The organism is Parasphingorhabdus pacifica, from assembly GCF_054779195.1.
This window is the reverse complement of the sequence record NZ_BAAGYS010000003.1, coordinates 1-57671: the sequence shown is the minus strand read 5'-3', so window position 1 is coordinate 57671 and position 57671 is coordinate 1. Positions and strand designations below refer to the sequence as shown.

Genomic DNA, 57671 nt, shown 5'->3' with positions numbered 1-57671 from the left:
AGGTGGCCGGGATGTGTTGCGAGATCGATCGGACCCACGGCTGTTCCTCGTTCCTCGGTGATGCGGATCGGGCGTTGTCATTGTGCGCGGCCGGTCTGGTCCGATTCTCGCGGGTGAGCGGCTGGATCGGTTGAGCAGGGTGGAGTCGATTGACATTCCGCGGAGCGGCGTGAACGCTGAGCAAAACTCGTCCGTGTACGGACTAATTTGGTTCCAAGAGGGCGGCGATGCCGTGTCCGAGCCGGAACCGCGAACACAAGGGAGTGCTCGATGCGTACGCGCGTTGCCATCATCGGTGCGGGCCCCGCAGGTCTGTTGTTGGGCCGACTGCTGCACAACCAGGGCATCGACTCGGTCGTGCTGGAATCCCGCTCGCGGGAACACGTCGAGCAGCGCCAGCGCGCGGGCATCCTCGAGCAGGGCACGATCGACGTCCTTCGCGAGTGTGGTGCCGCTGGACGGATGGATCGGGAGGGCATGCCCCACGAAGGCGTCGAACTGCGGTTCGGCGGGCAAGCGCACCGCATCGACATGGCCGCCCTGACCGGTGGTCGCGAAGTCATGGTCTACGCGCAGACCGAGGTCGTGCGGGATCTGATCGACTTGCGGTTGCAAGCGGAAGAGCCGCTGTTGTTCGAGGCTCAGGCGCTGGCGGTCGAGGGAGCCGACACGGAGGCGCCAGTGGTTCGCTTCCGGCAGGACGGCCATGAGCAGGTGCTCGAGGCCGATTTCGTGGTCGCTGCCGACGGGTTCCACGGTGTCGGGCGCCAGGCGATCCCTCCGGAGCGGGTTCGCACCTACGAGCGCACCTATCCGTACTCGTGGCTGGGTATCCTCGCCTCGGTTCCGCCGTCGAACGACGAGTTGATCTACGCGAACCACGAACGCGGATTCGCGTTGCACAGCATGCGGTCCCAATCGGTCACCCGGCTCTACCTGCAGGTCCCCAACGAGACGTCGGTCGACGACTGGTCGGACGACCGGATCTGGGACGAACTCGACCGGCGCTTCGAGGTGGAGGGGGACTGGACGTTGCGGCGCGGCCCGATCACCTCGAAGAGCATCACCCCCATGCGGAGCTTCGTCTCCGAGCCCATGCAGTACGGCCGGTTGTTCCTGGCCGGCGACGCCGCCCACATCGTGCCGCCCACGGGAGCGAAGGGGCTGAACCTCGCGGTAGCCGATGTGGCTCTGCTGGCCCGGGCGATGCGGGGGTTCGTCGCGGACTCCGACTCGAGCTTGCTCGACGCCTATTCGGACAGTGCGCTCCGCAGGATCTGGCGAGCCGAGCACTTCTCGTACTCGATGACCACGATGTTGCACACCGATCCGGACGCGGACGCGTTTACGCGGAGGTTGCAACGCTCGCAGCTGGACTACGTCGTCAGCTCGACGGCGGCTTCCACATCGTTGGCCGAGAACTACGTCGGATTGTCCCAGGTCTGACCGCAGTTCGGCGGTGACGGCTCGATCGAAAGCCGTTGACAGGCCCAGTGGCGCTCGCTAAAACAGAACAGCATTCCAAAATTGGAGAAGCGGCGATCCGTTCCGGCGTTTCCGACCCCGGGGGCCGTGTCGCCTCGCCGTCTCAGGGAGAACAATGCTGTCTCGCGCTGCCGTGCTGGAAAGCGCCCCCGGCCCACTCGTGATCAGCGAGGTGGAGGTCGACCACCCGCAGGCCAACGAGGTGTTGGTGCGTCCCGTCGCGGCGGGCGTGTGCCATTCCGACCTGCACTTCATGGAAGCGAAGTATCCGCACCCGTTGCCCGCCGTGCTCGGTCACGAGTCGGCGGGTGTGATCGAGGCCGTCGGGTCGGCGGTGCACGGACTCGCGCCCGGTGACCACGTCATCACGTGCCTTTCCGTGTTCTGCGGGCACTGCGAGTTCTGCCTGAGCGGACGTCCATACCTGTGCTCCAAGAAGAGCGTGGTGCGCCCGACCGACGGCCCGCAACGCCTCAGTCGCGATGGCGAACCGGTTTGGCAATGCCTGGACTCCGGCAGCTTCGCCGAGCGGATGCTCGTGCACGAGCACGCGGTGGTCAAGATCGATCGCGAGATGCCGCTGACCACCGCGGCACTGATCGGTTGCGGAGTCACCACCGGTCTCGGGGCGGTGTTCAACACCGCGGGCGTGCGTCCCGGTGAAACCGTCGCGGTCATCGGTTGTGGCGGTATCGGCCTCAATGCGGTGCAGGGCGCCGCGATCGCCGGCGCGGGCCGGGTGATCGCGGTGGACCTCGTGCCGGACAAGCTCGAACTCGCCGGCCGGTTGGGTGCCACCGATCTGGTCGACGCCTCCGATGCCGACTCGATCGCGGCGGTGCGCGAGTTGACCTCCGGGGGCGTGCACCACGCGCTGGAGGCGATCGGACTGACCACCTCGGCGGAACAGGCGTTCAAGATGCTGCGGCCCGGTGGTACGGCCACGATCATCGGCATGATCCCGCCCGGCCAGAAGATCGAGTTGTCGGGCGCGGCCTTCCTCGCCGACCGGCGCATTCAAGGCTCGGTGATGGGGTCGAACCGGTTCCGCATCGACATGCCGCGCTACGTCCAGATGTACCTGTCGGGAACGCTCGACCTGGACTCGTTGGTCAGCGCTACGGTGACGCTGGACGAGATCAACGAGGCGTACGACAGGCTGCGGACCGGAGAGGTCGCGCGCCAGCTGGTGCTCTTCGACAACTAGACGCGGCCGTGGACGACCGGACGGGCTGTACCGCCGCGCTGCCGGCCGAACGCCTCGTCCGGTCGTTACCCGGTCCGCGACACCTCGATGCGATCACCCGGTCGGAGGCGCCTCCGTCGTGGTCGTTGCACCCTCGTGAAGCGGGTCATATGTTCGACGGGCGGGTGCCGTCGAGGGCTCGCGTTCGAACCCACGACCGCGCAGGTCGCGGGGAATCGACCGGAAGGGTGCCAGTCCATGTCGAACGTCGTCCGTGCTGCGCTGGTTCAAGCGAAGTGGACCGGGGACGCTTCCTCGATGACCGATCTGCACGAGCAGTACGCGCGCGACGCGGCGGCGCGTGGCGCGCAGATCATCGGTTTCCAGGAGATGTTCAACGCTCCGTACTTCTGCCAGGTACAGGACGCCGAGCACTACCGCCGTGCCGAGGAGCTGCCCGGCGGCCGAACGGGCCAGCGCATGTCTGCGCTCGCAGGTGAGCTGAATATGGTGGTGGTGGCACCGATCTTCGAGATCGACGGGCCGGGCTTCTACTACAACACCGCGGCCGTCTTCGACGCCGACGGCAGCTACCTCGGAAAGTACCGCAAGCACCACCTGCCCCACCTGCCCGGGTTCTGGGAGAAGTACTACTTCCGTCCCGGCAATCTCGGGTGGCCGGTTTTCGAAACAGCTGTCGGCAAGGTCGGCGTCTACGTCTGCTACGACCGGCACTTTCCGGAAGGATGGCGAGCGCTCGGGCTGGCCGGAGCCGAGATCGTGTACAACCCGTCGGCGACCAGCCGTGGATTGTCGTCCTACCTGTGGAAGCTCGAACAGCCCGCCGCCGCCGTCGCCAACGAGTACTTCGTCGCGGCCATCAACCGGATCGGAACCGAGGAGTACGGCGAGAACGACTTCTACGGGAGCAGCTACTTCGTCGACCCGTACGGACAGTTCGTCGGTGACGTCGCCAGTGACACGGAGGAGGAACTGGTGGTGCGGGACCTGGATCTCGACCTGGTCGACGAGGTCAGGCGCAAGTGGGCGTTCTACCGAGACCGGCGTCCGGACGCCTACGCGACGCTGACCGATCCCTGACCGCGCTCCCACAGCACACCGCCGATCGAGGAACCGCCGGGTCCGGCCTCGCGCACCCCGGCGACAACGAAAGGACGAGGATGGGTACGGGAGCGCACGAGGACCTGGCGAAGCGCAGGCGGGCGGTCATGCCGGAGTGGCTGACCAGCTACTACGAGGAACCGATCGATATCGAGCGCGGTTCGGGCAGACACGTATGGGATGCGGAGGGCAACCGCTACCTGGACTTCTTCGGCGGCATCCTCACCACGATGACCGCACACGCCCTGCCGGAAGTGACCGATGCGGTCAGCGAGCAGGCCGGTCGCATCCTGCATTCGTCGACGCTGTACCTGAACCGTCCGATGATCGAGCTGGCGGAACGGATCGCGGAGCTCTCCGGCATCGATGACGCGAGGGTGTTCTTCACCTCCAGCGGGACCGAAGCGAACGACACCGCGCTACTGCTCGCGACCACCTACCGCACGTCGAACCAGGTCCTCGCGCTGCGGAACAGCTATCACGGCAGGTCCTTCTCGGCGATGGCCATCACGGGAAACCGGGGCTGGTCGCCCACCAGCTTGTCGCCGGTGCAGACCTCGTACGTGCACGGAAGCAGGCGGTTGGGCACGCCGCAGGCGAACAAGTCCGATGCGGAGTTCAGCGATGAGTGCGTCGCCGACCTGCGAGACGTGCTCGATCAGTTGCACGGCAACGTCGCCTGCCTGATCGCCGAGCCGATCCAAGGGGTCGGGGGCTTCGCCACCCCACCGGACGGCCTGTTCGCCCGGTTCAAAGAGGTCTTGGACGAGCGCGGGATTCTGTGGATCAGCGACGAGGTGCAGACCGGGTGGGGACGTACCGGGGAGAACTTCTGGGGGTGGCAGGCACACGACGGGAACGGACCACCCGACATCGTCACCTTCGCGAAAGGGCTGGGCAACGGGCTCTCGATCGGTGGTGTGGTGGCCAGAGCGGAGATCATGAACTCGATTCGGGCCAGCTCGCTGTCGACCTTCGGTGGCAGCCCGGTGACGACCGCAGGTGCACTCGCGAACCTGGAACACCTGCTCAGCAACGACTTGCAGGGCAACGCGCGTCGAGTGGGTGCTGTTCTGCGGGAGGAGCTGGCGGGAACGCCGCTACCGGTGGTCGCTGATGTTCGGGGCAAGGGTTTGATGCTCGGGTTGGAGATGCAGCGGCCCGGCACGTCGGAACCAGCGCCGGAACTGGCCGATGCCGTGCTGGAGAAGGCGAAGGCCGGTGGCCTGCTCATCGGGAAGGGCGGTCTCAACGGCAACGTGCTGCGAATCGCTCCACCGCTGAGCCTCACCGAGGAGGAGGCCAGGGAGGGCGCAGCCATCTTGCGGGAGGCGCTCGACGAGGCGGGGAGGACCACGAGATGAGCAGGACGCTGATCCGCGGTGGCCTGGTGGTCACCGCGACCGACGAGGTGCTCGCCGATGTTCTGGTCGAAGGGGAACAGGTGGCGGCGGTCGCATCACCGGAGTCCGGTCTCGCCGAGCAGTGGCGAGCCGGTGCGGACGTGGTGCTCGACGCCGAGAACCACTACGTCATCCCCGGTGGCGTGGACGGGCACACGCACATGGAGATGCCGTTCGGCGGCACGTTCGCCTCCGACACCTTCGAAACCGGAACGAGGGCGGCGGCATGGGGCGGCACCACGACGATCATCGACTTCGCGATCCAGCCGATGGGGCGTTCCCCGCGGGAGGGGTTCGATTCGTGGCAAGCCAAGGCCGACGGGCAGTGCGCGATCGACTACGGCTTCCACATGATCCTTTCCGACGTCGGAGACCAGTCCGTCAAGGAGATGGATGCGCTGGTCGGTGAAGGCGTCAGCAGCTTCAAGATGTTCATGGCCTACCCCGGCGTGTTCTACAGCGACGACGGACAGATCCTCCGGGCCATGCAGCAGGCGGCGGAGAACGGCGCGCTGACGATGATGCACGCCGAGAACGGGATCGCCATCGACGTTCTGGTGCAGCAGGCGTTGGCTTCGGGGAACACCGAACCGCGCTTCCACGGGCAGGTGCGTCACCCGCTGCTGGAGGCGGAAGCGACTCATCGAGCCATTCAGCTGTCCAGGGTCGCCGACGTACCGTTGTACATCGTCCACGTCTCGTCCACCGAAGCTCTCGGTGAGATCGCGCAGGCAAGGGATGCCGGTCGCAACGTCTTCGGCGAAACGTGCCCGCAGTACCTGTTCCTGACCGTCGACGAGCTCGCGCGCCCCGGCTTCGAAGGAGCCAAGTACGTCTGCTCGACACCATTGCGTACTGAGGAACACCAAGCTGCCCTGTGGCGTGGATTGCGAACCAATGACCTGTCCGTGGTTTCAACCGACCACTGCCCGTTCTGCTTCACGCCGCAGAAGGAGCTCGGGTCGGGGGATTTCTCGAAGATCCCGAACGGGATGCCCGGGGTGGAGAACCGGATCGACCTGCTGCACCAGGCGGTGGTCGACGGACGGATCAACCGTCGACGGTGGGTGGAGCTGGCCAGTACGACGCCGGCGCGCATGTTCGGTCTGCATCCGAGGAAGGGGACCATCGCGCCCGGATCGGATGCCGACATCGTGATCTACGATCCGGACGCCGAGCAGGTGCTGTCCGTGCAGACACACCACATGAACATCGACTACAACCCGTACGAGGGCAAGCGGGTGACCGGCAGACCGCGCACCGTGCTCTCGCGTGGTGAAGTGATCGTGGATGCCGGAGCGTACAGCGGCCGGCCCGGCCGTGGACGATTCCTGCCCCGGAGCACCTGCCAATACCTGACCTGACCGCGCTTTCCCGGCCCCCCGCGAAGCCCGTCGGCAGGACGGGCATCGCGGGGCGGGCAGGAATTCCAAAGCTCCGCTCGTCCCGGCGCGGAGTACCCGTGCAATCGGAGGCCATCGTGGATTTCGGAGTCGTGCTGCAGACCGATCCGCCGGCGTGGTCCGTGGTGGAGCGCATGCGCCGCGCAGAGCGGTGTGGATTCACCCACGGGTGGACGTTCGATTCGTGCGTGCTCTGGCAGGAACCGTTCGTCATACACAGCCAAATCCTCTCGCACACCGAGCGGTTGACGGTCGGGACCATGGTCACCAATCCGAGCACTCGGGACTGGACGGTGACCGCGTCGGCCTTCGCGACGCTCAACGACATGTTCGGTGCTCGGACTGTGTGCGGAATCGGGCGAGGGGACTCGGCTGTCCGCGTGATCGGGGGAAGGCCGAACACGTTGGCCCAGCTCGAACAGGCCACCCACGTCATCCGCGAACTCGCGGAGGGCCGGGAGGTGGAGATCAACGGAACACCCGTTCGGTTTCCGTGGGTGATGCGGGGGCGACTCCCGGTGTGGATGGGAGCGTACGGCCCGAAGGCGCTGGAACTGGTCGGTCGGCTGGCCGACGGCTTCATCCTGCAGCTCGCCGATCCCGACCTGACCCGGTGGATGGTCGACCACGTTCGGCGCTCGGCCGCGGCCGCGGGTCGAGACCCCCGGTCGATCACCATCTGCGTGGCCGCTCCCGCATACGTTTCCGACGACTTGGCGCACGCCCGTGAACAGTGCCGTTGGTTCGGCGGCATGGTCGGCAACCACGTTGCGGACCTCGTCGAACGCTACGGTACCGGTGCCGAGGCGGTGCCGTCCGCGCTGACCGAGTACATCGAGGAACGGCGTGGCTACGACTACGCGCATCACGGCCGAGCGGACAACCCGAGCACCGACTTCGTGCCGGACGAGATCGTCGACCGGTTCTGCCTGTTGGGCCCACCCGCTGCGCACGTGGCCAAACTCCGCGAACTCGCCGAGGTCGGAGTCGATCAGTTCGCCGTGTACGCCATGCACGACGCCATCGAATCCACAGTGGATTCCTATGGCGAAGAGATCATACCCGCGCTGAACTGAGGTGGGATCTCGGCCACTGTCGACTGTCGGTCGGTGGTGTTCGTTTGTACAGTTCCGCGCGACATCGGTTTGGGTGAGTTCGTGTCGCATCGCCGAACACCCGGCTCGGAAGGGTATGGCTGGAGAGGAATGGCGTCATGCGGCAAGAGGTTGGCGGAAACCCGGGCGTTCTGAGGAGGCTGGGGCTCGGTTGGACCGTGCACGGTGACGGCGGTACCCCGAAACCGGGCGAGGCCGTGGCTCCCGACGAGCGGCTGTCGTGGCCGCGAACGGTAGGGCTCGGAGCACAGCACGTGGTGGCCATGTTCGGGGCCACGTTCGTATTCCCGGTGTTGATGGGGCTCGATCCGAATCTCGCGATCATGGTCTCGGGGATCGCGACGATCCTGTTCCTGCTGATCGTGCAGGGACGTGTTCCCAGTTACCTGGGCAGTAGTGCTTCATTCGTCGGTGCGGTGACGGTGATCCACGCTGGGGGAGGCGACAGTTCGACGGTCACCGGGGCCTTCCTGGTGTGCGGTCTGGTGCTCGGGGTGCTCGGATTGGTGATCCACTTCGTCGGTGCGCGAGCCGTGCACCGGGCGTTGCCACCAGCCGTGTCGGGTGCCGTGGTCATGTTGATCGGCTTCAACCTGGCTCCGGTCGTCGCGGAGAACTACTGGCCGCAGGACCAGTGGGTCGCGTTGATCACGATGTTCGTGGTGCTGGCAGGGAGCTTGCTGTTGCGCGGGTTCTGGGGTCGGATCGCGGTCTTCCTGGGACTGGTCATCGGATTCGCGCTGTCCTGGGGTTTCGACCGAATCTTCGGGCGCATCACCGCGCCGGACGATACGGGTGCTGTGACCTCGCACTTCCGGGTCGATCTCAGCGGAGTGGCCGAAGCGGGCTGGGTCGGCTTGCCGACTCTTCATTCGCCCTCATTCGACGCCGCGGCGATCGTGGTGGTGCTGCCCGCTGTGATCGCGCTGCTCGCGGAGAACACCGGCCACGTCAAGGCGGTCGAGGAGATGACCGGCAGGCGCCTGGACGGCAGCCTTGGACGCGCGATCTTCGCCGACGGATTCACCACGATGCTCTCGGGGTCGGTGGGTGGTCCGCCCACGACGACCTACGCCGAGAACATCGGTGTGATGGCGGCGACCAGGGTGTACTCGACCGCCGCGTACTGGGTCGCGGCGATTGTCGCCATCCTGTTCGGTCTGTGTCCGAAGTTCGGGGCGGTGATCGCCGCGACCCCCGGTGGCGTTCTCGGCGGCATCACGGTCGTGCTGTACGGCATGATCGGACTGCTCGGAGCCAAGATCTGGGCGGAGAACGAGGTGGACTTCGGCGACCCGATCAACCTGTTTCCGCTCGCGGCGGGACTGGTTGTCGGCATCGGCGGGATCTCCATCGAGGTCACCCCGTCGTTCGAACTGGGCGGGATCGCGTTGGGCACGATCGTCACCGTCGCCGGATACCATCTCTTCCGCGTGCTGTTGCCGAAGAGTCGACAGCAAAGGTGACGCATCGGAGGCGTGTCGCTGGGGGGCATGCTGCTGGATCCGGCGGGCGTTCGTCCGGCCTTTCGGGCGAAGCGAGGTCAGGCGGGAACAACAGGTGGTGGCCGCCTGAACCGACCGGATGGTGCCGACCGTCCGGTCGGTGTCGTGTGCGTCACCGGATCACTCCATTCTCCGGAGGCGCGGATCTTCCATTCGAGTGCGACGCAAAACACGTGAGCCCCCCTTTAACTCGCGCGAAACAACCCCCTAGAGTTGATTTGTCAATGGGTGTTCGACCCAAACCTCTTTCGGTCGGTGTCCGCCGGGCATGTGTCGGCGCGCGCCCGAAAGACGGTTCGGTTCGCAGAAGGGAGGCAATGGAAGTGGCAACTGTGTGGGTGGTTCTCCTGCTCGAGCTGGCCGTGCTGCTGACGGTAGCGGGCGCAGCGGTCAAGTGGGTGCGCCATTCGGCGGTGGAACGCCCTGGTCAGCTCGTGGAGCCGGCCGCCCCGTTGGTTGAACAGTCGGCCTGATGATCGTGCGGCGGGCTTGCCTCCCGGTGGAGCGCGAGCCCGTGTGACTGTCGTGCCGAATCGCGTCGGCAATTCGTGCGCCGACGCGATCGCATCGTTTTCAGGAGTCTTTTCGTTACCGGCGGGGAAGAACTTTCCGAGTTTCGTGCGTCACCTTCTTTTCCGGTCGCGATGCACGTTTTCAGAATTCCCGGAGCCCCGTGGGCGCCCTCGTTTCGGAGGGGCCGTATCTACCGCGAACCCGCTCGGTATCGCATCCGGTGAGTCCATTCGTCGGCTGCCGCCCCACCGGGGGTCGGTGTGTACGCGGGCCAGGAAACGCGGGCCGATAGAGTGGCGTGCGTGACGTCATCGCAGCCAGCTCGAGGCACATCCACCGCCGATCAGCTCGCGACCGGTGACGGTCGGCCCCGACCGGCCACGATGCCGGAGTCGCAGTCGGGGGCCGGAGCGATCGGTTCGGACTATCGCCGCTTTCTCCTGCGCGCACTGCGCAACCCGTCCTTGGTCGGTGCGGTCGCCCCCAGCTCTCCATGGCTTGCTCGCGAGATGGCCGGTGTCGTGCCCAGCTCCGGCGCTCCCGTTGTGGTCGAGCTCGGCCCTGGAACAGGAGCGTTGAGCACGGCGGTCTCCACCCGCATGCCCACCGGTGGTCGCCATGTGGCGATCGAACTGGACGAGGGGATGTTGCGGTACCTGCGAGGCGAACTGCCGTGGCTGGAGGTGCTCCAAGGCGATGCGGCCGACCTCGGGCAGCTTCTGCGGGATGCGGGGATCGAGTCCGTGGACGCGGTGATCAGTGGACTACCGTGGTCGATCTTCTCGGCATCGGCCCAGAACCGGATCCTGCACGAGGTGGGGCAGGTGCTCGCCCCGTCCGGTGCGTTCACGACGTTCGCCTACCTGCACGCACTGGGGATGTCGGGCGCGAAGGCGTTCCGCCGCCGCCTCGATGTGGCTTTCGACGAGGTGCTCACCACACGAACGGTCTGGCGCAACGTGCCGCCGGCGCGCACGTACGTGTGCAGGCGCCCCAGCGCGGAAGCACACTCCTCGGAGTGAGTCCCCGGTCGGAGTGAGTCCCGGGAGGCACAGCCCCGGGGAGGCGAGCCGACCGAGCGGACCGCGTGGGCGACGGGTCTCGGACCACTGATCACACCGTTGGCGTGCGGCTTTGACGCGCCGGTTCGGGCGGCACGTCGCACCGGAATCCCGGAGCGACGTGCCGCCCGAACCGACTTCGTTGTCCGCAAAACGGATGACCGAGCCGAGCTAGGCCTTCGAACGCCTGCGCTGCGCGTAGAAGCCGATGAGGGCGTCGACCGCGAGAAATGCCAGCAGGGACAGGCCGAAGAGTGGCAGGAACCAGCCCACGACACTTGCGACGAGCACGATCGATCCGAGCGCGGGTAGTGGCACGCTCCGCCAGACACCGCGTCGGACGGGCGGCCCGAAACCTCGTCCCGCCGGCCGACGTCGCCACCACATGCGGTAGCCCAGCAGAATCGTGGTGATCAGCGCGATCGCCACGGCGGCGAGCACCAGTTGGTTGACGATGCCGAAGAGCAGTCCCATGTGGGCGTCGATCCCCCAGCGGGTCAGCTTGGCCATCATCGGGTAGTCGGCGAAGCGCAGGACCTCGGTGATCTCTCCGGTGTAGGGGTCGATTGCTGCCGAGTCCTGCTTGCTCGGCCATGCACGACCGGTCTGCTGCACGACGTAGGTGCTCCCAGGCGACGACGGGTACTGGATTTCGACCGGGTCGGTGAGCCCGGCCTCCCTGGCCGAGGCCAGCACCCGGTCGATCCCGACGTCGTCATGGCGGGCGTGCTCGCCCGCGTTCCGGGAACCATGGTCCTGGTGATGTACCTGTCCGGAAACCGAGGGTGTTTCCCACCGCATGGCCGAACGCAGCTCCGCGATGTTGTCGCCTGCCAGTTGCGACCAACTCAAACCGGTAGCGGACAGGAAGACCAGCGCGACCGCCACCCACGTTCCGACGACGCCGTGCCAGGACAGCGTCCGCTTTCGCCCGGACACCCCTCGACCAGGGAGGACGAGCTCGCGCCGTCGGTTGCGCCGTCGCTTCCACCACAGCACGAGACCGATGCCGACCACCACCCACAGCCAGCTCGCGGCGAGTTCGCTGTACCAGCGCCCGATATCGCCCAGGTGCAAGCCACGGTGGAGTTCGTCTACCCAGGTGCGCAGTGGGAGTGCCTGGCCGCTGCCGTAGGTTTCGAGCACACCCCGCACTTCCGCGCTGTAGGGGTTGACGAAGACGGTCCTCTTGTGGCTTTCCGCCAGTTCGGGCGAGCTGAAGATCACCTGTGTGGTGTCGGTCGGGTCCTTTCCGGGCCGCAATGCCGACAACGAGCCGTGCGGGTGCGCGTTCTGCGCGGCGTCGACCTGGGCTTCCAGCGGGAGCTGGGCGCCCCCCGCGGGAACGTGGAGTTCCCGATCGTAGACGACTTGTTCGAGCTGTGGAGTGAACGCGTAGAGCAGGCCGGTGAACGCGGCGATCAGCAGGAACGGCCCGATCAGGATTCCCGCGTAGAAGTGCAGGCGCAGCAACAACGGGCGCAGGGGCGAGAATTGGCTCCGGCGGGGAAATCCGGCGCCGTCCGGGGGTGCCGGGCGCACTCGCGGGTCTTCGGTCGACATGGGTGTTCCCTTCACGAGGCGTGCCTCGCTTCGGTGTTTCGTACACCCAGAGGTCGGTGGGGGAGACGGAGCGGTTCCCGGAAGTGAGGTGGCTCTCACCTGGCGGCGACGCCGGAGCCGGCGGTCCGCCCGAGCCTCCCGGACGAACCGCCGACCGGCTCAGCAGCCGATGTTCCGCTCCTCCAACCAGGTCGTGTGCACCGGCCCGGCGCGGAGCTCCTCGTTTCGCACCAGCCGCTGGTGGAGCGGCAACGTGCTCGCCACACCCGCGATGCGGAATTCCCGCAGCGCTTGTTCCGCGCGGGCGTACGCCTGTGCCCGGTCGGCACCCCAGCAGATCAGCTTGGCGATCAGCGAGTCGTAGAACGGGCTGATCCGGTCGCCCCGGACGAGACCGGTGTCCACTCGCACGCCGGGGCCGCCCGGAAGGTCGTACGTGCTGACCTCGCCCGGGCACGGGGCGAACTCCTTGCTCGGATCTTCCGCGTTGATCCGGAGTTCGACGGCGGCCCCGTTCGGGGTGATGGATTCCTGGGAAACCGACATCGGTTGCCCATCGGCGATCCGCAGCTGTTCGGCGACCAGGTCGACACCGGTGATCGCTTCACTGATCGGATGCTCGACCTGGATCCGGGTGTTCATCTCCATGAAGTAGAAGTTCTCGTCTTCATCGAGCAGGAACTCCGCGGTACCGGCACTCCGGTAGCCGACGTGGCGGGCCAGGTTCACGGCCGCCGTGTCGATCTGTGCTCGGGCCGCGTCGCTGAGCCCGGGGGCAGGGGCTTCCTCGAGCAGCTTCTGCCGCCGTCGCTGCATCGAGCAGTCCCGTTCGTACAGGTGCACCACGTTGCCGTGGTCGTCGGCGAGCACCTGCACTTCGATGTGGCGAGCACGGGAGAGCGCACGTTCCAGGTAGGCGGTGTCGTCGCCGAAAGCGGACCGGGCTTCGGCCTGGGCCGCGGGCAGCACCTCCGTGAGCTCGGAACTGCTGGACACCGGTCGGATACCCCGCCCGCCGCCACCGGCAGCCGCCTTGATCAGCACCGGATAGCCGATCCGCTCGGCGGCTTCGAGCGCCGAGGGGAGATCGCGCACCGGAGAGCTGCCCGGAACGGTCGGGACTCCGGCCGCTTCGGCGGTGACCCGGGCGGTTGCCTTGTCGCCCATCGCTTCGATGGCCTCAGGCGGGGGACCGACGAACGTTATCCCGGCTTCGGTGATCGACCTGGCGAACCGGGAATTCTCGGCGAGGAAGCCGTAACCGGGGTGCACGGCGTCGGATTCGCTGCTGAGCGCGGCCTCCAGCAACGCGTCCTGGTTGAGATACGACTTCGTCGCGGGCGAGCCCCCGATGTACACGGCATGATCGGCGAGCTGGACCCACCGGGAGTTCTTGTCCGCGTCGGAGTGCACCGCGACCGCTTCGATACCGGCCTCGTGGCAGGCACGAATGATCCGCACAGCGATTTCACCGCGGTTTGCGATGAGCAGCCGGTTTAGTGTCATGTGTCCTCGATCTCCATGATGACCTGCCCGGTCTCCACTTCGTCGCCGTCTTCGATCAGGACCTTGCCGAGCCTGCCGTGCCGATCGGCTTTGATCTCGCTGAAGGTCTTCATGACCTCGATCAGCCCGAGCGTCTGGCCGGGCTCGACCGTGGTTCCCTCCTTGGCGAAGGGGTCCTGTTCCGGGGAAGGCCGGCGGTAGAAGACACCGGGCAGCTGTGCGTTCACGCTTGACATGTGGGACTCCTCCTCATCGGCACCAGGGTGGTTCACCCGCGACGAACGCTCACGCGGAAAATGGATGAAATCGGTCAAATTCACCCGGATATGGCAGCTTGAACCTTCTCCAGCCGGGAACGGCGGTCCCGCCGGGCCGTCATGGCGTCCTCCACGTCGACGGGGACGAAGTCGATCTGATCCCCGGTCTTGGTCTGCGCGACCCGGTCCCGGTCCACCGAGATGATCGTGCCGACGGTGGCGTAGCCGCCTCCGGTGACGGCGTCGTTGAGCAGGATGATGGGTTCGTCGCCTCCCGGTACCTGCACCGAGCCGATGGGATAGCCGAGATCGACCACGTTGGCGGGATCGCTGCCTGCTCCGAACGGCTGCTCGCGTTCGGCGAACTCGATCGTGCCGCCACGTAGCCGGTAACCGACGCGGTTGGCGTCCTTGGTGATCTTCCACGTGGTTTCGGAGAAGGACCGCAGAGCCTCGGTGGTCAGCCGGTACGAGCACAAGCCCACCACCAATCGCAGCTGGGCAACGCCGGGAAGTTCCGGCCGGAGCGCCGCGGGAACGGAGGTGCCGGGCTTCGGAGCTGTACCGCTGGGTGGTTCACCGAGCGCCAAGCGGTCGCCGTCGGTCAGGGCGCGTCCGTTGTGCCCACCGATGCCGGTGAGGGTGTAGGTGGAGCGCGAGTCCAGGTACTCGGGAACGGCGACGCCGCCACTGATCGCGATGTAGGGGCGGGCCCCACCCCGGATCGTCTCGAATCCGAGCACGTCCCCGGCGTCCACGGTGAGCGTCTCCCAAGCGGGTACGGGTTCGCCGTTGACGGTGATGGGGGCATCGGCGCCGGTGACGGCTATCGTCCTCGAATCCGTGAATTCCAGGCGCGGCCCGATGTAGGTCGCTTCCAGCGCGGCCGCACCCGGGGCATTGCCGACGAGCATGTTTCCGGCCGCGTAGGAGTACTGGTCCATCGCGCCCGACGGGGGCATGCCGATCGCGTACTGTCCGGGGCGTCCGGAGTCCTGCACCGTGGTGTAGAGCCCGCCGGAGTGAACGATCAATTCGCTCATCGGTACAGCACCTCCAACAGTTCACGGTTGAACCCGTCCGGGTCGGCGAGGAATGCGCTCGGCACGAACTCCACTTCTCGAATCCGGTAGCGGAACGTGCCCGCCTCGACGTCAGCTCGGGTCCGGTCGTACTCGGCGCGGTCAATGGCCCGATAGCGCAGGATGTCGCTGGGCTTCGGGAACGCGATGTGGTCGGTGAAGTCCGGCAGCTTCTGCGCGAGGTCGAACACCGGAGCGGGCGCGATCCCGAACAGCTGGTACCCGCCTGCCCCGCGGACGGGGTACACCACGGAGAAAGCCCCGCCGTACCCGAATGCCCGTTCGGGTGTGTCCGTCCTGGGGCGGACGTACTTGGGGACCTCGATCTGCCGGTCGCGCGGGACCATCTGGTAGCAGAACGGCAGTCCGGGAACGAACCCGAGCATCGTCACGATGAACGGCGCGCTGGTGATGGCGTCGATGAGCGATTGCACGCTGGGATGGCCGTTGATCCGTGCCGCGTATTCCAGATCGGTGGACTCGGGGTCCTGATGGTTGTCGCGGAAGCGCAACAGCGTTTCACGCGTCCAGGGGTCGTCGAACAGAACCGGGACATCCACGATGCGCGTCGGAACCGAATAGTTCTCCGGGAGTTCTCCCGCTGAGTGCTCGAGGCGTTTGAGCTCCGTCATGAGTTCGCGCGGGTGCAGCACGTCCGGGTCGAGCCGGACCATGTAGGACGCGTTCGACGGGCAGATGTCGATCACGCCGTCGACGTCCTTCTCGCGGAGAGCCCCGGTGATGGCCATCGCCTTGAAGTTGGCTTCCAGGCTCATCTCTTGATCGAGTTCGACGAAGATGAATTCATCTCCACCGAATTCGTATCGGGCTGGAGGTAGTTGCGCTGTTGTCTCTGCCATGTCGACCTCCTCGGCGGTATGGAGGTGATCTGATGTGGAATGAGCATGCGCCGAAGCGACGGGCGCCGCAGGTGATCGCGCGGCCACTTGCCCGTCTTCTTCCTCGTACGGAGGACATTTGTTGACTGGAAATCGCTCTATCGGGTCACGGTACCGCTGTTCATCGCTGAAGTGGTTCGGACGATCACACGCAGTTTCACCCCCAAAAGGGGCAGCGTGATCAGCCTGTGCGCGCCAACTCGATCGCTCTTACCATCAACGTCACGGCCCGAGGTGCGGTCGTGCCTCGCGCATGTCCGCGGAAGGCCGGTTCCGTACCGGAAACGTCCGGGCCGTCCAACGAGTAGTGGAGGTGGATGGCCTTGCAAACGCTCGTCGATCTCAATGCGGACGCCGGGGAGAGCTTCGGCCGCTGGAAGCTGGGCGATGACGACCGGTTGATCCCCATGGTCAGCTCGGTCAACGTCGCCTGCGGCTGGCACGCGGGAGACCCCGCCACGATGCGGGCCTCGGTTTCGCGTGCCCACGAAAGCGGTGTGGCGATCGGAGCGCACCCGGGCTTTCCGGACCTGGCCGGATTCGGCCGCCGCGCGATCGCGTTGAGCCCCCGGGAGGCGGCGAACGCCTGCCTCTACCAGTACGGCGCGTTGCGCGCGTTCGCCGACAGCATCGGGGCCCGGATCACCCACGTCAAACCACACGGGGCCCTGTACGGCCTCACCCTGAAGGACGAGGCAGTCGCCGATGCCGTGGCCGACGCGATCGCCAACGCGGACCCGAACCTGCGGGTCGTGCTGCTCGCCGGTCCGACCGCCGAGCGAGTAGCGGACCAGGGGATCCCGGTTGTGCGGGAGGCGTTCGCGGACCTCGATTACAACGACGACGGGCACATCATCATCGAGCCCGAGCCCAAGGCGAAAGATCCACGGACGTGTGCCGATCAGGCGATCGCGGTGCTGCAGGGCGAGGTCACTTCGGTCAACGGCGCACCGATCAAGGTCGATGCGGACACGATCTGCCTGCACGGTGACCGGCCGAACGCGATCGACGTGGTCAAGGCGATCCGGGATCGATTCGAATCCGAGGGGGTGCGATTGGCGCCGATGGCAGAGGTCGTGGCCCAACGGGCGTCGAGCTGACTCGGCCGAGGGGCAGCTTCACCTCAACGGCGGCCGCCGGGGTGCTCCGGTAACCGCCGTGTTTCGATAGTCGGTGATGTTCGGGCCCCGTGACCGGGGCCCGGCCGTGATGCGCGTTCGCGCACGTGCGGTTCGGACCGTGCGCGAACGCGCGCCGCGGTTCGGAAGCGAACCGTCGGCACGCGCGCCGCGAGAACTCCGGAGGGAAGCGCGCGGCCCCCGCGGGTAGGTTTCGGGGACCGCGCGAGAACGTCGGCAATGGGCATCACCTTCCTGGTAGAAGTTCGCTCTGCAACGGGACCCGGTTGTCGGAGAAGTGGTCGCCTTCCGGACTGAACGGGGGCACCTCGTCCGGGAGGCAATCGGCGATCAGCAACGAATCATCGGCGCGTTCCTCGGCACCGGCGGCGATGACTTCGCGACCGTCAGGGGCCCACACTCCCGAATTGCCGCGGTACTGCCACTGCCCGCGTTCCCAGCTCTCCCATCCCCGGCGGTTGACGTAGGCGACGAACACACGCCACACCGCTGCCATCGCCGGGATGATGTGTTCGGTCGCGTCCGGGTAGGCCACCTGGGTGGGGGTGCCGTCGGTCCGGATGAAGTGGTGATCGGCGGCGGTCGGGCCGACGATCAGCTTCGCTCCACGCTGGACGAGGCTCTGGTAGAGCGGCGGAAACTCGCACTCGTAGCAGTTGAGCAGTCCGACCGGGAACTGGTTGATCTTGACCACGGGTGGCAACTCGTTGCCGGGCGTGAAGTTCTCCCGCTCGGCGTCACCGTAGAGGTGGGTCTTGCGGTAGTTGGCCGTGAGTTCACCGTCGAGCACCAGTGCGATCGAATCGTGGACGTTGCCGCTACTGCTGTGCTCGATGTAGGGCAACACGATCCCGATCCCGTAGTGTTGCGAGACCTCGCAAGCCACTTGCACGGCACTGCCGTCGCTGGGCTCGGCGAGTTCGCGGCAATGCTCCGGTCCGAGGGAATATCCGGTGGTGTAACACTCCGGGAAGGCGACCAGCTGGCATCGGTAGCTCGAGGCGACAGCAGCCGCCTCCCGCATTCGCCGCAGGTTGCTCTTGAGCGCTTCGCGACTTCCCACCGGGTTTTCGCCCTGGAACAGAGCAAGTCGTACTCCCGTTCCGGACTGCGGTGGTTCGGAGCGCGTGAGTTCACAGGCGACGCGGATTGGGCGCATGATCTTCCTTTCCATCCCTGCTCGAAGGGGCAGCCGCGTTCACGGCTCGGGAGGCCCGCTGTCGAGACTGCTTTGCGTACGGGTCATGCGGGGGTCGAGATGCTTCCGGACAGGTAGCTGCGCACCGAACTCAGGAAATCCTCGACGTTGGGTGGGGTCAGTTCGCTGCGCACGACCACCCGGAGTGCGTCCGTGTCCTGCATGTCGTGCGGCAGCGCATAGACCGGGACGGACCACCCATTGGCGGCCAGGTGCGTGGACAGTTCCTGTAGCGACCGCTGGTGGTTTCCGGGACGCATGGTCATCGCCACGACCGGAAGTTCGCGTCCGGTACTGAGAATCTGGAAGGCACCCATTTCCTCGAGGTCGTCGGCTAGCGCGATCGCCGTGGCCCTGGTCCGTTCGTGCACCGCCCGGTAACCCTCGAAGCCGAGCCGCAGGAAGTTGTAGTACTGCAGCACGACCGGTGCGGCCGAGCGGGAGAAGCTCAGTTCGTGATTGGAGCGCGTGCTACCCAGATAGTTCGTGTGGAAGCTCAACCAGCTGGAACGTGCTTTCCGATTCCGCCACAGGATCCACCCCAGCCCCGGTGGAACCAGGCCGTACTTGTGCCCGGATGCGTTGATCGACTGCACCCGCTGGGTCCGGAAGTCCCATGCCAGCTCCGGGTCCAGGAACGGTGCGACGAAGCCGCCGGATGCGGCGTCGACGTGGATGGGGACGTCGATACCGGTCTTGGCGTGCAGGTGGTCCAGTGCGTCCGAGATTTCCTGGACCGGCTCGTAGCTGCCGTCGATGGTCGAGCCGAGCACGCTCACCACGCCGATGGTGTTGTCGTCGCAGAGATCGCGCGCGCGGTCCGGCGTCAGGTGCAAGGCTCCCGGACGTGCCGGAGCAATCCTGGGTTCGACCTGCCAGTATCTGCAGAACTTGTGCCAGCAGATGTGCGCGTTTGCTCCGAGAACCAGATTCGGCGTGGAGTCGGGATCACGTTCCGGTCGTCGCTTGCGCCAACTCCGCAGCAGTGATGCGCCTGCCAGCAAGGCCGCTTCACTGGATCCGGTGGTCGCCCCGCCGACGACGTGCTCCGGATCGCCTTGCCAGAGCTCGCTGAGGATTCGGACGCACTGCTGCTCCAACTCAGTGGCGCCGGGGTACTGATCTCGGTCGATGAGGTTGTACCCGAGGTACTCCCCGAACAGCTGCTCGGCCTCCGGATCGATCGACGTGGTCAGAAACGTCGCGAGATTGGTCTCGGGCTTGATGTCGGTCCGGAGCCTGGTTCGGATCGCATTCGCAGCAGCGGACGCGGTCCGACCCTGTTGCGGAAGGGCCCCGGGGGAGCGCGAAACCTGCTGCGGGTGTGCGCTTCCGCGGCTTGCTGCTTGCGGACACGGCATGGGTGTCAACCTCCTTGGAGAACGTTGCCGACCTCCGAAAACTATGTCGAGATCACCTGGCGCGACATGGTCACAATGGCCTGATACTTCCGTACGGCGGTACCACGGAACCGATTCCGTTGGTCTGTTCGTACTAATCCGAACGGCATCCGGGCGAATAATCGGATTTGCGGTCACCACCGGCGCCTCTGTTGACGACATAGCTGGTGGGCGTTGTGGTCGCTCCAGGGCAGGTAAGGAGGGTCCTGCTCGGGCGTGACGGGTCGTCGCCGACCCGTTGAGCGCTGGTTCGGGTGGGTCGATCGGTCGGGGCCGATCGAGGCCGGAATGCGCGGCGCCGTCGAACGTCGGTGCAGCAGCGAGCCGCGAACCACTGTCGCCGTTGTGTTGTCGTTCCGCAGAACCAGTGGGAGTCACGTCATGGCCACTTCATACCGACAGGCCCTGGATACCGCGATCGCGGCCATGATGCGCGAGGCCATCGAGCACTCGGTCGCGCTCAAGCACGCCGTGGATCAGATAACCGACTTGGTTTCCCTGCGGGTGCAATTGGGTGATGAGGGGGCGGACGCGGAAATCGACTGCGGCGATCGAATGAACGGCACGAACGGAGTGCCGGACAAGTCGCCGAGCCCGGGAGGGGATCCGGTGTTGAACCGGTTGACCCGACGCGAGCGCGAGGTGCTGGAACATCTGGTTCGGGGAAGTTCCAACCGGCAAATCGCTCGTTCTCTGGGGATTTCCGAAAGAACTGTGAAGAATCACCTGCACGGAATCTTCACCAAGCTTGATGTCACGGACCGCACCTCGGCGGCTGTGAAGGCCCTCACCGCGGTCCGCACCGTCCAGGCGGAACCATTCATGATTCCAGTAAAACTAACCGGCAAGGAAAGTTGTTAGCAAGCAACTGCTTGACCGGTCGCGAAAGCGCGGGCGACCGTGGTGCGCCGGGTGCGGGTCGAAGGGCGGGTTGCGACTCGGGGGCCGGTTCGAGCTCGGAGCCCGATTGGGACGCGAGAAGGATGCGCGATCGTCATGTCCGGTCCGGAAGTACGGCTGGAAGGCGAACCTCTCGGCTGGTCGGGGCGGCGGCCGGTGTGCTCGACGGGCAGTGATGCGTCGATCACCTTTGAGCCGATTCGCAGGTGGGGCCGGAAGCCATCTCCTAACCTCCCGTCATGTCCACTTTGAGCCCCCAATCGATCATCGACGGGCGATCGAGCAACCGCGTGCCCGTCCCGGTGATCCTCGGCCTCGTCGCGTCCGGCATCTGCGCGTTGCTGGCGATCGCGTTCTACCTGTTGACCGGTGGACCGGTGAACGTCGCGATCGGAGCACTGCTGGCGTTGCCGACGGCGGTCGTGCTGGTCGGATTGATCCTGCTGATCGATCGCTTGGAACCGGAACCGCGTTCGCACCTGTTGCTCGCGTTCGCTTGGGGAGCCGGTGTCGCACTCCTCGGGGCGCTGATCGTCAACAGCATCGGCGGCGCCCTGTTGGTCCCGTTGGTGGGAGCCCAGGCCGCGCACATGGCAACCGCGGTGATCTGCGCGCCGATCGTGGAGGAGAGCTTCAAGGGCGCGTTGCTTCTCCTGCTGCTGTGGTGGCGGCGGCACGAGATCGACGGCCCCACCGACGGCATCGTCTACGCGAGCCTGGTTGGGCTGGGTTTCGCACTCGTGGAGAACATCCTCTATTACATGCGTGGTCTGGACGGGCCTGAGACCGGACTGTGGTTCATGGTTCTGATCAGAGGTGTAATCGCCCCGCTCGGCCACTCGCTGTACACCTCGATGATCGGATTGGGTGTGTCCTACTCGGCGACCCACCGGGGTGTGGGTGGATTCTTCGCCGTTGTCGGTGGCTGGATCGGCGCGGTCGGACTGCACGCCTTCTGGAACGGGTCGACGATGTTCGGGATGGGTGGAGTGCTGATCGCCTACGCCGTCGAGTTCGTCGTGCTGCTGGTCTTCGTGGTGATCGTGGTCGTCGACCGCAAGAAGTTGGTCGGGCTCATCCACACCTACTTGCCTGCTTACGTGCCCAGTGGGCTCGTGCAACCCAACGATGTGCGGATGCTGGGCTCGATGGCCGGACGGAGGCAGGCGCGGCAGTGGGCGCGGCAGAACGCTGGAGCCACCGGCCTGCGGGCGATGGGTGACTTCCAGCTGGCCGCTACCGAGCTGGCTCTCCTGCACTCCCACGCCTCGCGGGCGACGATCGCGCCCGACAAGTTCCATGCCCGTCGCGAGGCGATCCTCGGGTTGATGGGAGCGGCGCGAAGCGCGTTCTTCCGGCGGCTTCCGCAGGCCCCTGTTCCCCCGTGGGCGGCGCAACAGCAGTCGGGGTTCATCCCACAGACCGAACTCCAGACCGTGCGGTTGCCCGCTTACCAGGCCAGGCAGGGGCCGCCGCCGCGACGCTGACCCCGTGGGCGAGGCGGTATCCGGCGTCGTCCCGGTACCGGGTACCGCACCGTACTTCCTCACCACGTCCGAAGCTTTCCCCACAGGTGTGACCAGGGATGTTCGGGATCCTCGTAGAGCGTGACGGTGTTGCCCCGCGCGAGGTTCACCAGTGGTCCGGTCACGACGTCGAGCCGACGCGCACGTCCGAAGTGCGGTGCGAGCGCGCGGTCGTTGCCCACGTACAGCACCGCATCCGCCTCGTCCGGTGGTGGCCCGAAGAACCAGTACCCCCGGTCCGGGCTGTGGGCCGGGGGTAGTCCCAGTTCACGACCGTGCACCTCGAGCGCGGCGGCGAGGTAGTAGGTCTGGCCGACGATCGCGGTCCGGTTCCGCAGATCGCGGGGAAGCGAACGGTAGCTGCGTGCGGTCGTCCGCGCCAGCTCGGGCCAGCCGGTCTCGTACATGCGGCTGTAGCTGACCAGATCCGGATGCCGGGCGAGCAGTGGCAGCGGGTATATCGGAAGCAGTGCCACGGGTAGCAACGCCGACAGCAGATACACCGGAATCGGCGGCCATCGGCGAACTCGTCGAGTGAGTCGAGTACGACGGGCCTGCCAGCCGACCGCTGCGGCCGCGAAAAGCAGTCCGAACAGTCCGGCCGGATAGTTCGGTCTGCCGCTGACCGCCAGGTAGAACAGGACGACGATGGCGACCGTCAAACCCAAATAGCGGTATGGTCGCAGCGCCGGCGACCGGATGAGGTACCACCAGCCCGCACAGGCCATGACGGCACCGACCGGCAGCCCGCAGTAGAACAACGCGGTGGGCAGGAAGAGGGCCCTGTCCGACTCGCTGCCGACGACCACACCCATGTCGAATGCCGGCCAGCCGTGCTGCGCCTGCCAGAACACCGTCGGTGCGGTGGCGGACAAGGCGATTCCGATGCCTGCCCAGAACGGCGGCCTGCCGAGAAGCGGACGTGGGCCGACGGCCGCGATGCTGATCAGGAGCGCGACGCAGAGGACGAGGACCTGGAACTTGTTCTGCAGTGACAGCGCCACGACCAGCCCGATCATCACCAGCGAGCCGCCATGGTCGATGCCGTGGATCCGCAACCGGGTCCAGCGCGCCAGCAGCCAGAGGATGCTGCTCCACTGCAGTGGCTCGATCGTCGCGGCGGCCAGCCAATGCCCGCTCAACAGCAGCCAGGGCGCCAGCGGATAGGCGCAGGCGGCGAGGAGCTGGGCCCGACGATCGCCACCGAACTCCCGGGCGATGAGTGCGGTGACCACGATCCCCAGCGAGGTGACGAGTGCTGAGGGGAGTCGGAGGGCGACCAGGGAACCGGGGAACGCGGCGTCGATCCCGGCGGCCACCAGCGGGACCAGCGGCTGCTGGTCCATGAACCCCCAGTCGAGGTGGTACTTGCCCGCGGCCAGGAAGTAGAGCTCGTCGGAGAGGTACCCGTAGCGGTTGCTCAGCGAGATCAGGAGTACCGCGACAGCGGCCGCGAACCCGATCACGGGCGCACGAGCGAAGGTGGGGAGTTCGGCAGGCGGCGCGGAGGTATCGGTGCCGTCGCGGATGGTCGAATAACCTGCGACGAACGGCGACACCGCGCCCCCTCGAACCGGGTATCGATGTTCGGCAGGAGTGTACGACGCGTGCGGGCGGCGACCAAGAGCTTGCGGGCCGGGCGGGCGGAGTCGGGGTCATCAGGTTCCCGCGGTCATTCGACGGCACCGACCCGCGGTGCTTCCGGCGAAGGTGACGAACCCGGGCGTTCCCCGGCGCCGCTCAAGCGACCAGCAGCTTGTCCGGGGTGATCGGGAGACCACGCACCCGCAGGCCGGTGGCGTGGTGGGTTGCGTTGGCGATCGCGGCCGCAGCACCGACGATGCCGATCTCGCCCGCTCCCCGTGCGCCGGTCGGACCGGAATGCGGGTCGTCACCGGAGAGGCACACCGCGTCGATGCCCTTGACGTCGGCGTGCGCTGCGATGTGGTAGCCCGCCAAATCGTGGTTGACCACGTGGCCGAACCGGGGATCCACCACGCTGTGCTCGTGCAGGGCCATGGAAAGCCCCATCGTCATACCTCCGATGAGTTGCGACCGGACCAGCTTGGGGTTGATCACGCGGCCGATCGAGAACACCCCGAGCATCCGCGGAACCCGGATTTCGCCGGTGTCGGCATCCACCCGCACCTCGGCGAAGTGCGCACCGAAGGAACTCATCGAGTACGCGTCCTCGTCCGGATTCTCCGGCATGGCGGACTCCACCGCATCACCTTCCGACGGAGCTGTCCCGAACTTGTCCCGGAAGGACCTCGCCGCGGCCACGACCGTCGCGCCCCACGAGGACAAGCCCGACGAGCCGCCCTCGACGCTGGCTGTGGGCAGTGCCGAGTCACCGATCTCGAGCCGCACCTGCTCCAGCGGACAGCCCAGGGCATCGGCCGCGATCTGAGCGAGCGCCGTCCACGTTCCCGTACCGATGTCGGCGGCACCGATCGAAACCACGTAGCCGGTTCCGTCGAATTCCACCGTCGCCCGTGAACCGGGGATCACGGAACGCGGGTACGTCGAGGAGGCGACACCGGTGCCGATCAGCCACCGGCCGTCCTGGCGTGTGCCAGGTGCGGGATCGCGCTCGTACCAACCGAAGATCTCGGCGCCCCTCCGCAGGCAGTCCGGAAGCCGGCGATCCGACCACGGTTTACCGGATTCCGGGTCGACCGGCGGTTCGTTGCGCAAGCGCAGGTCTATGGGATCGAGGTCGCAGGCGATGGCGAGCTCGTCCATCGCGCACTCCCCGGCGTACATGCCCGGAGCCTTTCCCGGTGCTCGCATCCAGAACGGGATGGGCACGTCCAGGGCAGCGAGCCGATGCGTGGTGGCTCGTGCGGAGGCGGCGTACATCATTCGGCTGGAAAGGGCGGACTGCTCGGCGAACTCCTTGATCCGCGCGGTCTGCTCGACGACATCGTGCGAGATGGCGGTGAGCCGCCCGTCGGAATCAGCGCCGATCCGAATTCGCTGGCTCGTCGGCGTGCGGTAGCCGACCAGCGCGAACATTTCGTGCCGTGTCAGCGCGTACTTCACCGGCCGTCCGGGCACGTGCTTCGCGGCAAGTGCGGCGAGGACGTTGTGCGCGTGCGGCGAACCCTTGGAACCGAAACCGCCGCCGACGTACGGCGAAACAACCCGTACCCGCCGCTTGTCCAGTCCGAAGGAGGTAGCGAGCTGATTGCGAACGCCGAACACGCCCTGCGTGGAATCGTGCAACGTCAGCACGTCCTCCTCATCGGGAGACCACAGCGCCACGGATGCGTGCGGTTCCATCGGGTTGTTGTGCTCCATCGGAGTGGTGTAGGTGGCTTCCAACCGAACTTCGGATGCGGCGAGTTCGGCTTCCACGTCGCCATCGGAGGTGTCCGACGGGGACGTCGGATCGCCCGTCTCGGGCCGGTACAACCCGTCGTGGTGCGGGGTGAATTCGACGTCGTGTGCGAACTGCTCGTAGTGCACCTCGACCAACCCGGCCGCGTGCCGCGCGACTTCGGGACTGTCGGCCAGCACAGCGGCGACGTACTGCCCCCGGTAGTGCACGTTCTCGTCCTGCAGCACCCAGAACTCCATGTCCGCGCCGGATCGGAGCCGCGGCGCGTTGGTGTGGGTCAGCGCGGATACCACCCCGTCCACCCGTTCGGCCGCGGTGGTATCGACGGCGGTGATCCGACCACGAGCGATCGTGGAGCGCACCGCGTGCACGTACACCGGGTCGTCCACCGGTTGTTCGAACGCGTAGCGGGCTGCCCCGGTCACCTTCTCCACGCCGTCTCGGCGGTCCGGCGATGAGCCCATTGCGCGTGCGTCGACGATGTCGGTCATCGGCCCCCCGTTCGGTCGGTCTGCCCACCGCCGCTCAGGGAACGCAACACGGCGACAATGGTGTTGACGGCCATGGCCACCTTGAAGGCATTGCCCGGTAGTGGCACCGCTTGCCGCAGTTCCGCGGTGGCGGCGGAGCGGAACGCTTCCTCCGAAGCCGGGCCCCCGCGCAGTTCGCGTTCGGCCACGCTCGCGCGCCACGGCTTGTGCGCGATCCCTCCCAGCGCGATGCGGGCATCCCGGACGATGCCGTCCTCGACGTCCAGGGTCGCGGCGACGGACACCAGCGCGAACGCGTACGACGCCCGCTCCCGCACTTTGCGGTAGGCGGAACGGGTGTTGCGGGGGAGTTCGGGGACGTCCACGGCGGTGATCAGGTCGCCGTGTTCGAGCACGGTGTCCCGCGAGGGATCGTCACCGGGTAGTCGGTGCAGTTCCCCGACGGGAACCGTCCGCTCACCGCCGCGACCGAGTACCTGCACGTCGGCATCGAGGGCCGTGAGCGCCACGGCCATGTCCGAGGGGTGAGTGGCCACGCAGGAGGACGAAGCGCCGATGATCGCCTGATCGCGGTGGTGCCCCTCGACCGCCGAGCACCCCGTCCCGGGGGAGCGCTTGTTGCATGCGGTCGACAGGTCCTGAAAGTACGGGCAGCGGGTTCGTTGCAGGAGGTTCCCGCCGGTGGTGGCCGAGTTGCGCAGCTGGGCGGAGGCGCCGGAGAGCAGCGCCTCGGCGAGAACCGGGTAGCGCACGCGGACCAGCGAATGGGCGGCTGCGTCGCTGTTGCGCACGGTCGCGCCGATACGCACGCCGCCTCCGGGCAGCTTCTCGACGGCGTCCAGCGACAAGCGTGACACGTCCACCAGCAGGTCCGGTTCGACGATGCCGAGCTTGAGGTGATCGACCAGGTTGGTGCCGCCTCCGATGAACTTTCCGCCGGGGTGGTCGGTGATCGTCGCGACAGCATCGTTGATGTCGTCCGCGCGCCGGTAGTCGTAGGGTTTCAACGGGACACCTCCCGGAGCGCGGCGAGGATGTTCACGTACGCGCCGCAGCGGCACAGGTTCCCACTCATACGTTCGCGGATCTCCTCGTCGTCGAGTTCGACGCGCTCGGCCGTGACGTCGGCGCTCGCGTGGCTCGGCGCTCCACTGCGGGCCTCCTCCAGCATGCCGACGGCCGAGCAGATCTGTCCTGGTGTGCAATACCCGCACTGGAAGCCGTCCTGCTCCACGAACGCCCGCGCGACCGGATGCAGCGCTCCGTCGTCGTCCAACCCGGCCGCGGTGGTCACCTCCGATCCGTCTTGGGCGACGGTGAGCAGCAGGCAGCCGACCACTCGGTGTCCGTCGACGAGGACCGTGCAGGCTCCGCACTGGCCGTGGTCGCAGCCCTTTTTGGGGGATGTGTTTCCGAGCTGTTCGCGAAGGGTATCGAGCACGGTCGCTCGGGTATCCACGGTCAGTGAGTGCCATCGGCCGTCGACCGACAACATGATGTCCGCGTCCATTTCCGGGTCCTTCCCACGTGGCGCCGGGACAGCCCAGGGGGTGATTTGCGGTCGAGTGCTCCCGGCGGCTACCCCTGCAGTGTCGCGGTCAAACGGCAGGCCTGCTGCGCAACCCGGCCCGGTCCGCCAGGCCGAGCAAGCAGTTGTTCACCGCCACCCGCCCCCGGCCTGGGCGTGCGGATCATCCCGGTCGCCGTCAGCCTGGGTGCGGCACGACAATTCGTCCGAATCGACCTCGGACGAGCTGCCGACCGGGCCGACCGGGCGCGACGCGTGCGGTCGCACGTCGCAGCCGTGGGAAGTGGCGAGCACGACCGTGATTCTTACCGCCGACCGTTCGCGCTACCCGTCCGACAGGTCGTCTCGGCGAGCGATCGTCATCATCCGTCGGTGAGGCTCACCCCAGCAGGTGGGAAAAGTTCTGGAGAGGATAATGGGTCCTGTGACTACCAAGCGCTCGCCCGCACGTGGCGTCCGTGAAGCCGGTAGCGGTGGCTCCGATCGGCGCGCCGAACTGTTGGCGATCGCGGCGGACCTGTTCGCCACCCGCGGGTTCCTCGCGACGACCGTCCGGGAGATCGCCGACGCGGCGGGGATCCTCTCCGGCAGTCTCTACCACCACTTCGACTCCAAGGAGTCGATGGTCGACGAGATCCTGCGTGAGTTCCTGGAGTCCCAGCAGCGGGTGCACGCGGAGGTGCTGCGGGGCTCCGAGGATCCGCGCACCACGATCAAGGAGCTGATCCGGGAGTCGTTCCGCTCGATGCACAAGCACCGAGCGGCGATCGCGATCTTCCAGAACGAGTCGAAGTACCTCGCACAGTTCGAACGGTTCGACTACCTGCGCCGGGTCGCAGGTGAGTTCGAGCGTACCTGGACGAAGGTGCTGCAGGAGGGCCAACGGTCCGGAGTGATCCGAGAAGACCTCAACGTCAAACTCGCCTACCGGTTCATCCGGGACACCGTGTGGACCGCTGTCCACTGGTACAACCCGCGTGGCCGCCTCACGGCTCCGATCATCGCCGAACAGTACATCAAGATCCTCTGCGAGGGGATCGTCGTTCCGGACGCGAAATGATCCGATCGAGGTGCGCGGGTTTCGATGCCGATCGTGCACCGGCTTATCAGGATGGGCTGATCCCGTGGGGCGCAGGACCGGCCGGCCGAACGAGTGATGGGCGGAATGCACGGTCTGCGTGCGCAGGAGGTGTCGTCATGGTCCCGGCGGTCAGCCGACGTTGACGACGACGTGCATGCCCTGCGCGCGATGGTTGCCGACCGGACAGTAGAACTCGTAGATGCCGCTGCGCAGAGTCACGTCGAGTCGCGACGACTCGCCGGGTTCGAGCACGGGCGTGCGGCTGCGTTCGTTTCCCGGTCCACTGACCACCAGGGCGTGCGGTCGGGTGCCCGCGTTGTGCGCCGTGATCGCATACGCGCCCGGCATGAACCGCCTTTTCGGCAGGTCGAGGCGGTACTCGGCCATGCGGACCGTGACGGCGACGGCTCGTCCTTCCCGTGCTGCGGGGGCGGCCGCGTTGGCTGCGCCGACGACCATGTGACTACCGGAGAAGGTGGTGGCGACGAGGACGAGCGCGGCGACGATCGACCCTCGGCTCACCGATCTCCGGCTCGACACCGGGGCTCGTGTCCTGTCCGAGCGCGGGGGAGTGGTGCTGGGTCGGCTCGCGGGCGTGCTGGTCGACATGCATCTGCCCTCCGAAGCGGACCGGCCAGCGGTGCTGCCCCTTGAACGGGTGGCCGGACTGGTGCGCGGCCCGGAGGAGAAGTGTTGTTGCCCGCCCCGGCGGTTCCGCGCCACCGCGCGGGCACGTCCGCGTCTCAGGTTACGTGGCTCCGCACGCTGTCGGGCGGGACGTTGGTCCGTTCTTCGGCGCGGTGGAGAAATTCTCGGCAGTCGTGCTGACCAGGCGGCGGCGTTGACAAGGCGGCGGCGTTGACAAGGCGGCGGCGTTGACAAGGCGGCGTGCGGACCAGAACGCCGCGCTCGCCGAACGTGCGGGGTGCGGTCTCGATGGCGGCAGCCGAGTGGTTCAGGAAGGGCTGCGACGGCGTTCTGGTGATCATTGTTCGGATCAGCTCGGAACGATTGCCGCCACGCGTCACCCGGTCAGAGTATACGGCGTTTAGTCAACAATGATTACCTACCGAAGTATGGCGTAAATCACAGTACTGATTTTGTCGCCGACTGCCTCTGCGGCCAAGCCGTCGAGCGGCGTGCGGAGCGGTTTATGCAACCGGCCACGGGAATTGTTGAGTGCTACTCTCGTGAAAGCCGCCGAATGTTCTCCGGGAACGTATCCGATTGGCCGACTGTCCCCTTTGGTGGAATCGGAGTGCGATCGAGTCCGCTGCTCATGCAGGACCGTGTGACCGTCTGTCAAGGGATCGTTCTCGACTGCCCCGGAGGTTTCCCGCTCATTCTCGTCGTGGCTCGCCGGGACGACCGTGACGTGGTGTCCGGCGCGTGCTCCGGCAACTGGTCGAGGCGGCGCACGCCGCGCTGGAAGTTGGCGCTCTCGAGACTCTCCCGATCGAGGGAGGGGGGAAGCTGAAGTGTCCGGAACGTGGGATATCGCCCCGGACGGTTCACGGATAATTCTGCGAATGCCGAGCATCAAACCGTTCGGAGGTGGTCTGCGTCCCTTTCGTGGTACTCACCTAGCCCGGTGTGGAAAGGACCATTCCCATGGTCGGTCCGGTCCGCGATCGTGAATTCGAGCTGATCGAGGGAGAACCGTGGTCGGGTTCAGGGAGTGCACCCCGGAGGTCTGAAGATCCATGCTGCGTTCGCTGCGGGAGTAAGACGCGGAGTCGGTCTGCGGCTTGATCGTGTCCTCAGCTGGAGGTAGGAACAGTGGCAGGGGCTGTATCGTCCATCACAGGGCGTATGAGGGCTCGCGGGTGAAAGGGAACAGGGCAATTGGTGACAACGAACGGGCGTCTGCCCTCGGATGAACCGGGGACGGGAGTCACGACCGGTGCGCCGGAGAACGGTGTTCGCCAGGTCAACAGGGTGGTCATCCGATTCGCGGGGGACTCCGGGGACGGCATGCAGCTGACCGGTGACCGCTTCACGTCGGAGGCGGCGGCCTTCGGCAACGACCTGGCTACGCTGCCGAACTTCCCCGCGGAGATCCGAGCCCCCGCCGGTACGCTGCCGGGCGTCTCGAGCTTCCAGCTGCACTTCGCCGACTACGACATCCTGACCCCGGGAGACCGCCCGGACGTGCTGGTCGCGATGAACCCGGCGGCGTTGAAGGCCAACCTCGGAGATCTCCCGCACGGCGGGACGCTCATCGTCAACACCGACGAGTTCACCAAGCGAAACCTCACCAAGGTCGGATACGAGGGCGACCCGCTGGAATCCGTCGACCTCGACCGCTATTCGGTGCACAAGGTCGGGATGACCGCGCTGACTCGGGGTGCGGTGGAGCCGACCGGGCTCCCCAGGAAGGAAGCCGAACGGGCCAAGAACATGTTCGCGCTCGGGTTGCTCTCCTGGATGTACCACCGGCCGACCGAGGGGACCGAACGGTTCATCAGGGAGAAGTTCGCCAAGAAACCGCAGGTCGCGGAGGCGAACGTGCTGGCCTTCCATGCGGGTTGGAACTACGGTGAGACGACCGAGTCCTTCGCGGTGACCTACGAGGTCGCTCCGGCCACGCTGCCGAAGGGCACGTATCGACAGATCACCGGCAACACGGCACTCGCGTACGGCTTGGTCTCGGCCGGAGAGCGCAGCGGGCTTCGGCTGTTCCTCGGCAGCTACCCGATCACGCCCGCGTCCGACGTGCTGCACGAGATGTCCAAGTACAAGAACTTCGGTGTCACTTCTTTCCAGGCCGAGGACGAGATCGCGGGCATCGGTGCGGCGCTCGGTGCCTCGTTCGGCGGGTCGCTTGGCGTGACCACCACTTCCGGGCCCGGCCTCGCGTTGAAATCCGAGACGATCGGCTTGGCGGTCACCATGGAGCTGCCCCTGCTGATCTGCGACATCCAACGGGGCGGTCCCTCCACAGGGCTGCCGACCAAGACCGAGCAGGCAGATCTGCTGCAGGCGCTCCACGGACGCAACGGCGAGTCACCGGTGCCCGTCATCGCGCCATGCTCACCTGCGGACTGCTTCGACATCGCCCTCGACGCGGCGCGGATCGCACTGGCGTATCGCACCCCGGTGCTGGTGCTCTCCGACGGGGCGATCGCCAATGGTTCCGAACCGTGGCTCATACCGGACGTGACGACATTGCCGGACCTCCGGGTCGAGTTCGCCACCGAGCCCAACGCGCCCGACGATTCGGGTGAGTTCTGGCCGTACTTGCGTGATCCGGAAACCCTGGCCCGCGAATGGGCAGTGCCGGGCACCCCGGGCGTCGAACACCGGATCGGTGGCCTGGAGAAGGCCGACGGGACCGGCCACATCTCCTACGACCCGGAAAACCACGACAAGATGGTCCGGCTGCGCCAGAGCAAGGTGGACGGCATCTCCGTGCCGGACATCGAGGTCGACGATCCGTCCGGGCGGGCCCGGGTGCTGGCGATCGGATGGGGATCATCGTTCGGTCCGATCGGGGCGGCCTGTCGGCGAGTGCGCAACGACGGGCTGGAAATCGCCCAAGCGCATTTGCGGCACCTCAATCCGATGCCGGGGAACCTCGAAGAGGTCCTGCGGCACTACGACCGGGTGATCGTGCCGGAGATGAACCTCGGTCAGCTGGCGATGCTGTTGCGTGGCCGGTACCTGATCGACGCGATCAGCCACACCAAGGTGGCCGGTTTGCCGTTCCGAGCGGAGGAGTTGCAGAACGTGTTCACCGAAGTCGTGCAGGGGGTGTCCGCGTGACCACGGACCTGGGTCTGCCCGCGCCGGGTGGACTGGACGGAGTTCCGACCGCGGAGAACAAGCAGTCGGCGAAGGAGTACAAATCCGACCAGGAGGTTCGCTGGTGTCCCGGGTGTGGTGACTACATCGTGCTCAACGCGGTGCAGAGCTTCCTGCCGTCGCTGGGCCTCAAGCGCGAGAACATCGTGTTCGTCTCGGGCATCGGCTGCTCCAGCCGTTTCCCCTACTACATGAACACCTACGGGATGCACTCCATCCACGGCCGTGCTCCGGCGATCGCCACCGGGCTGGCCACCAGCCGTCCCGACCTGTCGGTCTGGGTCGTGACCGGGGACGGCGATGCGCTGTCCATCGGGGGCAACCACCTGATCCACGCGCTGCGACGCAACGTCAACCTGAAGATTCTGCTGTTCAACAACCAGATCTACGGTCTCACCAAGGGGCAGTACTCACCGACCAGTGAGGTCGGCAAGGTGACCAAGTCGACTCCGGCCGGTTCGCTGGACCATCCGTTCAATCCGGTGTCGCTGGCGCTGGGTGCGGAGGCGAGCTTCGTCGCCCGGACGCTCGACTCGGACAAGGCGCACGTCACCGAAACCCTGCGTGCCGCGGCCGAGCACCGGGGCAGTGCGTTCGTGGAGATCTACCAGAACTGCCCGATCTTCAACGATGGCGCCTTCGACGTGCTCAAGGACGCCGATGAGAAGCAGCGCCGGATCATCCCCCTGCGGCACGGCGAACCGATCACCTTCGGACCGGAAGGTGAGCGTTCTGGTGTGGTCCGGGACGCCGGTGGCGATCTGCGAGTGGCCAAGCTCAACGAAGTGGACGAGGCGGAAGTGATCGTCCACGACGCCGAGAAGGTCGACAGCGCCTACGCGTTCGCGCTCTCCCGACTCGGCGGGCAAGATCTCGATCCGACCGTGACCGGCGTGTTCCGTTCCGTGCAGCGCGACAGTTACGACGATCTCGCACGGGAGCAGACGCGGTGGGCGGCCCAGCAGAATCCACCGGATCTCCAGTCACTGCTCACCGGGCACGACACCTGGACGATCTGACACCACGAGCTCTCAACCGGTGGCCGCCCCGTGTGTTCGGGGCGGCCACCGGCGTCCGGGCCGGCTACCGTCCGGCGCGCTGGTCGGACGTGATCTCGACTATCCTGCCGATGCGGTAGCCCCGGTACCGCATCGGGCGGATCCCTCGTTCGTTGCGGTGGTCGTAGGTTTTGCGTGATCTGCAGCCGACGAAGGCGGCCGCCATGACGCAGACGGTGGGCAAGCGCGCGATAGCCGACGCAGGGGACGCGTTCCCCTACGTCCTGATGTATCACTCGATTTCGACATACACCGAAGATCCGTACTCGGTGACGGTGGATCCGGTCCGCTTCGAAAGCCAGCTTGCCTGGTTGCGTGCCCTCGGCCTGCGGGGCGTGTCGATGTGCGAACTGCTCCGCGCGCGGGAGCGTGGTGGCGCGCGCGGTCTGGTGGGCATGACGTTCGACGACGGTTATGCGGATTTTGCCGAGAACGCCGTACCGACGTTGGTGCGGTATGGCTGGACCGCGACCGTCTTCGTACTGTCGGGACGTCTCGGCGCGAACAACGCGTGGGATGCCGATGGGCCCCGAAAAGCCCTCATGACGGCCGAGCAGGTCGAGCAGGTGGCCGCTTCGGGTATGGAGATCGGCTCGCACGGTGTGCTGCACCAGTCCCTGGTGGATCTCGCGGAACCGGAGCTGTCCAAGGAGATTTCGCACAGCCACCGCGACCTGCGGGAGATCTCCGGGCAACCGGTTCAGGGATTTTGCTACCCGTATGGCCACGTCGACCCGCGGGTGGCCGGAGCCGTACTGGACGAGGGTTATGAATACGGGATGGCCATTTGGCGTGGGCCCGCGCAGGGGCGGTTCGCACTCCCGAGAACGTATGTGGGGGACCGCGACGGCGCGATTCGCTTGGTGGCGAAGCGCCTTCGGCACGAGCGGAATTCGCGCCGAAGGCGGTGAAGATCGGCCCGGCGAGATTCCTGCGCAGTGGGTAGGTGCGCTACCGCCGATGCCGGAGATGCGGGGAGCGGGTAACTGCCACCGTTGACACCGTCGTCACTGCATCTGGTGGGAGGAATCGTGACCGAGCATCAGCTCTCCCTCGCCGTGAACGGGCGGGAACGTCTCCTCGCCGAGCGGTTGGTGCCCGTCCCGCGCCCGTCCGGAACCGACGCTGACGGTGCGCTGTCGAGTGAGGAATCGGTCGTGGTCATGGGACTGGGCTACGTCGGACTGCCGACGGCCTACACGCTCCGGTCCAGTGGCGCCCGGATCATCGGGTTGGACGTGAGCGAGAACCGGCTGCGCGCGATCAAGACCGGCGAAGTCGACCTTCCGCCGGATGATCGCCGAGGGCTGGCGTCCATGCTGGCCTCCGGCGGGCTGGAACTGACCAATGACGCGTCCGTGCTCGCACGAGCGGATGCGGTCATCGTTTGCGTGCCGACGCCGGTCGACGAGCAACGCATACCCGACCTGACGGCGTTGAGCGAAGCATGCGCGACCCTCGCCGAGCACGCCATCCGTGGGCAAACCATCGTCCTGACGTCGACCACCTTCGTCGGGACCACCCGACAGCTGCTGGTCGAGCCGCTGGAGCAACGCGGGGCGGTGGTGGGAACCGACATCTTCGTGGCGTTCAGCCCGGAACGCATCGACCCCGGAAACCTCGACCACGTGCAGCGGGAGACTCCGCGCATAGTCGGTGGCGTAACCGGGAGCTGCGCCGAACGCGCCGGACGGGTCATCGGAGCGTTGACCGATTCCGTCTACCTGGTGAGCTCGCCCGAGGCGGCGGAGTTGACCAAGCTCTACGAGAACATCTTCCGGGCGGTCAACCTGGCGTTGGCGAACGAGGTCGCCGACGTGTGCGGAGTGCTCGGGCTCGATCCCATCGAGGTCACCATCGCCGCAGGCACCAAGCCTTACGGTTTCCTGGGCAGCTTTCCCGGTCCGGGTGTGGGCGGGCACTGCATTCCCTGCGATCCGCACTACCTGCTGTGGCAGTTGCGACAGACAGGTCATGGTGCTCCGATGATCGAGCAGGCGATGCGGGCGATCGCTGAGCGCCCCCGGCGGGTGGTGCGGAGAGTGTTGGAGGTTCTCGCCGAAGAAGGTCTGGACGCGTCGGGCTCGCGGGTCCTGCTGGCCGGAGTCAGCTACAAGGCGGGAGTGCGCGACCTTCGGGATTCCCCCGCGTTGCCGGTGCTGTCCGGATTGGCCGAGTTCGGTGTGGAGGTCGGATTCCACGACCCCCTCGTCCCGTCGGTCGAACTCGATGACGGCCGGATGCTGCACAGCGAAGCGAACCCGGACGTGGATTCGTGGGACCTGGTGGTGGTTCACACGGTTCACCCGGATTTCGACTACGGCTGGATCGAGCAGTTCCCGCTCGTGCTGGACGCGACCTACCAGTACGACGAAGCCGCCCACCGCCAGGTCGTGTGAGGGGGTTGGGGTGACCGCGACCGAAAGTTCGGCGCAGGAGTACGACACCTCGACTCCGGCAGTGGTGCTGAAGTTCGATCCGAACGCGTTGCACCACGGCGGGTTGGGCGTGATCCGATCGCTGGGCAGACGCGGTGTGCCGGTCTACGCGGTGCACGAGAGCCGCTGGTCACCGGCCGCGCACTCCCGGTATCTGCGGGGAAGGTGGCTCTGGCATCCCTCCATCGCCGAAGAGGAGCGGGTGGTGGAGGGATTGTTCGCCATCTCCGACCGGATAGGACGCCGGGCGGTGCTCTGTCCGACCGACGACATGGGGGCGATCTTCCTGGCCGAACGCGGGGCGATCCTGCGGGAGAGGTTCGATTTCACCGAGCCGCCGAGTTCGTTGCCGCGCCGGGTGGCGGGAAAGTACTCGATGCACGAACTCTGCCATCGGGTGGGCATACCGCATGCCGAGGCACACTTGGTGACGAACTCGGAAGAGGCGTTCTCGTTCGCCGAGCGGGTCGGCTACCCGGTCGCGGCAAAACTCGCGACCCCCTGGTGCGGTATCAGTTCCGGGTTGCCGAGTACCTCCATCGTCCACGGCCGTGATGATCTCGCCGAGCTCTTCCGATCCAAGGTGGACGCTGAGTCCGGCGCGCTGATGCTGCAGGAATTCGTGCCGGGCGGGCGCGGTCACGACTGGTTCTTCCACGGCTACTGCGATGGGTCGGCACACTGCGAACCGGCCTACACCGGAGTGAAGGAGCGTTCCTACCCGGCGCACGCCGGCCTGACCAGTCTCGGCCAGTGTGTGGACAATCCCGCGCTGCGGCGGTCCGCGACCGAACTGCTGCGCAAGGTGAAGTTCCACGGAGTCGCGGATCTCGACTTCCGGTATGACGCGCGCGACGGTCGGTACAAGTTGCTGGACTTCAACCCGCGGCTGGGAGCGCAGTTCCGGCTCTTCACCAACACCGCGGGTATCGATGTGGCATTCGCGTCCTACCTGGACCTCACGGGCCAGGGGATCCCCAGTGGAATACCGCTGACCGGACGCCGATTCCTCGTCGAGAACTACGATCCGATCGCGGCGGGTCGCTACTGGAGCCAGGGAGAGCTCGGGATCGGTGACTGGGCACGTTCGTTGCGCGGGGTCGATGAGACCGCCTGGTTCGCCGGAGACGATCTGCTGCCCTTCGCTCTGATGGTCGGGTGGATGGGTCGGCGTGCGATGTCCCGGCTGCCCATTGGTCCCGGTGCTCGCCCGGCCCCGGCTCCAGCCCCGATTTTCCGCACCGGCCGTTCCGCCGGAGCGGCACGGTGGACCGGCGTGTGCGCTTTCACGACGCGCCGCCACCAGGTGTGTCCCGCCGTCATCGAGACCACGGGAGCCAGTACCACAGTGGGGGAGGACAGCACATGAACGACCTTGTCGACGTCGCGATCGTGGGTGCGGGGCCGTACGGCCTGTCGCTGGCCGCGCACCTACGCAGTGCCGGGGTGTCCTTCAGGCACTTCGGTGAGCCGATGAACCTCTGGCGCACCGCGATGCCCCGCGGCATGTATCTCAAGTCGCAGGGTTTCGCCTCGAACCTCTCCGATCCCGAGGGCAGGTTCACGCTGAAGAACTTCTGCCGCGAGACCGGTCGGTCGTACGGGGACTACGGCGTACCGGTCTCCCTCGATACTTTCCTGGCCTACGGCGAATGGTTCCGCGACCAACAGGCCTTGGACGTGGAACGAGCCATGGTCACCGACATCTTCCAGGGGCCGAGCTACTTCGCCTTGACGATCGAGGACGGCGAGCGGGTGATCGCGCGGAACGTGGTCGTCGCTGCCGGCGTGGAGCATTTCTCGCGCGTTCCCGAGGAGCTCGCCGACCTCCCGCCGGAGCTGGCAACGCACAGCTCCGAACACGACGATCTCAGCGGGTTCGCCGACAGGCGAGTCGTGGTCGTGGGGGCGGGACAGTCCGCACTGGAGTCGGCTGCCTTGCTCCACGAGAACGGCGCCCGGGTGCGACTGCTGGCGCGCGCTCGCCGGCTGATGTGGAACGGGTTTCCGCTCAAGCCGGATCGTCCGCTGCTGCAACGCATGCGCGAACCCGAAGCCGGACTGGGTTCGGGTATTTCGACGTGGTTCTACTCGGAACACCCCGCCTGGTTCCGCCACCTTCCCACCGGTACGCGGATCTACCGAGCTCGCACGGCTCTGGGACCGGCGGGTGCGTGGTGGTTGCGTGAGCGGGTCGAGGACGTGATTCCGGTTCACCTCGAACAGGCGCTGGAGTGGGCACGACCGGAAATGGACCGGGTCCAGCTCGGAGTGCGCCTGCCGGACGGCGAGTCGCGGCGGTTGACCGCGGACCACGTCATCAGCGCGACCGGGTATCCGCCGGATCTGGGCCGGTTGACGTTCCTCAATCCGCAGCTGCGCTCGCGGTTGCGCACGGTCGCCCGAACGCCGCGGGTGGGGGCGGATTTCCAGAGCTCGGTTCCAGGACTGTTCTTCGTCGGTGCTGCGGTCGCACCGAGCCACGGCCCGGTCATGCGGTTCGTCTACGGCGCGGACTACGCGGTGCGTCGGGTCGCGGGCAGGCTCAGCTCCACGGGCGCTCGGCGAAGCCGAGTAGCAGGGAGGGTCGGGACGTGAAAGTGACCGAGCTGGCGGATCAGGAGAGCGGCACGACGGTATTGGGCGGTGGGGATGTCGTCGCGGGCCCGAGCCCGCTGCTGCGCCCGCGTTCCGGGGTGCTGATTCGGAGGTCCGCCTCGACACTGCTCTTGCCGGGGACGGATGCCGCTGTCCTTCTCGCACTCGTGGGGTTCGTCGGACCGGTCGGCTGGCGAACGCTCGCCTACTCCCTCGCGGTGTTCGGAGCTCTCAACATCGAGGGTCAGCACAGGTTGCGGATCTGCCTCCGAGTCTCCGATCAAGTGCCGCGGATCGGGGCGGCCGTGCTGGTTCCGCTGGTGCCGTTCGTCGCGCTGTTCCCGTTCGCCGGGGCCGTGGCACTGGGGTTGTGGACGCTGGGGGCTCTGGTCGTGGTCCGCGGTGGACTGAACACGGCATTGCGGGCGGCGCGCTCGCACGGCCTGCTGGTCGAACAGGCAGTCGTGCTGGGCGGGGGAACGGTGGGAACCGAGGTGGCCCGCCTTCTCGACGAGTACCCGGAATCCGGCCTTCACGTGCGGGGATTCGTGGGGGCCGGGTCGAGCACCGCAGAACACCGCGCACCTCTGCTCGGGACGGTGGGTGAGTTGCCTGCGGTCGTGTCCCGTTACGACATCACCCGCGTGATCGTGTGTTCGGAGGGAACCGCGGAGGAGGAGACCGTCTCGCTGCTGCGGTCCTGCCGCGCGCTCGCGATCGACGTATGCGTGGTTCCTCGGCTGCCCGAGCTCGGCATGATGGTTCCCCGCGGCTGCCTGGATGAGGTCCGAGGAGTCCCCTTGGTGCCGATGCGTCGCCCCGGCCCCAGCTGGGATCTGGTCAAACGCGGGTTCGACCTGGTGGTCGGCGGGATCCTGACGATCGTGCTGGCGCCGCTGCTGTTGACTTTGGCGCTGCTGCTTCGGCTGTGCGATGGGTGCGGTCCGCTCTTTCGGCAGTCACGGATTTCGAAGGCCGGGAGTTCGGTGGAGGTCGTCAAACTCCGCACCGTACCGAGCGGAACCGCGCAGGATTGGACGGTGCGGGACGAGCAGTGCTCGTCCCTCGGCCGCTGGCTCCGCAGTACCCATTGCGACGAGTTGCCCCAGTTGTTCTCGGTGCTGCGGGGGGAGATGTCCCTGGTGGGGCCACGCCCCGAACGACCGTGCTACGCGGTTCGGTTCAGCGCCGAGATCCCGGGATACGACGACCGGCACCGGGTGCCGGGTGGAATGACCGGTTGGGCGCAGGTTCACGGGCTGCACGGTGATACGTCGATCCGCGACCGGGCCCGATTCGACAACCAGTACATCGAGTACTGGTCGCTGTGGATGGATGTGGTGATCGTGGCCCGTACCGGCGGGATCGTGCTGGCCGCGACGATTCGCTCACTGATCGGCCGTGCACGGGCCGAAGGGAAGGACAACGATGAAAGTTCTGCACGTGATCACCGGTCTGGGGGTAGGCGGGGCCGAGCTGCAACTGCGGTCGATCTTGCAGCACACCCGGCACGAAGCCGACGTCCTGGCGCTCTATAACCCCGGCGACGTGGCGCACATGATATCCGGCGACGGAGTGCGGGTCCGTGATCTGGGCATGAGCAGCAACACCCAGGTGAGTGCGCTCCTGCGGCTCCGGGAGATCATGCGCGACGGGCATTACGACGTCGTGCACACCCACCTGTACCGGGCCTGTGTCTACGGACGGTTGGCGGCCCGCATGGCCGGAACCCGTGTGGTCGTCTCCACCGAGCACTCCATCGGCGAGACCCACCTGGAACGTAGGCGCATGACGTGGGGAGTCCGCGCGCTGTACCTGGGAACGGATGTCTTCTCCGATGCGACCATCGCCGTATCGGACACGGTGGCCGGCCGCCTGGTGGACTGGGGGATGTCCCCGAACAAGATCGAGGTCATTCCCAACGGGGTCGACTTCGGGCGGGTGGAGTTCGATCCGTCCGCGCGCGTACGAGTCCGAGCCGAGCACGGCATCCACGACGGGGACCACGTGGTCGGCGTACTCGGCAGGCTGGACCCGAACAAGCGCTTCGACCTGGTGATCGATGCGATGGCACCGTTGCTGGGTTCGGGGAACCGGCTGTTGATCGTCGGAGACGGGCCGGATCGCGCGCGGTTGGAGATCCTGGCCCGCGAGCACGGCATAGCAGACGACGTGATCTTCGCCGGTGAGCGGCACGACGTGTCGGCGATGCTGTCGGCGTTCGACCTGTACGTGGCGTCGTCCGCGCAGGAGACCTTCGGCCTGTCGGTGCTCGAGGCGCTAGCCAACGGAGTACCCGTGCTCTACACCACCTGCCCGGCGTTGCGGGGAATCGACACCGACCGCGCTCGCTGCGTGCCGGGCGACCCGGATGGTCTTCGCGGGGAGATCAGCGCCGAGATCCGGGCGGCCCGCCCACGAGCGGAAGAGCCGGCCATCCGGCGCAACTACGGGATCGAATCGGTGACCGGCCGGATCGACGGTCTCTACTCCCGGTTGTGGGGTCGGACGAGGCAGGGGCGTGGCCGAGTTCCGTCGGGGGCGGGTGAGGGCCGATGAAGGCACTGGTGACGGGATCGGCCGGATTCATCGGTTCCCACCTGGTCGCGAACCTGCTGGCCGATGGGCACACCGTCGTCGGACTGGACGATCTGAGCACAGGCAGCGCGGCGAACCTCCCGCCCGATGACGACCGCTTCCGCGCGGTCGAAGGCAGCATCCTCGACGGCGCATTGGTGGACCACCTGGTTTCCGGTGTGGACGCGGTCTTTCACCTGGCCGCAGCCGTGGGTGCATTCGTCATCCAGGAACACACGATGCGGGGCATGCTCACCAACGTCCACGGGACGGAGAACGTGCTCGATGCGGCGAACCGCCACGGCGCACGCGTGCTGGTGGCCTCCACGAGCGAGATCTACGGCAAGAACACCAAGGTCGGGCTGACCGAGGACGACGACCGCGTGCTCGGCTCCCCGCTGAAGTCGCGCTGGACGTATTCGGAGGCCAAGGCGCTCGACGAGAGCCTCGCGCGGTCCTACGTGCGGGAGAGAGGATTGCGCGCTGTGATCGTGCGGCTGTTCAACACGGTCGGGCCGCGGCAGTCCGGTCGCTACGGCATGGTCATCCCGCGATTGGTCACCCAGGCCCTGGAAGGAAGGCCGCTGACGATCTTCGGCAGCGGAGACCAGGTGCGGTGCTTCTGCCACGTCGACGACGTCGTTCCCGCGCTGGTGCGGCTGGTCGATCAGGAGGAGGCGCGGGGAGCGGCCGTCAACCTGGGCAGTACGGAGCAGGTTTCCATCGCCGAACTCGCTGATCGGGTGATCGCCATAACGGGCGCGTCCGGAGGCACCGTCCGGATGTCGTACGAGGAAGCGTACGGGCCGGGGTACGAGGACATGCAGCGTCGCGTTCCGGACTGCGCCTTGGCGCGGTCGCTGATCGGTTTCCAGCCGGTGCGCACGCTGGACGACATCATTCGCTCGGTGGTCGAGGAGCGGAAGCGCATCGGTCGGGCGTCGACGGTTTCGGTATAGCAACGCGGAGGCGGTATGTCAGAGCACGTGACGACACGCATCCGGTCCCACATGCGGAAGGCCTCACCGGTACGGTGGTTCTCCCGCCGGGAACCGGATCGGTCCACCGAGGACTATTCCGGCGACGGAAGCGGTTCCGACATCGCCTCCGATTCGGGAGCGACCGGAGCGCCCCGGGCGAAGCGCGGTATGCCGCCGCGGTGGGCGGGCTCGGCCTGGTTCATCCTGTTGATCGCGTCGGCGATCGCCCTCGTCGCTGTGATGGTCGTGCCCCGATCCAACGCACCCGTGGGGCCGGGAACGCTGGTCGTCGCGTCCCTCCCGTTCTGGAACCTGACGAACGGGACCGACACTGTGGTGGAGAACAAGGAGCTCATCAACGAAGCGTCGCCGTGGATCTACGGTCTCGACCGGAACGGCGAGATAATCCGCCAGCACCCTCCGGACATGGCCGACGAGGTGAGTGCGCAGCTCGACGAGCTCCGCGATGCCGACATCCCCCTCGTTCCTTCGCTGGCCAACATCACCGATGGCAGGTGGGCCTACGAGCAGGTTGCTCGAATGCTGCACGACCCGGCGTTGCGGAACCGGCACATCAGCGAGATCGTCGAGATCGTCGAGCGGGAGGACTACGACGGGATCGACGTCGACTACGAGAACCTGCGGGCCACCGACAGGGAAGTGTTCACCACGTTCATCACCGACCTCGCCGCGGCACTGCACGCCGAGGACAAGACGCTGTCCGTGGCGTTGTTCGCGAAGACCAACGAGTCCGGTTACGACGAGCGCAACGTCGCGCAGGATTACGCCGCGATCGGAAAAGCGGCCGATCAGGTGCGGTTGATGGCGTACGACTTCCACTGGCCGACCTCGCCGCCGGGCCCGGTGGCTCCGATCGGCTGGGTTCGCGAGGTGCTGGAGTACGCGAAATCCCGGATTCCGGCGGAACGGATCGTCTTGGGAGTGCCGTTCTACGGATACGACTGGGTGGATGGGCGGGGAACATCGGTGACTTGGCTGCAGGCGTTCCAACTGGCCACCGAGCACAATGCGGAGACCACCTACGATCCCCGCACGCAGTCGCCGTCGTTCCGTTACACCGATGGTCGGGGACGCACTCACGAGGTGTGGTTCGAGAACGCCGTGAGCTCGAAGGCGAAATTCGAAGCGGCCAGAGGAGCCGGTATTCGGGGCGTCTACCTGTGGATGTACGGGTACGAGGACAGCGGGACCTGGTCCCACCTGGACAAGAGCTTGCCGGTCGGAGACTGACGGAGCGGAGCGCGGGAGCGCGCGGCGGGGAGATCGACATGATTCCGTGGTGGGTGCTGGCCATCGTGGCCTTCGGAGCGAACTTCACGTTGTGGGGCACGATCGGTCTGCTCCGGATCCTAGACGGGACTGTGCGCTTTCGGCGGGCGTCGGGATCCGGGACGGGGCGACGTACCCCGCGGGGATCGTCGCGCCCGCGACACCGACATCGAAAGTGGCGCCGTCGAGTCGTTCGGCATCGGCTCAAACGGCGTGGGCGCCGGTGGGCGCGGCGACGGACGGATCTCGACGTGACGGACGTGGCGGTGCTCATCGCCGCCCACAACGAAGCGGAAGTGATCATCGACAGCTTGCAGGCGATCACCTCGCTGGTTCCGGCGGCCAACGTGCACGTCGTCTCCGACGGTTCCACCGATCGGACCGTCGAACTGGCCAGACAGGCCGGAGTCAACGTGATCAGCACGGACGCCAACGTCGGAAAGGCCGGCGCTCTGCAGGTCGGAATCCAGCGGTTCCGGCTGGTCGACCGCTTCGAGATCGTCATGCTGCTGGACGCGGACACGCACGTCGAACCCGGCTACTTCACGGCGGCCCTGCCGTTGTTCGACGACCCCCAGGTGGCGGCGGTGGCAGGGTGCGTCAAGACGTCGTGGCAGGACCGCGCCCTGTCTCCCATCGGCAAGCTGGTGGCCTTCCATCGGCAGCGCATCTACTCGGTGACGCAGTACGTGATGAAGTTCGGCCAGACCTGGCGGCGGGTCAACGCCACGCACATCGTTCCCGGCTTCGCCAGCCTCTACCGGTCGGAAATCCTGCCTCTGATCGAGGTCAACCCGCCCGGACTGGTGATCGAGGACTTCAACATGACCTTCGAGGTCTATCAGAAGCGGTTGGGCAAGGTCGGTTTCACGCCATCGGCGGTGGCAGCAACTCAGGACCCCGGAACGCTGCACGACTACGTGCGCCAGTGCAAGCGGTGGTCGCTCGGGTTGTGGCAGACCGTTCGGCTGCACCCGCCCCGGCTCAACTTGTTCACCCTGATGCTCGCGTTGCTGCTCATGGAGTTGTTGACCAGCAGTATCATGCTCGTCCTGCTGCCGTTGATCTTGTTGGTCCTCGTCATCCCGGACATCTTCGCGTTCGTCCTGACCGTTCCGTGGATCGCCGACCTGCACGGAGCTATCGGTGCGTACGTGAGCTTGGGTGCGGTCCTGTTCGGCATCGTCGTCCCGGATCTGTTGTTGACGCTGACCGTGGCCGCGTTGTTGCGTCAACCCCGCTTCCTGCTGTTCGGGTGCTTCTTCTTGGTGCTGCGAGTGCTGGACTCGGCGATCGCGCTCTACGCGCTGCCGTGGGCGTGGAGGTCGCGTTCCACCGGCCGGTGGCGTAGCCCTCGCCGTCGGACGGTCGAAACTGCCGGCGAGAGCGGAGCGATCGGGCAGCAGGTGGCTTCGGAGGGCCGCAGCGGTTGAGCCCGCAGGGCGGACAGGCCGTGCAGCGGAGCCGCCTCGCGGGTGCGGTGTCCGGGGCGTGGGGGACGGCCGGACGGTCTCGTGCAGTTGGATGAGGACAACGCGCAGGTCCTGGGACACGGTGGGGCGGTGGATGTGTTGCGACTGCTCATGGTGGATGACCACGTGATGCTCACCGAAGCGCTGAGCAAGCGGTTCTCGGAGATACCGGACCTGTGGGTCGTGGGCCGGTGCGCCACGGCCGACAAGCGGTTGCCCGGGATCGCGGGTCGACTTCGTCCCGACCTCGTCACCGTGGACGTCGAGCAGCTCGGCCCGGCTGCCGGTGATTTCGTCCGCGGACTGAGGGCCGAGCGGCCCGCCATGGACGTGGTGGTGCTCACCGGCGATCGCGAAGTCCAGCACGCCGTCGATTCCGCACGTGCCGGGGTTGCGGCATGGGTGCCGAAGGAGAGTGGTGTCGAGGAACTCGCCGCCGTGTTTCGCGGGGTGCGGTGTGGCCGATCCTGGTTCCCGCCGGAGATGCTCGGTGCGGTGCTGCGCGAACTGCGCGCGGACGCTCGCAGAGCGGGAGAGCGAAACGGCCCGCTCGACGTTCTCAGCGACCGCGAGCTCGACGTGCTGGCCGGGATGGTCGACGGCAAGCGGGGCGCTCAGATCGGCAGCGCGCTGATGATCTCCACCGAGACGGTTCGAACGCACGTCCGCAGCATCCTCGCCAAGTTGCACGTGCACAGCCAGCTGGAGGCGATCAGCGTGGCCAGCGCGGCGGGCTTTCGCGGCGGGGGTTCCGGAGCGGTCACGGAACCGCCCGTTCTACCTGCGCCGAGGGGGGACCGCCGGGAAAGCGAGCGGTGATCCGTGACCACTCGACGTGTCCGCGTGGCGACCGTGATCACCCGGCTCGCGGGCGGGGCGGGAACGCTTGCGCTGCGGGGAGCTCTTGGGCTGGACCCCGCCGAGTACGAGGTCACGTTGGTCTCCGGCTGCGACGGCCGACTGGTCGACGAGGCGCGTGCACGAGGGCTCGAGGTGATCGTGGAACCCGCGCTGCGTGCACCCATCGCACCGGCCCACGACCTGCTGGCCCTCGGCAGGCTGGCCCGGCTGTTCCGGAGACGCTCCTTCGACGTCGTGCACACCCATTGCGCCAAGGCGGGAACCACGGGTCGCATCGCGGCCAGGAACGCGGGCGTGCCCCGCATCGTGCACACCTTCCACGGCCTGCCGTTCCACGAGTTCCACGGGAGAGCCCGGCGGCACGCCTACATCGCCATCGAACGCGGGCTTGGACGGATCACCGACGTCGCCCTCTGCGTGGGTACCGAAGTAGCCGCCGAGACGATCCGCAAGGAGCTGGTCGCGCCCGAACGCGTCCGGACCACGGGCGTGGCGGTCGACCGGGACGCCGTGACCCGGTCGTCCGCGAGCAGGTTGCGCGCCCGCCGCGAGCTAGGCCTGGACCCGGACGTGCCCGTGGTCGGCGCGGTGGGAAGACTGACATACCAGAAAGCCCCGGAGGACTTCATATCCGCGCTGCGGATGCTCGGCAGGCCGAACGTGGTCGGCGTGTGGGTAGGCGACGGCGAGTGGGCCGAGCAGGTCCGCGCGATGGCCGACGAAGTGCCACGTCCTCGCATCGAGTTGGTCGGCGAGCGCTCGGACGTCGTCGACCTGCTGCCGGCGTTCGACGTGTTCGTCCAACCGAGCCGTTACGAGGGACTTCCGCTGTCGGTGGTCGAGGCGATGGTATGCGGGATTCCGGTAGTGGCCACCGCGGTCAACGCGGTCGGCGATGTGGTGCAGCCGGGGGAGACCGGGCTGCTGGTCCCGCCGCGGTGCCCGGAGTTGCTTGCCCGATCTATCGCCCGCGTGTTCGACGACCCCGCGGGCGCTGATCGGCGGTCAGTCGCGGCGCGGAAACGAATCGACGCCCGATACGGCCTGGACGCACTCGTTCGCATACTCGAAACCACCTACCGGGCCGTTCCCGGCGACCGTTCGTAGTCAGTGCGGACGCGGACATGACCTGGTCAGGAGGTCGTGCACGGGTGCCCTTCACCTGAGGTAGCCGAAGTGCCGGATTTGCACGACCCTGCAACAGTCGCACCGGATTCCCGATATTCCGTGCAGAGAAACGGGCAGTGGTTCGCCCGCGGCAGCCGGTTGAAAGGAGTGGTCGTGCCTTCGGCAACGGATCCCGACTCGGCCGTGGAACGGTCGGCGCTCTCGTGGACGAAGGATGAGCATGGCGGAGCGGGTACGCGGGGCCTGCTGCACGACCTGGGACATGGCTTGGCCACGCTGTCCTACCTGTCCGACGGCCTCCACGAGGATCCGTCGTTGTCGCCGGGGGCTCGCGAACGCGTGCGCCTGATGCGCCGGGAGCTCGAACAGCTCTTGGAGCTGGCGGACCGCGGTCTGCGGGTGAGAACACCAGTGGAATGGTGCGATCTCCGCGAGGTGGCCGGGCAGCTCGTGACATTGACATCGCTGACCACCTCGACGTTGGTGCACCTGCTACCCGGTCCCGGTGCCGCAATCCGCAGTGATCGGTCCACGGTGCGCCGGATGCTCGGAAACGTGCTCGACAACGCGGTACGTGCCGCGGGGCCCGAGGGGACGGTCGAGGTCACGCTCAGGCGAGTGCCGCCGTCCTCCACGGCTGTGGAGATCGTCGACGACGGCCCCGGGCTCGGGCGGGGGGTCGCCGGAACCGCTTCCCTGGGGCTCGGGATCGTCACCAGCCTGGCGCGGACCTGCGGAGCGAACGTGCACATCGGCCCCGCGGGGTCGAGCGGAACCCGGGCACGGTTGACGTTCCCGGAGGCGAGGACAGGCGGATAACCGGCTGACTCGATGCGGCTCGCGGTACGTCATGGGGAGGCGGCCGGCGAGTCGGTACCGATATCCAAGGACTGGGGGAACGTTGATGGTGGATCTGGTGCTCGGCGATGACCATACGATCTTCGTGGAGGCGCTCGTGGCGGCGCTGCCCGAACGCGGCTTTCACGTGGTGGAGACAGCCGACAGTTTGACCTCGACCGTCCGGAGCGTTCGCAGGCACGAACCGGAGGTCTGTCTGCTCGACCGCTACTTCGCCGACGGCGATGGCCTCGATGTGCTCGGCGAGCTCCTCCGGGGCAGCCCCGGGACGAGGGTCGTGGTGCTGACCGCGGACGGGGACGCCCATGGCATGCGCAGGGCGTTCAACGACGGTGCCAGCGGCTACGTGAACAAGATGTGCGGGCTCGGCGCTCTCGTGCGTGCCATCGAGGGCGTCGTGGCGGGCGAGATCGTGGCCGAACTCGCGGCGGAACGCGCCCCACGACTGGCCGGGACCACGGACGCGCTGAGGCTGGCCGCACATCTGACCAACCGAGAACGCGAGTGCCTGGAGCTGCTCGTCGAGGGTGCGCAAACCACGACGATGGCCAAGGGAATGGGTGTTTCGACTACCACCGTGCGCACGCACGTGCAGTCGATCCTGACCAAGCTCGGAGTGCACTCGCGGTTGGAGGCGGCGTCCTTCGCATTGCGGCATTCGCTGATCGACCGCGCGGAGCGAACAAGGTTGCGTTCACGCGCGTGAGGCTCACGCCGGCATCACGGCCTCGATCAGGTGCGGTCCCGGCTCGGAGTGTGCTCGGCGGAGCGCCTCCGACAGTTCCGGGCCGGTGGTCGCCCGAGTAGCGGAAACACCGAATCCGGCCGCCAGCGCCGTCCAGTCGGCCGCCGGGCCGTCGAGCGAGGTCAGATCACTAGCGGCAGCACCCGGCCGGGAGACTCCTGCTCGTCCCAACTCGGCTTCGAGGATGCGGTAGCGGGAGTTCGCGCAGATCACGGTCGTCACGTCGAGGCCTTCCCTGGCTTGGGTCCACAACGCTTGCAGGGTGTACAGCGCGCTGCCGTCGGCCTGCAGGTCGATGACGGGACGGTCCGGGCAGGCGACGGCGGCGCCGGTGGCCACGGGCATTCCCATCCCGATCGCACCTCCGGTGAGCGAGAGCTCGGTGTGTCGGGGAGCACTCGCGGCCAGCTTCGGATAGGCGCTCCCGGACGACACGCCCTCGTTGACGATGATCGAGTCTTCCGGCTGGGTGAGCACGATGGACGCCGAGATAGCCGACGGCGTCAGCTCTCCCTCGGGTTCGCACACCGCCGGACGATCGAACGCGGGCAGCTCCGCGGCAGCGCTCCCGGTGGCCTCGGCGAGTGCCCGTAGCGCGTTGACGGCGTCCTCCTGGGGCGTGGCCAACGTGTGCGTGCGGGTGTCGGTCGGTACCGGAATACTGGGCATACCCCGGTAACCGAAGAACGCCACCGGGGTCGACGCGCCGACCAGGACCAAGTGGGAGAAGCCCTCGAGGGTTTCGAGTACATCTTCCGGGAAGTAGGGCAACGCGCGAACCGGGGGGACGTCCGGGCCGCGTTCGATTCGGGCGGGCGACATCTCGACGAGCACTTCACCGCCGAGGGATTCCGCGATGCGCGTGGCCGTGCGAATGCCTCCCGGGGTAAGCGCGGCGCCACCGAGCAGCAGAGCCGGGCGCCCTTGACCGGTGAGCGCCTTGGCGACCGCGGCGATCTGCTGGGCGTCGACGGAGGGGCGCTCGGGGACCGCGGGTACGGCCGCGGTCTCGCCGCCCTGGCTCCACATGTGGTCGGCTGCTGCGATGAGCGTGGCGGGCAGCCGTTCGGTCAGCGCGGCCTGGCGGGCCCGGATGAGATCGGTCCCTGCCGATTCGGCCGAGGTGGTCCGGCCGACCCATCCGGAAACCGGACCGGCGAGCGATTCGATATCGCTGGCCAACGGAGCGTCGGAGGATTGGTGCCAACTGGCGTGTTCCCCGACGACGTTGATCAGTGGGGAGCGGGCTCGACGGGCGTTGTGCAGGTTGGCGATTCCGTTCGCCAGGCCGGGACCGAGATGCAGGAGGGTCATGGCAGGTATGCCGGTCATCCGCGTGTACCCGTCGGCGGCACCGGTCACCACGCCTTCGGAGAGACCGAGCACCGTCCGCACGCCAGGGGTCTGGTCGAAGGCCTCGACCACCGAGATCTCGGTCGTGCCGGGGTTGGCGAAGCAGATCTCGACCCCGGCCGCGCTCGCGGTGGCCAGCAGGCTTTCCGCACCCTTCACGGGTTGCTCCTCACACTCGAAGTCGTCGCGCCGCCATGTTCGTCGTCCCGTACCGATGAGGCAAGCACAGCCTTGCCGGACGCGCCCGGTAACGTGGCGCTGCCGGTGGAAGGATTCGACGCCGGGAGGGAACGAGTAAGCCGGTGGAGTCGGATGCGAAACACGACGTTCGATCGTCGACGTTTGTTGGCCGCAGCGGGTGGCATGGCGATGGGGTCATTGGCGTCCTGTTCCTCGTTGAATGCCCCGTCCGTGAGTGCTCCCCCGGCAACAGACGCGTCGCACACCGAGCCGACCACGCTCGAAGCGGACCTCCCGGACGTCAACGTCGAGGTGGTGTTCTCGAGGTACCGGGCGACGAGCGTGCAACTGATGACCGCGGTGCCCACCGGGGTGCGGGGCGTTGAAGACTTGCCGTTGGTGCTTTACATGCACGGCCGGGACGGGATGCACCCCACCCCGGTCCCCCACGACACGCTCGCCGCGTTGGAACGCGGACACCGTTCCGGCAAGATTCCGCCGTTCGGATTCGTCGTGGCCGAGGCTGGTTACAACCCGTACTACTTCGATGGTTCGTTGAACGGTGATCTGCTGAGCATGTTCATGGAAGAAGTTCCGGGATGGCTCCGGGAGCGCGGTTTCACGCACAACAAGGGTGTTCCCACCGCGTGTGCGGGCATCTCCACGGGTGGTTTCGGCACCCTGCGCTACGCGATCGAGCGCAGTCGGGTGGATGACCCGGTTTCGGCGGTGGCGGTGCTTGCGCCCGCGCTGCTGGCGAACTGGGAGGACGTGCGGGAGAAGAATGCCTTCTCCTCCGAAGAGCAGTGGCGCGAGAACGATCCGTTGCAGCACATCGACGACCTGGGCGGCGAGGTACCGATCGGCGCCTGGATCGGAGATGCCGACGGTTTCAGGGAAGGGCTCGACCAGCTGCTGGCGGCTCATGAGAACACCCCTGTCCTGGAAGTGTTGCCGGGCGGGCACGAGCCGGCGGTGTTCGACGTGGTCGGTCCGGGCATGGTCGACTTCCTCGCAACCGGCATCCCCCGGAGCGGTTGAGTCCACATCGGCCGGTGGTCGAGTGCCGACCGGTGCACGGGTTCGGGGGCGGCCGATAGCCGGCGAATTCGCGGTGCCGGCACGCGAGTTCGGGAGTGGTGTTCGGTTCGGCCCGCTCCGGGGCACGGGAACACACCCGGGACCGCGGCGAGTTCCGCCCCGTGCGGAGAAATCCGGCCAGGAGGCCTCAGTCCTGGTGTGCGAGCAGGTGCTCGAGAATGAACTTGTTCATCGCCTCGGGAGCTTCTTCCGGAATCCAGTGCGAGATGTCCTCGAGCATCTCGAAGCGGTACTCGCCGGTCACGTGGTGCTCGGTGGCCAGTGCGGCCGTTGACCCGATCGCGGCGTCCTCCGTGCTCCAGACGTAGAGGGTGGGAACGCTGATCGGTCCGATCTCGTACGAGGACGGCATCGCGCGGTACCAGTTGAGCGCGGCGGTCAGCGCGCCGGGTTCGGACAGCCGTCGAACGTGGTCTTCGACGTGATGCTCCGGAATCCGTCCTTCGTAGACCTTCCGCAGCTTCCGCGCTCCACCGTCCAGGAGCGTGCGCTCGGCGCCGGCACCACGGAAGACCCGCATGTACGCCGAGCGCTGTTGCTGGTCTTCGTCCTCGGCGATCGCTTTGCCGAACGCATCCAGGTGCGGAACGGAGACTGCGGTGAGAGTTCGGATTCGTTCCGGGTGCGCGGCCGCGGTGGCCCAGGCGACTCCCGCGCCCCAGTCGTGACCGACCAGGTCGAATCGTTCCCACCCGAGCCGATCCGCGATCGCGAGAGTGTCGGCGACGAGTTCGTCCATGCGGTAATCGGCTACATGAGCCGGTCGGACGCCGGGGGAATAGCCCCGCTGGTCGGGGGCCACGGCGTGGCAACCGGCTTGGCTCAGTACCTCGAGCTGGGCACTCCATTGGATGGAGCTCTCGGGAAAGCCGTGGAGCAGCAAGACCGGCCGACCGTCGTCGGGCCCTGAGGTCAGTGCGTCGAAGGTTCCGGAGGGCGTGGGGATCTGCGTGTTGTCGGCCACGCACGCATCCTAGATTCATTGCCGCGCGGGGAACTACTTTCACGGGAAAACGCGCGCCGGACGGGGGAGAGTGAGATTCCGCGGACCGTCACCAGTGACGAAAAGGGTCGGTGTGGCGCAATCCCCAAAACGGGTGTCGCTTGTGCCGGATGACAGCTCATCCGCCGTGCACCGAAGGGCACGGCCGACCGGCCGCGAAGCCGAAGAGCCGCGACGGGTCCCCGAGTGGATCGGAACCGGTGCTCGTCGACCGCCGGCCGGATCGGGTTCGGAAACAGTTCGGTCACGGGCGGTGGCGCGATTACATGGATACGTGATCGATCCCGGCTCCACGAGACCGGCGCGGGATGCCGGATGCCAGGTCCATCGGTAGGAGACCGGTCGGCGAACCGGCCGAATCACCGTGCGGCAGTGCGAACTGGAATCGAATCGTCACCCGTGGTTAATTTGTGGCGACGCCCACATCGCTCGGCGGCAATCTCGTTTCGGGAGGACAGTCACGTGGCAGCGGCAGCGCATGGCCCCCAGTCCGGTCAACCCCAGTCCGGTCAACCCCAGTCCGGTCAACCCCAGTCCGGTCAACCCCGGTCCGGTCAACCCCAGCCGGGCTCTGCCGGGTCCTGCGGCCGCCACGGCAGCGACGGTGCCCCGATGTCCGCGGGCGGCGCCGAGTTCCTGGCCGCGCGGGATTTCCTGCTGCGCACTCGGTCGGACTACGAGACGGCCCGAGCGGAGTTCCGCTGGCCACGTCCGGCGGAGTTCAACTGGGCGTTGGACTGGTTCGACACCATCTCGGGCGAACGGCTCGCCCTGTGGATAGTCGAGGAGGACGGCAGCGAGCAGAAGTTGAGCTTCGCCGACCTGTCGCGGCGGTCGAACCAGGTCGCGAACTGGTTGCGCGGTCTGGGAGTCGTTCGAGGCGACAGGCTGGTACTCATGCTCGGCAACCAGGTCGAACTATGGGAGACGGTCCTGGCGGCGATGAAGCTTGGCGCGGTGGTGATTCCCGCGACAACACTGCTCGGCCCCGACGACCTGAGGGATCGGATCAATCGTGGGAATGCTCGCCACGTGGTCACGACCGCCCCCGACGCCGCCAAGTTCGACGAGGTGCCGGGCGACTACACCCGGATCGCGGTGGGCGAGGCGGCCGGGTGGCGCTCGTACGGTGAGGCGGCCGATGCGGACGAGCGGTTCGTGCCGGAGGGCGCCACGCGAGGCGACGATCCCTTCCTGCTCTACTTCACCTCCGGTACCACCGCTCAACCCAAGCTCGTCGAGCACACCCACACCTCATACCCGATCGGGCACCTCTCCACGATGTATTGGATCGGGCTACAACCCGGCGACGTGCACCTCAACATCTCTTCTCCTGGTTGGGCCAAGCACGCCTGGAGCAACTTCTTCGCACCTTGGAACGCCGAATCCACGGTGTTCGTCTACAACTACTCGCGATTCGACGCCGGAGGGCTCTTCGCGCAGATGGAGCGGTGCGGCGTCACGAGCTTCTGCGCGCCGCCCACGGTCTGGCGAATGCTGATTCAGGCCGACCTCGGCGCGCTCGCCACTCCTCCGCGGATCGTCGTGGGTGCTGGTGAGCCGTTGAACCCGGAGGTCATCGAACAGGTCCGCCGAGCCTGGTCGGTGACAATCCGAGATGGCTTCGGTCAGACCGAGACCAGCGTGCTGGTGGCGAACACACCAGGTCAACCGGTCCAGCCGGGGTCGATGGGGCGCGCTCTGCCAGGCTTCGACGTGTGCCTGGTGGACCCGATTTCCGATGCGCCGGCCCGTGAGGGGGAGATCTGCCTGGAGTTGTCCCCGCGGCCGGTCGGACTGATGGTCGGGTATGCCGACGACGCGGACCGCAACGCTCGGGTCACCGGTGGCGATCGTTACCACACCGGCGATGTCGGATACCAGGATGAAGATGGCTATATCACTTATGTCGGCCGCACCGATGATGTGTTTAAAGCCTCCGATTATCGAATCTCACCGTTTGAATTGGAAAGTATTCTTTTGGGGCATGAAGCCGTTGCAGAGGCTGCAGTGGTTCCTTCTCCCGATCCGATCAGGCTCGCCGTCCCGAAGGCCTACGTAGTTCTCGCGGAGGGATACGAGCCGACGCGGGAGACCGCGCTGGCGGTCTTGAGGTTCGCTCGGGAGTACCTGGCGCCGTACAAGCGGGTGCGGCGATTGGAGTTCGCGCCGCTGCCAAAAACGATCTCCGGGAAAATCCGCCGGGTGGAGCTGCGCGGGCGGGAGCGGGACCTGCGGCGGGACGGTGCGGGTGCACCGGGGGAGGAGTACGCCGACCAGGACTTTCCCGAGCTCAGCGGCTGAGTGCGCGAGGGTCCGGCGGGGGGCTCGGTGCCGCGTCCGAAAAAACTCAGTGAAAACTCTGGCGCGGACGGGCATCCGATCGTAACATCCGTGCTCCCCGTGCCGATGGAATGGGCGTAGAGGGGAAACGCTCTCACTGCGGATGGCCTAGATCATTTCACTGTGCCAGCATCGGCGGTTGCGATATTTGTAGTTGTTGTGGTAAGCAATGCGCACGCGCAGTATACACAACCCAAATGAATTTTGCACTCTGAAGATCGCCTTCTGGCGCTGAGGTTGCTGGAATCCCCGCAGGTGGCGGTGGATTTATTCACCCAGGGTGACTATCCGGATCACGCTATCATCGCATTGCGGTGATTAGCGTCACACGTTCGCACGCTTGATTTAGGATTTAATTCGCCTAGGTTAGTAACACGACGCAGGGATTTCGCGTCGGAACCGGTTGGCAAAGGTGCCGACTTGAGTGCGAAGACTGGTGTTAGCGTGCGACCTGAGTTTTCTCGGTTGCCCACACCGGTCGCAGGCGTCGCCTTTTGAGTGGCGACCCGGCACGACCGCGAGACGATCTCGGGGCGGATTCGCGCGGACCCGAGTGGTTGCAGTGGCGCATGACCAACGCGAGTGGTGGGAGTGAGTATGACCAAGAGCGTGGACGACTTGTCTCAGGACGATCGGAACGGAGCGGTCGAGGACACGGCCGAGCTGGTTCGGCGCGAGGAGCAAGTCTTCGGCGAGAACCCGCTGGAAGTGCGCGAATCTGACCATTACACGCATGAATATGTCGGTGGTTTCGTCGACAAGTGGGACGACCTCATCGACTGGAAGAAGCGCTACGAAAGCGAAGGCAGCTTCTTCGTTGACCAGCTCAAGGCCCGAGGTGTTAAGTCGGTCCTCGACGTGGCTACCGGCACCGGTTTTCACTCGGTGCGGCTGCTCGAGGAGGGCTTCGAGACGGTCAGCGCCGACGGCAGCCCGCAGATGCTGGCCAAGGCCTTCGACAACGGCCTGAGCTACGGCGGTCACATCCTCCGCGTGGTGCACGCGGACTGGCGCTGGCTCAACCGTGACGTGCATGGTGAGTACGACGCGATCATTTGCCTGGGCAACTCGTTTACACACCTGTTCTCCGAGCGGGACCGCCGCAAGACGCTGGCGGAGTTCTACGCGATGCTCAAGCACGATGGTGTGCTGATCCTTGATCAGCGCAACTACGACTCGATCTTGGATGACGGGTTCAGCAGCAAGCACACGTACTACTACGCCGGCGAGGACGTTGTCGCCGAGCCGGACCACGTGGATGACGGACTTGCTCGATTCAAGTACACCTACCCGGACAAGTCCGAGTTCTACTTGAACATGTATCCGCTGCGAAAGAATTACACGCGGCGACTGATGCGTGAGGTCGGTTTCCAGCGGATTGACACCTACGGTGACTTTCAGGAAACCTACGGTGATACCGAGCCTGACTTCTTCATTCACGTTGCGGAGAAGAATTACCGTACCGAGGACCAGCTTTCCGACGTCTACTCGAGTGCGGTGCACACCGCCCGCGACTACTACAACTCCGAGGACGCGGACAACTTCTACTACCACGTCTGGGGAGGCAACGACATCCACGTCGGCCTCTACAAGACACCGGACGAGGACATCGACACCGCTTCGCGCCGGACGGTCGAGCGGATGGCCGGCAAGGTCGAGGTCACGCCCGAGACCCGAGTCCTGGACATCGGTGCCGGCTACGGCGGTGCGGCCCGGTACTTGGCTCGTACGTACGGCTGCAAGGTCACCTGCCTGAACCTGAGCGAGGTCGAGAACGCTCGGAACATCGAGTTCAACAAGGCAGAAGGACTCGACCACCTGATCGACGTCGCGGACGGTTCGTTCGAGGACATCCCGTTCCAGGACAACGCCTTCGACCTCGTGTGGTCGCAGGACGCGATCCTGCACAGCGGTGACCGCGAGCGGGTGATGGAGGAAGCGACGCGCGTTCTGACGCGTGGCGGCTCCTTCGTGTTCACCGACCCGATGGCCGCGGACAGCGCGGACAAGAAGGCCCTCGGGCCGATCCTGGACCGCCTGCACCTGGACTCCATGGGCTCGCCCGCGTTCTACCGCCGCGAGCTGTCCAGGCTGGGTCTCCAGACGTTCGAGTTCGAAGACCTGACCGAGTACCTGCCCTTGCACTACGGCCGCGTTCATGAGGTCCTCCAGAGCAAGGAGGCCGAGTTGGCCGACTACATCAGCGAGGACTACCGGACCCGCATGAAGACGGGTCTGCAGAACTGGGTTGCCGGCGGCAAGGGCGGAAACCTGGCGTGGGGGATCATCCACGCCCGAGCATGACGGTGGAGCCGGGAGGACATCTCGAACGACGACATCCCCCCAAATAAGACGACACCCGAATTAAGCAAGGATCGAAGCTGCAAAGCTGCGAGGTGAGGATCAGCCGTGAGTGAGATCAACCGTAGGTTGTTCACGAGTGAGTCGGTGACCGAAGGTCACCCGGACAAGATGGCCGACGCGATCAGTGACTCCATCCTGGATGCGTTGTTGTCGCAGGACCCCAGGTCCCGCGTCGCCGCCGAGACCATGATCACCACCGGCCAGGTGCACATCGCCGGTGAGATCACCACCGACGCCTACGTCGATTTCCAGCAGCTCGTGCGGGACAAGGTCCTGGAGATCGGGTACGACTCGTCGGACAAGGGTTTCGACGGCAATTCCTGTGGCGTGAACGTCGCGATCGATGCGCAGTCCCCGGACATCGGCCAGGGTGTGGACACCGCTCATGAGAACCGGGTCGAGGGCGTGATCGATGAGATCGCGAAGCAGGGTGCTGGTGACCAGGGCTTGATGTTCGGTTACGCCTGCGATGACACCGACGAGCTCATGCCGTTGCCGATCGCGTTGGCGCACCGGATGTCCCGTCGGCTGACCAAGGTGCGTAAGGACGGCACGCTGCCGTACCTGCGTCCGGACGGTAAGACCCAGGTGACGATCGAGTACGCCGGTGACCAGCCGGTGCGGCTGGACACGGCGGTGCTGTCGACGCAGCACGCCGAGGACGTGGACCTGGACGCGACCCTGGACAAGGACATCCGCGAGAAGGTCCTCGCTCCGGAGATCGAGCGGGTCGGCCTGGCCAACGACGACACTCGTCTGCTGATCAACCCGACGGGTCGGTTCGTGGTGGGTGGCCCGATGGGTGACTGTGG

The 57671-nt window shown here is 66.5% G+C and carries 48 protein-coding genes (1 of these 48 running past the window's edge); 32 read left to right on the top strand and 16 right to left on the bottom strand.

Translation table 11 applies throughout. The features are described from left to right. Nucleotides 1-38 carry the start of a MarR family winged helix-turn-helix transcriptional regulator gene (locus ACYVAN_RS03065; protein ID WP_460955379.1) on the bottom strand. The gene continues 418 nt to the left of window position 1, outside the view, so the window shows 38 of its 456 coding nt (coding positions 1-38); its start codon is at nucleotides 36-38; its stop codon lies off the left edge, out of view. Between the two features lie 232 nt (nucleotides 39-270). On the opposite strand from ACYVAN_RS03065, the gene pobA reads away from it, so the two are divergent. From pobA to ACYVAN_RS03020, 9 genes are all read left to right on the top strand, one after another. Further along, nucleotides 271-1446 (top strand): 4-hydroxybenzoate 3-monooxygenase, encoded by a 1176-nt coding sequence (gene pobA / locus ACYVAN_RS03060; RefSeq protein ID WP_460955377.1) that lies wholly within the window; start codon nucleotides 271-273, stop codon nucleotides 1444-1446. A gap of 154 nt (nucleotides 1447-1600) precedes the next feature. Continuing rightward, entirely contained in the window at nucleotides 1601-2692 is a 1092-nt protein-coding gene (locus ACYVAN_RS03055) for a Zn-dependent alcohol dehydrogenase (RefSeq protein WP_460955375.1), read from the top strand. Between the two features lie 237 nt (nucleotides 2693-2929). Continuing rightward, on the top strand, nucleotides 2930-3772 hold the full coding sequence (locus ACYVAN_RS03050) for a nitrilase-related carbon-nitrogen hydrolase (protein ID WP_460955373.1): 843 nt from the start codon (nucleotides 2930-2932) through the stop codon (nucleotides 3770-3772). Nucleotides 3773-3852: 80 nt separating this feature from the next. After that, nucleotides 3853-5157: an aspartate aminotransferase family protein gene (locus ACYVAN_RS03045; RefSeq protein ID WP_460955371.1), complete on the top strand. Its 1305-nt coding sequence runs from the start codon at nucleotides 3853-3855 to the stop codon at nucleotides 5155-5157. Further along, nucleotides 5154-6560, top strand: a complete 1407-nt coding sequence (hydA, locus tag ACYVAN_RS03040) for a dihydropyrimidinase (protein ID WP_460955369.1) — start codon at nucleotides 5154-5156, stop codon at nucleotides 6558-6560. Before ACYVAN_RS03045 ends, hydA begins: the two co-directional genes overlap by 4 nt. A gap of 98 nt (nucleotides 6561-6658) precedes the next feature. Next, a complete protein-coding gene (locus tag ACYVAN_RS03035; protein WP_460955367.1) occupies nucleotides 6659-7675 on the top strand; it encodes a TIGR03842 family LLM class F420-dependent oxidoreductase in 1017 nt (338 codons plus the stop codon). Nucleotides 7676-7812: 137 nt separating this feature from the next. Continuing rightward, nucleotides 7813-9180 carry a uracil-xanthine permease family protein gene (locus ACYVAN_RS03030; RefSeq protein ID WP_460955365.1) on the top strand — a complete coding sequence of 456 codons (1368 nt, stop codon included), beginning with the start codon at nucleotides 7813-7815 and terminating at the stop codon, nucleotides 9178-9180. Nucleotides 9181-9536: 356 nt separating this feature from the next. Then, complete coding sequence (locus ACYVAN_RS03025) at nucleotides 9537-9692, top strand: hypothetical protein (RefSeq protein WP_460955363.1); 156 nt, start codon at nucleotides 9537-9539, stop codon at nucleotides 9690-9692. A gap of 342 nt (nucleotides 9693-10034) precedes the next feature. After that, nucleotides 10035-10754 (top strand): class I SAM-dependent methyltransferase, encoded by a 720-nt coding sequence (locus ACYVAN_RS03020; RefSeq protein ID WP_460955361.1) that lies wholly within the window; start codon nucleotides 10035-10037, stop codon nucleotides 10752-10754. Nucleotides 10755-10964: 210 nt separating this feature from the next. Here the strand turns inward: ACYVAN_RS03020 and ACYVAN_RS03015 are convergent, their stop codons facing one another. From ACYVAN_RS03015 to ACYVAN_RS02995, 5 genes are all read right to left on the bottom strand, one after another. Continuing rightward, on the bottom strand, nucleotides 10965-12356 hold the full coding sequence (locus ACYVAN_RS03015; protein WP_460955359.1) for a PepSY-associated TM helix domain-containing protein: 1392 nt from the start codon (nucleotides 12354-12356) through the stop codon (nucleotides 10965-10967). Nucleotides 12357-12515: 159 nt separating this feature from the next. Continuing rightward, on the bottom strand, nucleotides 12516-13862 hold the full coding sequence (locus tag ACYVAN_RS03010) for an acetyl-CoA carboxylase biotin carboxylase subunit (protein ID WP_460955357.1): 1347 nt from the start codon (nucleotides 13860-13862) through the stop codon (nucleotides 12516-12518). Beyond that, nucleotides 13859-14098 carry an acetyl-CoA carboxylase gene (locus ACYVAN_RS03005; protein WP_460955355.1) on the bottom strand — a complete coding sequence of 80 codons (240 nt, stop codon included), beginning with the start codon at nucleotides 14096-14098 and terminating at the stop codon, nucleotides 13859-13861. Before ACYVAN_RS03005 ends, ACYVAN_RS03010 begins: the two co-directional genes overlap by 4 nt. Nucleotides 14099-14178: 80 nt before the next feature. Continuing rightward, complete coding sequence (locus ACYVAN_RS03000; RefSeq protein ID WP_460955353.1) at nucleotides 14179-15162, bottom strand: 5-oxoprolinase subunit C family protein; 984 nt, start codon at nucleotides 15160-15162, stop codon at nucleotides 14179-14181. After that, nucleotides 15159-16061, bottom strand: coding sequence for a 5-oxoprolinase subunit B family protein (locus ACYVAN_RS02995; RefSeq protein WP_460955351.1), 903 nt, complete (start codon nucleotides 16059-16061; stop codon nucleotides 15159-15161). The genes ACYVAN_RS03000 and ACYVAN_RS02995 overlap by 4 nt, the downstream gene beginning before the upstream one ends. 356 nt (nucleotides 16062-16417) lie before the next feature. On the opposite strand from ACYVAN_RS02995, the gene ACYVAN_RS02990 reads away from it, so the two are divergent. Then, nucleotides 16418-17200 (top strand): LamB/YcsF family protein, encoded by a 783-nt coding sequence (locus tag ACYVAN_RS02990; protein ID WP_460955349.1) that lies wholly within the window; start codon nucleotides 16418-16420, stop codon nucleotides 17198-17200. A 265-nt stretch (nucleotides 17201-17465) separates the two neighbouring features. Here the strand turns inward: ACYVAN_RS02990 and ACYVAN_RS02985 are convergent, their stop codons facing one another. Together ACYVAN_RS02985 and ACYVAN_RS02980 are read right to left on the bottom strand one after the other, a co-directional pair. After that, the gene (locus ACYVAN_RS02985) at nucleotides 17466-18398 is read right to left on the bottom strand and encodes a nitrilase-related carbon-nitrogen hydrolase (protein ID WP_460955347.1); all 933 of its coding nucleotides are present in this window, start codon (nucleotides 18396-18398) and stop codon (nucleotides 17466-17468) included. Nucleotides 18399-18481: 83 nt separating this feature from the next. Next, nucleotides 18482-19798, bottom strand: a complete 1317-nt coding sequence (locus ACYVAN_RS02980) for a glutamate decarboxylase (protein ID WP_460955346.1) — start codon at nucleotides 19796-19798, stop codon at nucleotides 18482-18484. 420 nt (nucleotides 19799-20218) lie between these two features. On the opposite strand from ACYVAN_RS02980, the gene ACYVAN_RS02975 reads away from it, so the two are divergent. After that, nucleotides 20219-20698 (top strand): LuxR C-terminal-related transcriptional regulator, encoded by a 480-nt coding sequence (locus ACYVAN_RS02975; RefSeq protein ID WP_460955344.1) that lies wholly within the window; start codon nucleotides 20219-20221, stop codon nucleotides 20696-20698. A gap of 278 nt (nucleotides 20699-20976) precedes the next feature. Further along, on the top strand, nucleotides 20977-22224 hold the full coding sequence (locus ACYVAN_RS02970; protein WP_460955342.1) for a PrsW family intramembrane metalloprotease: 1248 nt from the start codon (nucleotides 20977-20979) through the stop codon (nucleotides 22222-22224). Between the two features lie 59 nt (nucleotides 22225-22283). Here ACYVAN_RS02970 and ACYVAN_RS02965 read toward each other — a convergent pair whose 3' ends face one another. From ACYVAN_RS02965 to ACYVAN_RS02945, 5 genes are all read right to left on the bottom strand, one after another. Continuing rightward, a complete protein-coding gene (locus tag ACYVAN_RS02965) occupies nucleotides 22284-23822 on the bottom strand; it encodes an ArnT family glycosyltransferase (protein WP_460955340.1) in 1539 nt (512 codons plus the stop codon). A 181-nt stretch (nucleotides 23823-24003) separates the two neighbouring features. Next, a complete protein-coding gene (locus tag ACYVAN_RS02960; protein WP_460955338.1) occupies nucleotides 24004-26097 on the bottom strand; it encodes a xanthine dehydrogenase family protein molybdopterin-binding subunit in 2094 nt (697 codons plus the stop codon). After that, nucleotides 26094-27104, bottom strand: a complete 1011-nt coding sequence (locus ACYVAN_RS02955; RefSeq protein WP_460955336.1) for an FAD binding domain-containing protein — start codon at nucleotides 27102-27104, stop codon at nucleotides 26094-26096. The genes ACYVAN_RS02960 and ACYVAN_RS02955 overlap by 4 nt, the downstream gene beginning before the upstream one ends. After that, entirely contained in the window at nucleotides 27101-27607 is a 507-nt protein-coding gene (locus ACYVAN_RS02950) for a 2Fe-2S iron-sulfur cluster-binding protein (RefSeq protein WP_460955334.1), read from the bottom strand. The genes ACYVAN_RS02955 and ACYVAN_RS02950 overlap by 4 nt, the downstream gene beginning before the upstream one ends. 147 nt (nucleotides 27608-27754) lie before the next feature. Then, nucleotides 27755-27919: a hypothetical protein gene (locus tag ACYVAN_RS02945; RefSeq protein WP_460955332.1), complete on the bottom strand. Its 165-nt coding sequence runs from the start codon at nucleotides 27917-27919 to the stop codon at nucleotides 27755-27757. 130 nt (nucleotides 27920-28049) lie between these two features. Here ACYVAN_RS02945 and ACYVAN_RS02940 point away from each other — a divergent pair, with 130 nt between their 5' ends. Beyond that, nucleotides 28050-28685: a TetR/AcrR family transcriptional regulator gene (locus ACYVAN_RS02940; RefSeq protein ID WP_460955330.1), complete on the top strand. Its 636-nt coding sequence runs from the start codon at nucleotides 28050-28052 to the stop codon at nucleotides 28683-28685. A gap of 150 nt (nucleotides 28686-28835) precedes the next feature. On the opposite strand, the gene ACYVAN_RS02935 is transcribed toward ACYVAN_RS02940, so the two are convergent. Then, nucleotides 28836-29228, bottom strand: a complete 393-nt coding sequence (locus ACYVAN_RS02935; RefSeq protein ID WP_460955328.1) for a cupredoxin domain-containing protein — start codon at nucleotides 29226-29228, stop codon at nucleotides 28836-28838. A gap of 1326 nt (nucleotides 29229-30554) precedes the next feature. Between ACYVAN_RS02935 and ACYVAN_RS02930 the strand changes: the two genes are divergently transcribed. The 15 genes from ACYVAN_RS02930 to ACYVAN_RS02860 all read left to right on the top strand — a co-directional run bounded on the left by ACYVAN_RS02930 (nucleotide 30555) and on the right by ACYVAN_RS02860 (nucleotide 48476). Next, nucleotides 30555-32471: a 2-oxoacid:acceptor oxidoreductase subunit alpha gene (locus ACYVAN_RS02930; RefSeq protein WP_460955326.1), complete on the top strand. Its 1917-nt coding sequence runs from the start codon at nucleotides 30555-30557 to the stop codon at nucleotides 32469-32471. Continuing rightward, entirely contained in the window at nucleotides 32468-33529 is a 1062-nt protein-coding gene (locus ACYVAN_RS02925) for a 2-oxoacid:ferredoxin oxidoreductase subunit beta (protein WP_460955324.1), read from the top strand. Before ACYVAN_RS02930 ends, ACYVAN_RS02925 begins: the two co-directional genes overlap by 4 nt. 203 nt (nucleotides 33530-33732) lie before the next feature. Then, complete coding sequence (locus tag ACYVAN_RS02920) at nucleotides 33733-34479, top strand: polysaccharide deacetylase family protein (RefSeq protein ID WP_460955322.1); 747 nt, start codon at nucleotides 33733-33735, stop codon at nucleotides 34477-34479. 120 nt (nucleotides 34480-34599) lie between these two features. Continuing rightward, nucleotides 34600-35967, top strand: a complete 1368-nt coding sequence (locus tag ACYVAN_RS02915; protein ID WP_460955320.1) for a nucleotide sugar dehydrogenase — start codon at nucleotides 34600-34602, stop codon at nucleotides 35965-35967. Nucleotides 35968-35977: 10 nt separating this feature from the next. Then, nucleotides 35978-37375, top strand: a complete 1398-nt coding sequence (locus ACYVAN_RS02910) for a carboxylate--amine ligase (protein ID WP_460955318.1) — start codon at nucleotides 35978-35980, stop codon at nucleotides 37373-37375. Beyond that, a complete protein-coding gene (locus ACYVAN_RS02905; protein ID WP_460955316.1) occupies nucleotides 37372-38604 on the top strand; it encodes an FAD-dependent oxidoreductase in 1233 nt (410 codons plus the stop codon). Before ACYVAN_RS02910 ends, ACYVAN_RS02905 begins: the two co-directional genes overlap by 4 nt. Next, a complete protein-coding gene (locus ACYVAN_RS02900; protein WP_460955314.1) occupies nucleotides 38601-40142 on the top strand; it encodes a sugar transferase in 1542 nt (513 codons plus the stop codon). Before ACYVAN_RS02905 ends, ACYVAN_RS02900 begins: the two co-directional genes overlap by 4 nt. Further along, on the top strand, nucleotides 40033-41163 hold the full coding sequence (locus ACYVAN_RS02895; RefSeq protein WP_460955312.1) for a glycosyltransferase: 1131 nt from the start codon (nucleotides 40033-40035) through the stop codon (nucleotides 41161-41163). The genes ACYVAN_RS02900 and ACYVAN_RS02895 overlap by 110 nt, the downstream gene beginning before the upstream one ends. Then, on the top strand, nucleotides 41160-42140 hold the full coding sequence (locus ACYVAN_RS02890) for an NAD-dependent epimerase/dehydratase family protein (protein WP_460955310.1): 981 nt from the start codon (nucleotides 41160-41162) through the stop codon (nucleotides 42138-42140). Before ACYVAN_RS02895 ends, ACYVAN_RS02890 begins: the two co-directional genes overlap by 4 nt. A 15-nt stretch (nucleotides 42141-42155) precedes the next feature. Further along, a complete protein-coding gene (locus ACYVAN_RS02885) occupies nucleotides 42156-43412 on the top strand; it encodes a glycosyl hydrolase family 18 protein (RefSeq protein ID WP_460955308.1) in 1257 nt (418 codons plus the stop codon). 290 nt (nucleotides 43413-43702) lie between these two features. Further along, the gene (locus ACYVAN_RS02880; RefSeq protein ID WP_460955306.1) at nucleotides 43703-44884 is read left to right on the top strand and encodes a glycosyltransferase family 2 protein; all 1182 of its coding nucleotides are present in this window, start codon (nucleotides 43703-43705) and stop codon (nucleotides 44882-44884) included. An 81-nt stretch (nucleotides 44885-44965) separates the two neighbouring features. Then, nucleotides 44966-45742, top strand: a complete 777-nt coding sequence (locus ACYVAN_RS02875) for a LuxR C-terminal-related transcriptional regulator (protein WP_460955304.1) — start codon at nucleotides 44966-44968, stop codon at nucleotides 45740-45742. Nucleotides 45743-45745: 3 nt separating this feature from the next. Beyond that, a complete protein-coding gene (locus tag ACYVAN_RS02870; RefSeq protein ID WP_460955302.1) occupies nucleotides 45746-46891 on the top strand; it encodes a glycosyltransferase family 4 protein in 1146 nt (381 codons plus the stop codon). A 174-nt stretch (nucleotides 46892-47065) separates the two neighbouring features. Next, on the top strand, nucleotides 47066-47731 hold the full coding sequence (locus tag ACYVAN_RS02865) for a sensor histidine kinase (protein WP_460955300.1): 666 nt from the start codon (nucleotides 47066-47068) through the stop codon (nucleotides 47729-47731). An 85-nt stretch (nucleotides 47732-47816) separates the two neighbouring features. Beyond that, on the top strand, nucleotides 47817-48476 hold the full coding sequence (locus tag ACYVAN_RS02860; RefSeq protein ID WP_460955298.1) for a response regulator: 660 nt from the start codon (nucleotides 47817-47819) through the stop codon (nucleotides 48474-48476). Nucleotides 48477-48479: 3 nt separating this feature from the next. Here ACYVAN_RS02860 and ACYVAN_RS02855 read toward each other — a convergent pair whose 3' ends face one another. After that, nucleotides 48480-50027, bottom strand: a complete 1548-nt coding sequence (locus ACYVAN_RS02855; RefSeq protein WP_460955296.1) for an acetolactate synthase large subunit — start codon at nucleotides 50025-50027, stop codon at nucleotides 48480-48482. A gap of 153 nt (nucleotides 50028-50180) precedes the next feature. Here ACYVAN_RS02855 and ACYVAN_RS02850 point away from each other — a divergent pair, with 153 nt between their 5' ends. Then, complete coding sequence (locus ACYVAN_RS02850; RefSeq protein WP_460955294.1) at nucleotides 50181-51089, top strand: alpha/beta hydrolase-fold protein; 909 nt, start codon at nucleotides 50181-50183, stop codon at nucleotides 51087-51089. Nucleotides 51090-51276: 187 nt separating this feature from the next. Here the strand turns inward: ACYVAN_RS02850 and ACYVAN_RS02845 are convergent, their stop codons facing one another. Continuing rightward, a complete protein-coding gene (locus ACYVAN_RS02845; protein ID WP_460955291.1) occupies nucleotides 51277-52113 on the bottom strand; it encodes an alpha/beta fold hydrolase in 837 nt (278 codons plus the stop codon). Between the two features lie 651 nt (nucleotides 52114-52764). Between ACYVAN_RS02845 and ACYVAN_RS02840 the strand changes: the two genes are divergently transcribed. The 3 genes from ACYVAN_RS02840 to metK all read left to right on the top strand — a co-directional run. Continuing rightward, nucleotides 52765-54456 (top strand): AMP-binding protein, encoded by a 1692-nt coding sequence (locus tag ACYVAN_RS02840; RefSeq protein WP_460955289.1) that lies wholly within the window; start codon nucleotides 52765-52767, stop codon nucleotides 54454-54456. Nucleotides 54457-55092: 636 nt separating this feature from the next. Then, entirely contained in the window at nucleotides 55093-56799 is a 1707-nt protein-coding gene (locus ACYVAN_RS02835; protein WP_460955287.1) for a glycine/sarcosine N-methyltransferase, read from the top strand. A 105-nt stretch (nucleotides 56800-56904) separates the two neighbouring features. Next, the coding region (gene metK / locus ACYVAN_RS02830) for a methionine adenosyltransferase (RefSeq protein ID WP_460955285.1) at nucleotides 56905-57671 on the top strand (767 nt) is incomplete at its 3' end.

Coding starts and splice junctions, on each gene's coding strand:
- pobA (WP_460955377.1), top strand. CDS start 271: ATGCGTACGCGCGTTGCCATCATCGGTGCGGGCCCCGCAGGTCTGTTG.
- ACYVAN_RS03055 (WP_460955375.1), top strand. CDS start 1,601: ATGCTGTCTCGCGCTGCCGTGCTGGAAAGCGCCCCCGGCCCACTCGTG.
- ACYVAN_RS03050 (WP_460955373.1), top strand. CDS start 2,930: ATGTCGAACGTCGTCCGTGCTGCGCTGGTTCAAGCGAAGTGGACCGGG.
- ACYVAN_RS03045 (WP_460955371.1), top strand. CDS start 3,853: ATGGGTACGGGAGCGCACGAGGACCTGGCGAAGCGCAGGCGGGCGGTC.
- hydA (WP_460955369.1), top strand. CDS start 5,154: ATGAGCAGGACGCTGATCCGCGGTGGCCTGGTGGTCACCGCGACCGAC.
- ACYVAN_RS03030 (WP_460955365.1), top strand. CDS start 7,813: ATGCGGCAAGAGGTTGGCGGAAACCCGGGCGTTCTGAGGAGGCTGGGG.
- ACYVAN_RS03025 (WP_460955363.1), top strand. CDS start 9,537: ATGGAAGTGGCAACTGTGTGGGTGGTTCTCCTGCTCGAGCTGGCCGTG.
- ACYVAN_RS03015 (WP_460955359.1), bottom strand. CDS start 12,356: ATGTCGACCGAAGACCCGCGAGTGCGCCCGGCACCCCCGGACGGCGCC.
- ACYVAN_RS03010 (WP_460955357.1), bottom strand. CDS start 13,862: ATGACACTAAACCGGCTGCTCATCGCAAACCGCGGTGAAATCGCTGTG.
- ACYVAN_RS03005 (WP_460955355.1), bottom strand. CDS start 14,098: ATGTCAAGCGTGAACGCACAGCTGCCCGGTGTCTTCTACCGCCGGCCT.
- ACYVAN_RS03000 (WP_460955353.1), bottom strand. CDS start 15,162: ATGAGCGAATTGATCGTTCACTCCGGCGGGCTCTACACCACGGTGCAG.
- ACYVAN_RS02995 (WP_460955351.1), bottom strand. CDS start 16,061: ATGGCAGAGACAACAGCGCAACTACCTCCAGCCCGATACGAATTCGGT.
- ACYVAN_RS02990 (WP_460955349.1), top strand. CDS start 16,418: ATGGCCTTGCAAACGCTCGTCGATCTCAATGCGGACGCCGGGGAGAGC.
- ACYVAN_RS02985 (WP_460955347.1), bottom strand. CDS start 18,398: ATGCGCCCAATCCGCGTCGCCTGTGAACTCACGCGCTCCGAACCACCG.
- ACYVAN_RS02980 (WP_460955346.1), bottom strand. CDS start 19,798: ATGCCGTGTCCGCAAGCAGCAAGCCGCGGAAGCGCACACCCGCAGCAG.
- ACYVAN_RS02975 (WP_460955344.1), top strand. CDS start 20,219: ATGGCCACTTCATACCGACAGGCCCTGGATACCGCGATCGCGGCCATG.
- ACYVAN_RS02970 (WP_460955342.1), top strand. CDS start 20,977: ATGTCCACTTTGAGCCCCCAATCGATCATCGACGGGCGATCGAGCAAC.
- ACYVAN_RS02960 (WP_460955338.1), bottom strand. CDS start 26,097: ATGACCGACATCGTCGACGCACGCGCAATGGGCTCATCGCCGGACCGC.
- ACYVAN_RS02950 (WP_460955334.1), bottom strand. CDS start 27,607: ATGGACGCGGACATCATGTTGTCGGTCGACGGCCGATGGCACTCACTG.
- ACYVAN_RS02920 (WP_460955322.1), top strand. CDS start 33,733: ATGACGCAGACGGTGGGCAAGCGCGCGATAGCCGACGCAGGGGACGCG.
- ACYVAN_RS02905 (WP_460955316.1), top strand. CDS start 37,372: ATGAACGACCTTGTCGACGTCGCGATCGTGGGTGCGGGGCCGTACGGC.
- ACYVAN_RS02895 (WP_460955312.1), top strand. CDS start 40,033: ATGAAAGTTCTGCACGTGATCACCGGTCTGGGGGTAGGCGGGGCCGAG.
- ACYVAN_RS02890 (WP_460955310.1), top strand. CDS start 41,160: ATGAAGGCACTGGTGACGGGATCGGCCGGATTCATCGGTTCCCACCTG.
- ACYVAN_RS02885 (WP_460955308.1), top strand. CDS start 42,156: ATGTCAGAGCACGTGACGACACGCATCCGGTCCCACATGCGGAAGGCC.
- ACYVAN_RS02860 (WP_460955298.1), top strand. CDS start 47,817: ATGGTGGATCTGGTGCTCGGCGATGACCATACGATCTTCGTGGAGGCG.
- ACYVAN_RS02850 (WP_460955294.1), top strand. CDS start 50,181: ATGCGAAACACGACGTTCGATCGTCGACGTTTGTTGGCCGCAGCGGGT.
- ACYVAN_RS02840 (WP_460955289.1), top strand. CDS start 52,765: ATGTCCGCGGGCGGCGCCGAGTTCCTGGCCGCGCGGGATTTCCTGCTG.
- ACYVAN_RS02835 (WP_460955287.1), top strand. CDS start 55,093: ATGACCAAGAGCGTGGACGACTTGTCTCAGGACGATCGGAACGGAGCG.